At 62.7% G+C, this 57671-nt stretch carries 50 protein-coding genes (1 of these 50 running past the window's edge); 25 read left to right on the top strand and 25 right to left on the bottom strand.

All coding sequences use genetic code 11. The annotated features are described in order from the left end of the window. Positions 1–439, bottom strand: partial view of a guanylate kinase gene (gmk, locus tag CKO11_RS08270; RefSeq protein WP_223636451.1) — the 5' portion only. It extends 197 nt beyond the left edge of the window; only the first 439 of its 636 coding nucleotides appear in the window; it begins with the start codon at positions 437–439; its stop codon lies off the left edge, out of view. Between the two features lie 12 nt (positions 440–451). Next, complete coding sequence (locus CKO11_RS08265; protein ID WP_223636204.1) at positions 452–1378, bottom strand: YicC/YloC family endoribonuclease; 927 nt, start codon at positions 1376–1378, stop codon at positions 452–454. 162 nt (positions 1379–1540) lie between these two features. Between CKO11_RS08265 and CKO11_RS08260 the strand changes: the two genes are divergently transcribed. Beyond that, positions 1541–2290 (top strand): PAS domain-containing protein, encoded by a 750-nt coding sequence (locus tag CKO11_RS08260; RefSeq protein WP_223636200.1) that lies wholly within the window; start codon positions 1541–1543, stop codon positions 2288–2290. Positions 2291–2368: 78 nt separating this feature from the next. Here CKO11_RS08260 and CKO11_RS08255 read toward each other — a convergent pair whose 3' ends face one another. Continuing rightward, positions 2369–3742 carry a class II 3-deoxy-7-phosphoheptulonate synthase gene (locus CKO11_RS08255; protein ID WP_223636198.1) on the bottom strand — a complete coding sequence of 458 codons (1374 nt, stop codon included), beginning with the start codon at positions 3740–3742 and terminating at the stop codon, positions 2369–2371. 220 nt (positions 3743–3962) lie between these two features. Here CKO11_RS08255 and CKO11_RS08250 point away from each other — a divergent pair, with 220 nt between their 5' ends. From CKO11_RS08250 to CKO11_RS17560, 9 genes are all read left to right on the top strand, one after another. Beyond that, positions 3963–5087 carry a GlxA family transcriptional regulator gene (locus CKO11_RS08250; protein WP_223636195.1) on the top strand — a complete coding sequence of 375 codons (1125 nt, stop codon included), beginning with the start codon at positions 3963–3965 and terminating at the stop codon, positions 5085–5087. A 146-nt stretch (positions 5088–5233) separates the two neighbouring features. Next, a complete protein-coding gene (locus tag CKO11_RS08245; RefSeq protein WP_223636192.1) occupies positions 5234–6418 on the top strand; it encodes an ABC transporter substrate-binding protein in 1185 nt (394 codons plus the stop codon). Between the two features lie 103 nt (positions 6419–6521). Beyond that, on the top strand, positions 6522–7310 hold the full coding sequence (locus CKO11_RS08240; RefSeq protein ID WP_223636189.1) for an ABC transporter ATP-binding protein: 789 nt from the start codon (positions 6522–6524) through the stop codon (positions 7308–7310). A gap of 64 nt (positions 7311–7374) precedes the next feature. After that, the gene (locus CKO11_RS08235; RefSeq protein WP_223636186.1) at positions 7375–8079 is read left to right on the top strand and encodes an ABC transporter ATP-binding protein; all 705 of its coding nucleotides are present in this window, start codon (positions 7375–7377) and stop codon (positions 8077–8079) included. Positions 8080–8082: 3 nt separating this feature from the next. Continuing rightward, positions 8083–8508 (top strand): hypothetical protein, encoded by a 426-nt coding sequence (locus CKO11_RS08230; RefSeq protein WP_223636183.1) that lies wholly within the window; start codon positions 8083–8085, stop codon positions 8506–8508. Continuing rightward, complete coding sequence (locus CKO11_RS08225) at positions 8508–9515, top strand: branched-chain amino acid ABC transporter permease (protein ID WP_223636448.1); 1008 nt, start codon at positions 8508–8510, stop codon at positions 9513–9515. The genes CKO11_RS08230 and CKO11_RS08225 overlap by 1 nt, the downstream gene beginning before the upstream one ends. After that, the gene (locus tag CKO11_RS08220) at positions 9512–10861 is read left to right on the top strand and encodes a branched-chain amino acid ABC transporter permease (RefSeq protein ID WP_223636180.1); all 1350 of its coding nucleotides are present in this window, start codon (positions 9512–9514) and stop codon (positions 10859–10861) included. Before CKO11_RS08225 ends, CKO11_RS08220 begins: the two co-directional genes overlap by 4 nt. A 543-nt stretch (positions 10862–11404) precedes the next feature. Then, positions 11405–12961, top strand: coding sequence for a glutamine-hydrolyzing GMP synthase (gene guaA, locus CKO11_RS08215; RefSeq protein WP_223636177.1), 1557 nt, complete (start codon positions 11405–11407; stop codon positions 12959–12961). Between the two features lie 10 nt (positions 12962–12971). After that, entirely contained in the window at positions 12972–13736 is a 765-nt protein-coding gene (locus tag CKO11_RS17560; protein WP_223636174.1) for a GNAT family N-acetyltransferase, read from the top strand. Positions 13737–13748: 12 nt separating this feature from the next. On the opposite strand, the gene aroB is transcribed toward CKO11_RS17560, so the two are convergent. Together aroB and CKO11_RS08200 are read right to left on the bottom strand one after the other, a co-directional pair. Beyond that, entirely contained in the window at positions 13749–14855 is a 1107-nt protein-coding gene (gene aroB / locus CKO11_RS08205) for a 3-dehydroquinate synthase (RefSeq protein ID WP_223636161.1), read from the bottom strand. Continuing rightward, entirely contained in the window at positions 14852–15418 is a 567-nt protein-coding gene (locus tag CKO11_RS08200) for a shikimate kinase (RefSeq protein ID WP_223636158.1), read from the bottom strand. Before CKO11_RS08200 ends, aroB begins: the two co-directional genes overlap by 4 nt. 198 nt (positions 15419–15616) lie before the next feature. Between CKO11_RS08200 and CKO11_RS08195 the strand changes: the two genes are divergently transcribed. The 5 genes from CKO11_RS08195 to CKO11_RS08175 all read left to right on the top strand — a co-directional run bounded on the left by CKO11_RS08195 (position 15617) and on the right by CKO11_RS08175 (position 20335). Next, positions 15617–15856 (top strand): hypothetical protein, encoded by a 240-nt coding sequence (locus CKO11_RS08195; protein ID WP_223636155.1) that lies wholly within the window; start codon positions 15617–15619, stop codon positions 15854–15856. Then, a complete protein-coding gene (locus tag CKO11_RS08190; RefSeq protein ID WP_223636152.1) occupies positions 15846–17423 on the top strand; it encodes a tetratricopeptide repeat protein in 1578 nt (525 codons plus the stop codon). The genes CKO11_RS08195 and CKO11_RS08190 overlap by 11 nt, the downstream gene beginning before the upstream one ends. After that, a complete protein-coding gene (locus CKO11_RS08185; protein ID WP_223636149.1) occupies positions 17420–18361 on the top strand; it encodes a site-specific tyrosine recombinase XerD in 942 nt (313 codons plus the stop codon). Before CKO11_RS08190 ends, CKO11_RS08185 begins: the two co-directional genes overlap by 4 nt. A 34-nt stretch (positions 18362–18395) precedes the next feature. Then, on the top strand, positions 18396–19715 hold the full coding sequence (locus tag CKO11_RS08180) for an HlyC/CorC family transporter (protein WP_223636146.1): 1320 nt from the start codon (positions 18396–18398) through the stop codon (positions 19713–19715). 86 nt (positions 19716–19801) lie between these two features. After that, complete coding sequence (locus CKO11_RS08175; RefSeq protein ID WP_223636129.1) at positions 19802–20335, top strand: hypothetical protein; 534 nt, start codon at positions 19802–19804, stop codon at positions 20333–20335. Between the two features lie 70 nt (positions 20336–20405). Here CKO11_RS08175 and CKO11_RS08170 read toward each other — a convergent pair whose 3' ends face one another. From CKO11_RS08170 to CKO11_RS08145, 6 genes are all read right to left on the bottom strand, one after another. Beyond that, the gene (locus CKO11_RS08170) at positions 20406–21971 is read right to left on the bottom strand and encodes a trimethylamine methyltransferase family protein (RefSeq protein WP_223636445.1); all 1566 of its coding nucleotides are present in this window, start codon (positions 21969–21971) and stop codon (positions 20406–20408) included. Positions 21972–22053: 82 nt separating this feature from the next. Then, positions 22054–23139: an ABC transporter ATP-binding protein gene (locus tag CKO11_RS08165; RefSeq protein ID WP_223636126.1), complete on the bottom strand. Its 1086-nt coding sequence runs from the start codon at positions 23137–23139 to the stop codon at positions 22054–22056. After that, on the bottom strand, positions 23132–24778 hold the full coding sequence (locus CKO11_RS08160; RefSeq protein WP_223636123.1) for an alpha-glucosidase: 1647 nt from the start codon (positions 24776–24778) through the stop codon (positions 23132–23134). The genes CKO11_RS08165 and CKO11_RS08160 overlap by 8 nt, the downstream gene beginning before the upstream one ends. Positions 24779–24781: 3 nt before the next feature. After that, on the bottom strand, positions 24782–25915 hold the full coding sequence (locus CKO11_RS08155; protein ID WP_223636120.1) for a carbohydrate ABC transporter permease: 1134 nt from the start codon (positions 25913–25915) through the stop codon (positions 24782–24784). Then, a complete protein-coding gene (locus CKO11_RS08150; protein ID WP_223636118.1) occupies positions 25915–26910 on the bottom strand; it encodes a carbohydrate ABC transporter permease in 996 nt (331 codons plus the stop codon). The genes CKO11_RS08155 and CKO11_RS08150 overlap by 1 nt, the downstream gene beginning before the upstream one ends. Before the next feature lie 68 nt (positions 26911–26978). Continuing rightward, entirely contained in the window at positions 26979–28331 is a 1353-nt protein-coding gene (locus CKO11_RS08145) for an ABC transporter substrate-binding protein (RefSeq protein WP_223636115.1), read from the bottom strand. A 448-nt stretch (positions 28332–28779) separates the two neighbouring features. Here CKO11_RS08145 and CKO11_RS08140 point away from each other — a divergent pair, with 448 nt between their 5' ends. The 9 genes from CKO11_RS08140 (at position 28780) to CKO11_RS08100 (ending at position 36320) form a co-directional block, all read left to right on the top strand. Further along, positions 28780–30111, top strand: coding sequence for a GH1 family beta-glucosidase (locus tag CKO11_RS08140; protein ID WP_223636112.1), 1332 nt, complete (start codon positions 28780–28782; stop codon positions 30109–30111). A gap of 1 nt (position 30112) precedes the next feature. After that, positions 30113–31090: a glucokinase gene (locus CKO11_RS08135; protein ID WP_223636109.1), complete on the top strand. Its 978-nt coding sequence runs from the start codon at positions 30113–30115 to the stop codon at positions 31088–31090. Positions 31091–31247: 157 nt separating this feature from the next. Beyond that, positions 31248–31523: an STAS domain-containing protein gene (locus CKO11_RS08130; RefSeq protein WP_223636106.1), complete on the top strand. Its 276-nt coding sequence runs from the start codon at positions 31248–31250 to the stop codon at positions 31521–31523. After that, positions 31520–31885 carry a response regulator gene (locus CKO11_RS08125; RefSeq protein WP_223636102.1) on the top strand — a complete coding sequence of 122 codons (366 nt, stop codon included), beginning with the start codon at positions 31520–31522 and terminating at the stop codon, positions 31883–31885. Before CKO11_RS08130 ends, CKO11_RS08125 begins: the two co-directional genes overlap by 4 nt. Before the next feature lie 11 nt (positions 31886–31896). Further along, positions 31897–34209: a chemotaxis protein CheA gene (locus CKO11_RS08120; protein ID WP_223636099.1), complete on the top strand. Its 2313-nt coding sequence runs from the start codon at positions 31897–31899 to the stop codon at positions 34207–34209. Positions 34210–34214: 5 nt separating this feature from the next. Next, positions 34215–34682, top strand: a complete 468-nt coding sequence (locus CKO11_RS08115) for a chemotaxis protein CheW (protein ID WP_223636096.1) — start codon at positions 34215–34217, stop codon at positions 34680–34682. Between the two features lie 5 nt (positions 34683–34687). Next, positions 34688–35557, top strand: a complete 870-nt coding sequence (locus CKO11_RS08110) for a CheR family methyltransferase (protein WP_223636093.1) — start codon at positions 34688–34690, stop codon at positions 35555–35557. Then, positions 35548–35934, top strand: coding sequence for a response regulator (locus tag CKO11_RS08105; RefSeq protein ID WP_223636090.1), 387 nt, complete (start codon positions 35548–35550; stop codon positions 35932–35934). The genes CKO11_RS08110 and CKO11_RS08105 overlap by 10 nt, the downstream gene beginning before the upstream one ends. After that, positions 35934–36320 carry a hypothetical protein gene (locus CKO11_RS08100; RefSeq protein WP_223636087.1) on the top strand — a complete coding sequence of 129 codons (387 nt, stop codon included), beginning with the start codon at positions 35934–35936 and terminating at the stop codon, positions 36318–36320. The genes CKO11_RS08105 and CKO11_RS08100 overlap by 1 nt, the downstream gene beginning before the upstream one ends. A gap of 232 nt (positions 36321–36552) precedes the next feature. Here the strand turns inward: CKO11_RS08100 and CKO11_RS08095 are convergent, their stop codons facing one another. The 10 genes from CKO11_RS08095 to recA all read right to left on the bottom strand — a co-directional run bounded on the left by CKO11_RS08095 (position 36553) and on the right by recA (position 50589). Further along, positions 36553–37080: a chemotaxis protein CheD gene (locus CKO11_RS08095; protein WP_223636073.1), complete on the bottom strand. Its 528-nt coding sequence runs from the start codon at positions 37078–37080 to the stop codon at positions 36553–36555. 4 nt (positions 37081–37084) lie between these two features. After that, positions 37085–38146, bottom strand: coding sequence for a chemotaxis response regulator protein-glutamate methylesterase (locus CKO11_RS08090; protein WP_223636070.1), 1062 nt, complete (start codon positions 38144–38146; stop codon positions 37085–37087). A gap of 48 nt (positions 38147–38194) precedes the next feature. After that, positions 38195–41383, bottom strand: a complete 3189-nt coding sequence (locus tag CKO11_RS08085) for a methyl-accepting chemotaxis protein (protein ID WP_223636067.1) — start codon at positions 41381–41383, stop codon at positions 38195–38197. Positions 41384–41493: 110 nt separating this feature from the next. Further along, positions 41494–42258: a squalene/phytoene synthase family protein gene (locus tag CKO11_RS08080; protein ID WP_223636053.1), complete on the bottom strand. Its 765-nt coding sequence runs from the start codon at positions 42256–42258 to the stop codon at positions 41494–41496. Continuing rightward, positions 42255–43877: a citramalate synthase gene (gene cimA / locus CKO11_RS08075; RefSeq protein ID WP_223636051.1), complete on the bottom strand. Its 1623-nt coding sequence runs from the start codon at positions 43875–43877 to the stop codon at positions 42255–42257. The genes CKO11_RS08080 and cimA overlap by 4 nt, the downstream gene beginning before the upstream one ends. Positions 43878–44019: 142 nt before the next feature. Beyond that, positions 44020–45411 (bottom strand): cysteine--tRNA ligase, encoded by a 1392-nt coding sequence (gene cysS, locus CKO11_RS08070; protein ID WP_223636049.1) that lies wholly within the window; start codon positions 45409–45411, stop codon positions 44020–44022. A 153-nt stretch (positions 45412–45564) separates the two neighbouring features. Then, on the bottom strand, positions 45565–46359 hold the full coding sequence (locus tag CKO11_RS08065) for a class II glutamine amidotransferase (RefSeq protein ID WP_223636046.1): 795 nt from the start codon (positions 46357–46359) through the stop codon (positions 45565–45567). 84 nt (positions 46360–46443) lie between these two features. Continuing rightward, on the bottom strand, positions 46444–46734 hold the full coding sequence (locus CKO11_RS08060) for a DUF1330 domain-containing protein (protein ID WP_223636043.1): 291 nt from the start codon (positions 46732–46734) through the stop codon (positions 46444–46446). Continuing rightward, the gene (gene alaS / locus CKO11_RS08055) at positions 46734–49391 is read right to left on the bottom strand and encodes an alanine--tRNA ligase (protein WP_223636040.1); all 2658 of its coding nucleotides are present in this window, start codon (positions 49389–49391) and stop codon (positions 46734–46736) included. Before alaS ends, CKO11_RS08060 begins: the two co-directional genes overlap by 1 nt. Before the next feature lie 127 nt (positions 49392–49518). Beyond that, the gene (gene recA / locus CKO11_RS08050) at positions 49519–50589 is read right to left on the bottom strand and encodes a recombinase RecA (RefSeq protein ID WP_223636038.1); all 1071 of its coding nucleotides are present in this window, start codon (positions 50587–50589) and stop codon (positions 49519–49521) included. A 225-nt stretch (positions 50590–50814) separates the two neighbouring features. Here recA and CKO11_RS08045 point away from each other — a divergent pair, with 225 nt between their 5' ends. Beyond that, a complete protein-coding gene (locus CKO11_RS08045; protein ID WP_223636035.1) occupies positions 50815–51411 on the top strand; it encodes a hypothetical protein in 597 nt (198 codons plus the stop codon). Here the strand turns inward: CKO11_RS08045 and CKO11_RS08040 are convergent. The 4 genes from CKO11_RS08040 to CKO11_RS08025 form a co-directional block, all read right to left on the bottom strand. Beyond that, a complete protein-coding gene (locus CKO11_RS08040; protein ID WP_223636442.1) occupies positions 51393–53792 on the bottom strand; it encodes an ATP-binding protein in 2400 nt (799 codons plus the stop codon). The genes CKO11_RS08045 and CKO11_RS08040 overlap by 19 nt on opposite strands. A gap of 159 nt (positions 53793–53951) precedes the next feature. Beyond that, complete coding sequence (locus tag CKO11_RS08035; protein WP_223636032.1) at positions 53952–55121, bottom strand: RsmB/NOP family class I SAM-dependent RNA methyltransferase; 1170 nt, start codon at positions 55119–55121, stop codon at positions 53952–53954. Positions 55122–55125: 4 nt separating this feature from the next. After that, positions 55126–56355 (bottom strand): N-acetylmuramoyl-L-alanine amidase, encoded by a 1230-nt coding sequence (locus CKO11_RS08030; RefSeq protein ID WP_223636029.1) that lies wholly within the window; start codon positions 56353–56355, stop codon positions 55126–55128. Between the two features lie 99 nt (positions 56356–56454). Beyond that, positions 56455–57594: a pyridoxal phosphate-dependent aminotransferase gene (locus CKO11_RS08025; protein ID WP_223636026.1), complete on the bottom strand. Its 1140-nt coding sequence runs from the start codon at positions 57592–57594 to the stop codon at positions 56455–56457. Between the last annotated feature and the right edge of the window lie 77 nt (positions 57595–57671).

Genomic DNA, 57671 nt, shown 5'->3' with positions numbered 1-57671 from the left:
TCACCTCATCGCTGTCTTGGGCGCGGCCCCGCAACCGGCTTTCCAGATCGGCGATCGAGGGCGGCAGGATGAAGACAGAAACCACATCTTGCGCCAAAACCGAGCGGCGCACCTGCTGCCCGCCCTGCCAGTCGATGTCCAAGATCACGTCATGCCCCTCGGCCAGACGCTGTTCGACCGGGCCGCGCGGCGTGCCGTATAGGTTGCCGAACACCTCGGCATGTTCAAGCATTTCGCCCGCCGCCACCATCGCTTCAAACTCCGGGCGGGTCTTGAAGTAATAGTCGCGTCCGTCCACCTCGCCGGGGCGCGGCGCGCGGGTGGTGGCCGAGACCGAAAAGCTCATCGAGCCGTCCCAAGCCATCAGCCGTTTGGCCAAGGTCGATTTCCCCGCCCCCGAGGGCGAAGACAGAATGATCAAAAGCCCCCGGCGGCGCAATTCGGGCATGTCTTACTCCACGTTCTGGATTTGCTCGCGCATCTGGTCGATGACATGTTTCAGGTCAAGGCCGATCGCAGTGAGCGCCGTCGAGCCCGATTTGGAACACAGGGTATTCGCTTCGCGCACGAATTCCTGTGTCAGAAAATCGAACTTGCGGCCCACCGGAGCCTGTTCCGCCAACAGTCCCCTTGCCGCTGCCACATGGGCGCGCAAACGATCAATCTCTTCGGTGACATCGGCCTTAACGGAAAGTAACGCGAGCTCTTGCGCGACCCGCTGCGGATCGGCCCCGGCCGCGCCCTCCATCACACGGGCAAGCGCGGCGCGCAGATTTGTGGCCATTTCGGGGCGGCGCGCCTCTGCAACCTCGGCGGCCGACTCGGTCAATTGGGCGATTCTGTCCAGTTGCGCCACAATTACGCCATAAAGTTGGCCGCCTTCCGCCGCGCGCATCGCCACGAAACTATCCAAAAGAGTGTCCAGATCCGCCAATAGGCGGCTGCGCAAGGGGGCCGGATCGGCCAGTTCTGCCCCCCCTTGTTCGATCACCCCACGCACCGCCAAAAGGTCGCTTGCACGGGTCGGCGCAAGCGTCACGCCATGGCGTGCGGCGGCCTCTTCAACCTGTTGCAAAGCGGTCAAAGCCGCGCCGAGGGCGGGCTCTGAGAGACGCAGTTTTTCATCTCCACTTGTTGGTGTAAGTTTCAGATTTAGCTGGATATTCCCTCGCGTGGCCGCGCGCGACACGGCCGCGCGCGCCTGCGCTTCCAATCCTTCCAGCTCGGGCAGGCGCAGCCGCAAATCGAGCCCCTTGCCATTCACCGAGCGAATTTCCCAAGACCAGTCAAAACCCAGACCAGAGCCCCGGATAGAGGCGAAACCGGTCATCGAAAGCGGGCCATTTTGCGGGCGGGGGGAAGCGCTGGATTTAACCATTTAAGAGTTTAGTTCTCCATAAGGCGGAAAAAAGGCGTATTAAGAGTTCAGTAAGGATTTCACTCCCGGGGTCAACAGAAAGACCCATATCTCGCCGAAGGCAGGAGTGTTGAAGACGCGCAGGACCCCGGCAGGTGGCGGGGCAGACACGGGGTGGATGTGATGGATCGCGAACTCGACATGCAAGGAAAAGCGGCCCGGCTCGGCGAGACTGGCGTGAGCCGCCGCGTGGTGGCGCAGATGCGCGCCTATTGGGAAGGCCTGCGCAAGGGCCGCGACGTGCCCGCCCGTGCCGAGATCGATCCGCGTGGTCTTGAAAGCGCGCTGGAATATGCCTTCATCCTTGAGCGTGTGGCGCCCGGCATGGGCCGCTTCCGTCTGGCGGGAATGCATCTGAATGACCTGATGGGCATGGAAGTGCGCGGCATGCCGCTCACCGCCCTCTTCACCCCCGAAGGCCGCAAACGTGTTGCCGATGCGACCGAGGCTGTCTTTTCGGGTCCGTCTGTGGCCGAACTGGTGCTGACCGCCGAAGCCGGGATCGGCAAACCGCCGATGACCGCGCGGCTGATCCTGCTGCCGATGAAATCCGATATGGGCGATGTGACCCGCATTCTGGGCTGCCTTGTGGGCGAGGGTCAGGCCATTGGCCGCACGCCGCGCCGTTTCTTGGTCGATGCGGTCCATGTCGAGCCGATCAAAAAAGGTGAGCCGACGCAGGCCCGCACCCCGGCGCCGGTGCGCCCCGAGGCTTTTGGCCTTGGTGCCCGTTTGCCGAAATTCGGGGTCGATGCGCCCAAAGCGCCAAGCGCGCCGCAACCTTTCACCCCGTCCAAAGCGAGCAAACCGGCCTTTGCCGCGCGCACGCCCGAAGAACGCCGCGCGATGTTCCGGGTGGTGAGCAGCGACTAACCGCAATTTTGGATGGCAGCAAAAAGCCCGGGCAATTGCCCGGGCTTTTGTTTTATAACAATGACTTGCGTGGCACTTTTAAAGCGCCGTCGCCGTTTTGCGCAGGCTGCGCCGGTCTTGCAACTCTTCCGCAACCAAAAAGGCCAGCTCCAGCGATTGGCTGGCATTGAGCCGCGGGTCACAGGCCGTGTGATAGCGGCTCGACAGGTCTTCGTCAGACACGGCGCGCACGCCGCCAGTGCATTCCGTCACATCCTTGCCGGTCATTTCGAAATGCACCCCGCCCGGGATCGTGCCTTCCGCCTTGTGCACGGCAAAAAACTCGCGCACCTCGCGCAGCACCGCGTCAAAGGGCCGGGTCTTGAAACCGCTGGCCGATTTGATCGTATTGCCATGCATCGGGTCACACGACCAAACAACCTGCGCGCCCTCGGCCTCGACGGTGCGAATGAGGCGCGGCAGATGCTCTTCGACCTTGCCCGCGCCAAAGCGTGCAATCAGCGTCAGCCGCCCCGCTTCGTTTTCCGGGTTCAGCTTTGCCATCAGCACTTTCAGGTCTTCTTCGGTGGTGGTCGGGCCGCATTTCAACCCGATCGGGTTTTGCACGCCGCGGCAGAATTCGACATGCGCGCCATCCACTTGCCGCGTGCGATCGCCAATCCACAACATATGCCCCGACCCCGCCACCGGCATATCGGTGGTGCTGTCGATCCGGCACATCGCCTCTTCATATTCCAAAAGCAGCGCTTCGTGGCTGGTATAGAAATCGACCGCCGCCAGTTCATGCGCGGTTTCCGAGGTCACCCCCGCCGCGGCCATGAATTCCATCGCATCGGAAATGCGTTCGGCCACAGCCCGGTAGCGCGCGGCATCCTCGACATCGGTGAAGCCCGCGATCCAGCTTTGCACCCGGTGAATATCGGCAAAACCGCCGGTCGAAAACGCGCGCAACAGGTTCAGCGAGGCCGCCGCCTGCGTGTAGGCTGTCAGCATCCGCGCCGGATCGGGCGTGCGCGCGGTTTCGGTCGCCTCGAACCCGTTGATGATATCGCCGCGATAGCTGGGGTATTCCACCCCGCCGATCACCTCGGTCGGGGCCGAGCGCGGCTTGGCAAATTGCCCCGCCATCCGGCCAACCTTAATCACCGGCACTTTCGCGCCCCAAGTCAGCACGATCGCCATCTGCAACATCACTTTGAACGTGTCGCGCAGGTTGTCGGCGGAAAATTCGGTAAAGCTTTCCGCACAATCGCCGCCTTGCAGCAAGAAGGCCTCGCCCCGCGCGGCTTTTGCCAGATCGGCTTTCAGCCGCCGCGCCTCGCCCGCAAAGACCAGCGGCGGCAGGTTGGAAAGCTGGCTTTCGACGGCGTTCAGCGCTGCCGCATCGGGATAATCGGGCATTTGCACCCGCGGTTTGGCGCGCCAATCCGATTTCATCCATGCCTTGCCCATCGTGCCGCTCCCATAAAGGCCGTTCAGTCGCAGGGCTTATAAAGCGCAAGCGGCACAAGGCAAACCTGTTTTTCGCCCTGCAAAAGCCGTGCCATCTGCGCTAGGATACACAAAAGAAAAACACGGGCCCGTGAAGGGTTCATTTTTCTGTCACACGCCGCTTGCGTTAGCGTCAAAAGCCTGTATGCGTGCGACAAACGCGACAAGCCCGAGGTCGTAAATGCGCATGCCGTCGAAGACCCCTCGCACCCATTCCCGGCCTGCGCCATCGCAAGGCACCGTGCGGCTGAATACGCCCGAGCGCACGCGTCGCTATATCTTTTTGCTGCTCGACCGGTTCACGATGATGGCCTTTGCCAGCGCGGTGGAGCCGATGCGTCTGGCCAATCAGGTGTCGGGGCAAAAGCTGTACGATTGGAAACTGGCCTCGGAAGATGGCGGCGATGTCAGTTGCTCGAACGGCACCACGGTCCGGGTCGATATGGGGCTGGGCGAGGTAACGCGCGATGATACCGTGCTGGTGTGCGGCGGCATCGATGTGGCCGAGGCGACCTCCAAGCCGATCTTGAACTGGCTGCGGCGCGAAGCGCGGCGCGGCGCGACCATGGGCGGGCTGTGCACCGGCACCTGGGCGGTGGCGAAAGCGGGCCTTTTGGAGGGCAAGCGCGCCACCATCCACTGGGAAAACCAAGATAGCTTCTTTGAGGATTTCGAGGGCGTTGAACTGGCGAAATCGGTTTTCGTGATCGATGGCAACCGGCTTACCTCAGCGGGCGGCATTGCCTCGATCGACCTGATCTTGAAGCTGATCGCGCGCGATCACGGCGAGGCACTGGCCAATTCGGTGGCCGATCAGTTGATCTATAACGCGATCCGCACCGACCAAGACAGCCAGCGGCTGTCGATCCCCACCCGGATCGGCGTGCGCCATCCGAAGCTGTCGCAGGTGATTGGCCGGATGGAGTCCAATATCGAAGAACCGATCAGCCCGTCGAAACTGGCCGAAGAGGTCGGCATGTCGACGCGCCAGCTTGAGCGGCTGTTCCGGCGCTATCTTAACCGCTCGCCGAAACGCTATTACATGGAAATCCGGCTGCAAAAGGCGCGCAACCTGTTGATGCAGACGGAAATGAGCGTGATCAATGTCGCGCTGGCTTGCGGCTTTGCCAGCCCGTCGCACTTTTCCAAATGCTATCGCGCCCATTACCGCACCACGCCTTACCGCGAACGCGGCACCTCGGGCGCCGGGGCGCCGGGGGCGGTGCCTGACGATGGGTTCGATCCGGATTTCGACATTGGCGGTGAGATCGGCGGCGCGGATTTTCCCGACGATCTGCTGGATTAAGCGGCAAATGGTCCGCTTGACGTGGCGAAATTCGGTGTCAAGAGGCCGGCTTGCGCGCAAAACCTGACCAACTGGCCTATTTTCTTTTCCAGTTGCAGGTTTTAACCTGCGCGCCCAGGACAATGTTCCAACATGGGAGTGAACATATGAAGAAGCTTCTCCTGGCCAGCGCCACCCTTGCTTTGACCGCCGGCGGTGCCTTCGCCGAAGATATCAAGCTTGGGATCTCGCTTGGCTTCACCGGCCCGCTCGAATCGATGTCGCCGGCGATGGCCGATGGCGCCGAACTGGCGATGGCCGAAGTGACCGCTTCGGGCAAGTTCATGGGCGGCGCGGCCGTCACCGCCGTGCGCGGCGACAGCACCTGCATCGACTCGGCCGCCGCTTCGGCCACGGTTGAAAAGCTGATCACCGCCGATGGCGTCAAAGGTATCGTGGGCGGCATGTGCTCGGGCGAAACCACCGCCTCGCTGCAAAACGTGGCAATGCCCAAAGGCATGGTGATGATCTCGCCCTCGGCCACCTCGCCCGCGCTGTCGTCGCTCGAAGACAATGGCCTGTTCTTCCGCACCTCGCCGTCGGACGCGCGTCAGTCGGAAGTGATGACCGATATCATCATGGAACACGGCATCAATTCGGTCGCCGTGACCTATACCAACAACGATTATGGCAAAGGCCTGGCCGACAGCTTCGAAGCGGCCTTCGAAGCCAAGGGTGGCACGGTCACCATCAACACCGCGCATGACGACGGCAAACCGGATTATTCGGCTGAAGTCGCGGCGCTTGCCTCGGCGGGCGGCGATGCGCTGGTGATCGCGGGCTATGTTGACCAAGGCGGTTCGGGCGTTCTGCGCGGCGCGCTGGACACCGGTGCCTTTGACACCTTCGTGTTCCCCGACGGCATGGTCGGCGGCGCGCTCGAAGAAGGCTTCGGGCCGGAAATCAACGGCTCGTTCGGGCAGATGCCCTCGTCCGAAGGCGAAGGCAAAGAGAAGTTCTTGGCGGCGGCGGAAGCGGCGGGCTTCGATGGCACCGGCGTCTACTCGGCCGAAGCCTATGACGCGGCGGCGCTGATCATGCTGGCCATGGCGGCCGCCGACAGCACCGATCCGATGGTCTACAAAGAAAACGTGATGGATGTGGCGAATGCGCCGGGCACCCCGATCCTTCCGGGGGAACTGGGCAAAGCGCTGGATCTGATCGCCGCGGGCGAAGAGATCGACTATCAAGGCGCGACCTCGGTGGAGCTGATCGGCGCGGGCGAATCCGCTGGCACCTTCCGCGAAATCGAAGTCAAAGACGACAAAATCGAAACCGTCCGCTACCGCTAAGCGTGACATCAAGACCGAAACAGCCCGGAGCGATCCGGGCTGTTTCCTTTGAAAACAGGCCGAAAACGGCATATCGGGCGCAACGCGCCACCAAGGGGACTTCATGATCCGGGTCGAGAACCTGCACAAGCACTTCGGCGGCTTTCACGCTGTCGATGGCGCTTCGCTAGAGATCGCCACCGGCTCGATCACCGGCTTGATCGGGCCCAATGGCGCGGGAAAATCCACATTGTTCAACGTAATCGCCGGGGTGCATAAACCCACCTCTGGCAAAGTGACAATGGATGGCGAGGACATCACCGGCCTTGCGCCGCATGAGCTGTTTCACAAGGGGCTCTTGCGCACCTTCCAGATTGCGCATGAATTCCCGACCATGTCGGTGCGCGAAAACCTGATGATGGTGCCCGGCGGCCAATCCGGCGAACATCTGTGGAATGCGTGGTTTGGCCGGGGCCGGATTGCAGAAGAAGAAGCAGCGCTTCTGAAGAAAGCCGATGAAGTTCTTGACTTCTTGACAATTTCCCATCTGAAGAACGAGCGCGCGGGCAACCTTTCGGGCGGCCAGAAAAAGCTGTTGGAGCTGGGACGCACGATGATGGTGGAAGCCAAGATCGTGTTTTTGGACGAGGTCGGCGCGGGGGTGAACCGCACGCTTCTCAACACCATCGGCGATGCGATCGTGCGGCTCAACAAGGAACGCGGCTATACCTTCTGCGTGATCGAACACGACATGGATTTCATCGGTCGGCTGTGCGACCCGGTCATCGTGATGGCCGAGGGCAAGGTGCTGGCCGAGGGCAGCCCCGACACGATCATGCAAAACGAAGCGGTGATCGAGGCCTATTTGGGCCGGGGCCTGAAGAACAAGATCAAGGCGGGGGCATCGGCATGAACGGCTTTTTCCTGATTAAGCAAGGGGTCATGGGCTCTGGCCGTCTCGCATTGGGGGCGCGGACATGAGCTTTCTGGACGCCTCGGAAATGACGGGCGGCTATGGCGCCGCCGATATTTTGCACGGCTGCACGCTCAAGGTCGAAAAAGGCCAGATCGCGGTCATCGTCGGCCCCAATGGCGCGGGCAAATCCACCGCGATGAAGGCGGTCTTTGGCATGCTGAAGCTGCGCGCGGGCCATGTGAAACTTGATGGCCAAGACATCACCACCCTGTCCCCGCAAGAGCGGGTGAAAAAAGGTATGGGTTTCGTGCCGCAGGTCAACAATGTCTTCCCGACCATGTCGGTGCAAGAAAACCTTGAGATGGGCGCGTTCATCCGCGCCGATGATTATCGTGACACGATGGAACAGGTCTATGAGCTGTTCCCAATCCTGCGCGACAAGCGCCACCAGAACGCGGGCGAATTGTCAGGCGGTCAGCGCCAGCAAGTGGCCGTGGGCCGCGCACTGATGACCAAGCCCAAACTCCTGATGCTGGATGAACCCACCGCGGGCGTGTCGCCCATCGTGATGGATGAACTGTTTGACCGCATCATCGAAGTGGCGCGGACCGGAATTTCCATTCTGATGGTGGAACAAAACGCCCGCCAGGCGCTGGAAATCGCCGATCAAGGCTATGTGCTGGTGCAAGGCGCGAACAAATACACCGATACCGGCGCGGCGCTGATGGCCGATCCAGAGGTGCGCCGCACCTTCTTGGGGGGCTAAGCGATGAAACAGCTTCTGGCCACCCTGCCCTTTTTGCTGCCCCTGCCCGCGCAGGCCGCGCCGCAGGTGCAGGAATTCCTTTGTGCCTTCGCGCAGGAATGCACCGATCTGGCGCCCTGTCAGGCCACCAGCTACGGGCTGAGCATGATCTACAACCCCGGCCCCGATGCGACGTTCCCGGCAAACCCGACGCTGGTGCCGCCCGATCCGTTCACCGTGGCGGTCAGCGATGACACCGGCAGCTTCAACGCCGTGCCGCTGACCGGGGGCACGCTTTACGGGCCGTTCCAAGGCTTTATCGCCTTTCGCAAGGACCCGTGGCAGCGGTTGTTGACGATCGCCCCCGATGGCACCGCGCGTTATTCGCTGCACCAGCCCGAGGCGGGCATGGCAGTTTATTACCAAGGCACCTGCGAAGAGGTGAAATGATGGACCTTCTCAACGCTTTCATCGCGGTGCTGAACTACGTCATCGTTCCGGCCACCGCTTACGGCGCGCAGCTTGCGCTGGGCGCGCTGGGTGTGACGCTGATCTATGGCATCTTGCGGTTTTCGAACTTCGCCCATGGCGACACAATGGCCTTTGGCACCGGGCTGACGATCCTTGTCACCTGGGGCTTGCAGGCGATGGGCGTCAGCTTCGGCCCGTTGCCCACCGCACTTTTGGCGCTGCCCTTCGGCATTGCGCTGACCGCGCTTTTCATGCTGGGCACCGACCGCGTCGTCTATCGCTATTACCGCAAGGTGCGCGCCGCGCCGATCTATATCACCATGGTTTCGGTGGGCGTGATGTTCGTGATGAACGGGCTGACCCGCGTGCTGATCGGCGTCGATGAAATTCGCTTTGCCGATGGCGAGCGGTTCTTGATTTCCGCGCGCGAGTTCAAAACCATCACCGGGCTGGCCGAGCCTTTGGCGATCCGCTCCACCCAAGCGATCACGCTGGTGACGGCGGGGCTGGTGGTTTGGGCGCTGTTTTGGTTCTTGGCGAAAACCCGCACCGGCAAATCCATGCGCGCATATTCCGATAACGAGGATTTGGCGCTTTTGTCGGGGATCGATCCGAACAAGGTGGTGATGGTCACTTGGATCATTGCCGCAGCGCTGGCCACCACCGCGGGCACGCTTTACGGCCTTGACAAATCCTTCAAGGCTTTCAACTACTTCCAGCTTCTTCTTCCGATCTTTGCGGCGGCGATCGTGGGCGGGCTTGGCAATCCGCTTGGCGCCATCGCGGGCGGGTTCGTGATCGCCTATTCCGAGGTTGCGGTCACCTATGCTTGGAAGAAAGTGGCGATGTATCTGGTGCCCGGCTGGACGCCCGAGGGGCTGTTGCAGCTTTTGTCCACCGAATACAAATTTGCCGTCAGCTTCGCGATTTTGATCATCGTGCTGCTGTTCAAGCCCACCGGGCTCTTCAAGGGGAAATCGGTATGAGCACGCATCAACCAAGCGCCGCAAAAGGCGGCAAATGGCGCGCGCCCGCCCTGTTTGGCGCATTGGCGATCCTGTTCATTCTAGAGGGCACGGTGTCGAACGCCATGTTCTCGGGCCATTGGGATAACGCTTTGGGCATCCTGCGGGTCGGGCTGATCTCGGCCATTTTGGCGCTCGGAATCAATATCCAATGGGGCTATGCGGGCCTTTTCAACGCGGGCGTCGTGGGCTTTTTGGCGCTGGGCGGGGTGGCCCCCGTGCTGGTCGCCATGCCCCCCACCGAAGGCGCGTTTGAAGCGGGGGGCTGGGGCATTTTGTTTGCCTTTGCCGTGGCCATCGTCACGCTGGTGATCGCGGTTGCGCTGCATCAGCGCATGACCGGTAAGGCCCGTGGCTGGGTCGTTGCGGGCGTACTGGTGCTGGGCTTTTTCAGCTATCGCGCGCTTTTTGACCCGGCGGTGGAGGCGATCCAAGCCATCAACCCCGCCGCCACCGGCTATCTGGGCGGGCTGTCGCTGCCGACGCTGATCTCGTGGCCCGTGGGCATGGCGCTGGCCGCCGGGGCAGCGTGGATCGTTGGCAAGACCGCTTTGGGCCTGCGCTCGGATTATCTGGCCATTGCCACGCTGGGCATCGGGGAAATCATTGTCGCCGTTTTGAAAAACGAAGAATGGCTGGCGCGGGGCGTGCTGAACGTCAATGGCATTCCGCGCCCTTGGCCCGTGCCCTATGAAACCGATCTGCAACAAGACCCGGCCTTTTTGGAGCGCATGTCTGGGCTTGGGATGGACCCGATGGTGGGCTCCACGCTCTTGGTGAAGCTTCTTTATGTGATGCTGTTCGTCGCGGTGCTGGCGCTGCTTTTGTGGGCCTCGCAGCTGGCGCTGAATTCGCCTTGGGGGCGGATGATGCGCGCGATCCGCGACAATGAGGTGGCCGCCAGCGCGATGGGCAAAAACGTCACCGGGCGGCATTTGCAGATCTTCATTCTGGGCTCTGCTGTGCTGGGGCTTGCGGGCGCGATGATGATCTCGCTCGACGGGCAGATGACCCCCTCTAGCTACAACCCGCTGCGCTACACCTTCCTGATTTGGGTGATGGTGATCGTCGGCGGCTCTGGCAACAACTGGGGCGCGGTGCTGGGCGGTTTGCTGATCTGGTTCGTCTGGATCAAGGCGGGCGAATGGGGCCCGCTGATGATGGGGCTGCTTTCGCAAGGGCTGGGCGACGGCGCGCTGAAAGAGCATTTGCTGGATGCCGCCCCGCATATGCGGCTTGTCATCATGGGGGCGATCTTGCTCTTGGTGCTGCGCTTCAGCCCGCGGGGCCTGCTGCCGGAACGGTAAGGACGGGGGCGCTGCCCCCGAACCCCCGGGATATTTCCACAAAGTCGAAAACCCAAAAGGGCGCCGCGCGGGCGCCCTTTTTTCATGTCTTCTGGTCCTGCGGGTTACCCATCACAAGCGCAGCCGGGCCCTTTGTGGCAGGTGTAAGCACGGCTGATGCAGCTATTCCCGCAGGCTTTGCCTTTGTGGCAATGTTTGCAGCAATAGGCCGAAACGGTGGGCGTGCCTTCGCGCTGCAAGACTGTAAGCGCGTGTTCTGCTTCGCTTTGCGGGGCATCAACTACGGGGCTTTCTTGTGCGCCAAGCGGGCCGGCCAGAACGAGGCTCGCAGCGAGTAGGAAAACGGAAAAGCGCATCAAATCAGGTTCCTAAAATCGAGACGTAAGACAGAACGATGCGGTTCAGCTACACCCCTCTCCGGTGGGTATCAACCCAGCCGCAGCGCGAGCTTGTGCGACCCATCGCCCTTGGAACACGCGTCCCAGCCAATTGCCCTGCCGCGCGGCTCTTGCTTTCGCGCCCAAGCCCGGCTATCGGGCGTGCATGACCCAGCATCAGCGCCTTCTCATCATCGACTTCGGCTCTCAGGTGACGCAGCTCATCGCGCGGCGTCTGCGCGAGCTGAAGATTTATTGCGAAATCCACCCCTATCAGAACGTCACCGATGCGTTTCTGGCCGATTTCGCCCCCCAAGCCATCATCTTCTCGGGCGGCCCGGATTCGGTCACCCGCGAAGGCTCGCCGCGCCCGCCCGCATCCGCCTTCACCCTTGGCGTGCCGATCCTTGGCATCTGCTATGGCCAGCAGGTGATGATGCAGGAATTGGGCGGTCTGGTCGAAAGCGGCCACGGCACCGCCGAATTTGGCCGCGCCTTCGTGACCCCCGCCGACAAAAAGCTGCCGCTTCTGGAAGGCTGGTTCTCTGAGGGCACCGAGCAGGTCTGGATGAGCCATGGCGATCACGTCAGCCGCCTTGCTCCGGGCTTCGAGGTCTATGGCACCTCGCCCGGTGCGCCCTTTGCCATCACCGCCGATGTGAACCGCAATTTCTACGCCGTGCAATTCCACCCCGAGGTGCATCACACCCCGCGCGGTGCGAAGCTTTATGAAAACTTCGTCCGGCTGGCCGGTTTTACCGGCGATTGGACGATGGCCTCTTACAAAGACGATGCGATTGCCAAGATCCGTGCCCAAGTCGGCGACAAGCAGGTGATCTGCGGGCTGTCGGGCGGGGTCGATAGCTCGGTGGCGGCGGTGCTGATCCATGAAGCGATTGGCGATCAACTGACCTGCGTCTTCGTCGATCACGGGCTGATGCGGCTCAACGAGGCCGATGAAGTCGTGACGATGTTCCGCGACCATTACAATATTCCGCTTATCCACGCCGACGAGGCCGATCTGTTCATCGGCGCGCTGGAAGGCGTGTCGGACCCGGAAGTGAAGCGCAAGACCATCGGCAAGCTGTTCATCGATGTGTTCCAGCGCGAAGCGAACAAGATCGAAGGCGCGGAATTTCTGGCCCAAGGCACGCTTTACCCCGATGTGATCGAAAGCGTTTCGTTCTCGGGCGGCCCCTCGGTCACGATCAAATCGCACCACAATGTGGGCGGTCTGCCCGAAAAGATGGGGCTGAAGCTGGTCGAGCCGCTGCGCGAACTGTTCAAGGACGAGGTGCGCGCGCTTGGCCGTGAGCTCGGCCTGCCCGAAAGCTTTATCGGCCGCCACCCCTTCCCCGGTCCGGGTCTGGCGATCCGCTGCCCCGGCGAAATCACCCGCGAAAAGCTGGAGATCCTGCGCAAGGCCGATGCGGTCTATATCGACCAAATTCGCAAGCACGGGTTGTATGATGAGATTTGGCAAGCCTTCGTGGCCATCTTGCCGGTGCGCACCGTGGGCGTAATGGGCGATGGGCGCACCTATGATTATGCCTGCGCGTTGCGTGCGGTCACCTCGGTCGATGGGATGACGGCGGATTACTATCCGTTCAGCCATGACTTCTTGGGCGAAACCGCAACGCGGATCATCAATGAAGTGAAGGGGATCAACCGGGTGACTTACGACATCACCTCCAAACCCCCCGGCACGATCGAATGGGAGTGATGCGGGCAAGGTGGCGCTAGTTTATTTGCAAGGAAGCCTGACCTGCACCACGCCCGAAGAACGGCGCGCGGTTCTGGCCCTGCTTCCGCTGCATCTGCGCCACAGCCTGCGCGACCCGGCCTGTTTGTTTTTCGACTTCAAACAGGGCGACGATCCGCTGCGCTGGCAGCTTGAGGCCGGCTTTGCCTCCGCCGCCGCCCATGCCGCCTATGAACGGCGCGCCGCCGCATCGGAGTGGGGGCGCACCACCTTGCGGTTGCGCCGCCGCGAGGAAATGACCGAGGCTGCCCCCGAAATCCGCCCAGAAATGGCCGAAGACCCGCGCGCGCTGTCGCTGCTGATCCGCGCGGCCTTTGGCGGCCCAGAGGAAGCCGATCTGGTCGAGGGCTTGCGCGCCGCGGGCGATCTGGCGCTGTCGCTGACGGCCCGGTTCAAACGTGCCTATCTGGGCCATATCGGCTTTTCCCCGATGGCCGCGCCCTTTCCGGCCTGGGCGCTGGCACCGCTTTGCGTGCGCGCTTCGGTGCGCAATCAGGGCATTGGCGGGGCCTTGGTGCAAGCCGGGATCGCCGAGGCCCGCGCGCGCGGGATCGCGGCGCTCTTCGTGCTGGGCGATCCGGACTATTATGGCCGCTTCGGCTTTTCGCCTGTGGCGGCGCAAGGCTATGATAGCCCCTATGCCGGGCCCTATTTCCAGATGCTGAATCTGACCGATGCGGCGCTTCCCAAAGGTGCGCTGCGCCACGCCCCCGCCTTTGACAGCCTGCCCGGCTAGCGCCGGGTCCGGTCAGCGTTGCGCCAAAGCCTCCGACAAGATCCGGTGCAACACATCGCGCGGCACGTCAGAGGTGACGAAGGCCTCGCCGATGCCGCGCGCCAAGATGAAGCGCAGCTTGCCATCTTGCACTTTCTTGTCTTGCGCCATCAGATCGATCAACCCATCTGCATCGGGCAATTCGCCTTCGATATCAGAAAGATCGACCTTCATCTTCATGTTGCGCAAATGCGCCCGCACGCGCGAGGGCGCCTCTTGCGAACACAGCCCCAGATGCTGCGAAAGCTCAAAGGCCAGCGCGCAGCCAATCGCCACGCCTTCGCCATGCAACAGCCGGTTGCCATAGCCGGTGGCGGCCTCAAGCGCATGGCAAAACGTGTGGCCAAGGTTCAAAAGCGCGCGGTCGCCCTCTTCGGTTTCATCGCGCGCGACAATCTCGGCCTTCATCTCGACCGAACGTTTCACCGCATGCAGCCGGGCCGCCACATCGCCCGCGGCCAGCGCCGGGCCGTTCACCTCCAGCCAGTCAAAGAAATCGGCATCCCCCAAAAGGCCGTATTTCGCCACCTCGCCATAGCCCGCCAAAAAATCGCGCTCGGTCAGCGTGCCAAGCAGGTCGATATCGGCCAGCACAAGGCTTGGCTGGTGAAACGCGCCGATCAGGTTCTTGCCTTGGGGCGCGTTGATCCCGGTCTTGCCGCCCACCGAACTGTCGACCTGCGCCAAAAGCGAGGTCGGGATCTGCACGAACCGCACGCCGCGCCGCAACACCGCCGCGGCAAAGCCGACCAGATCCCCGATCACCCCACCGCCAAAGGCCACGACAATATCTTTGCGCTCGACCTTTTGTTCCAAAAGCCATTCCACCGTGCGGGTGAACTGCGGCCAGCTTTTCGTGCCCTCGCCCGGCGGCAGGCGCAGGGTGACCATTTCAATGCCACCAAGTCCCGCGCGCAACGTCTCTAGGTGCAGATTGGCGACCGTTTCATCGGCCACAACGGCCACGCGCGGGCGGCGCAACAGTGGCGCGATTTCCGCGCCCGCCTGCGCCAAAAGCCCGGTGCCAATGCGCACCTCATAGGCGCGGGCGCCCAGTTCGACCTTCACCACTTCTTTCATGGGTCCTCCGCAAACAGGTCCGGATAGGCTTTGAGCGCAGCGATCACCTTTTGCGCCATTGCGTCAACGCTCAGCCCCGCCTCGGATTCCACCGTCACCTGTGCGCGGCCATAAATCGGGTAGCGCTTGGCAATCAGCCCCGCAAGCGTGGCGCGCGGATCGGCGGTGCGCAACAAGGGCCGGGTGTTCTTGCCCTTCACCCGGCTCCACAACAAATCCAGATCGGCCTTGAGCCAGCACGAGACCCCCAGCCGCGCAATCATCTCGCGGTTCGCTTCCGACATGAAGGCCCCGCCCCCGGTCGAAACCACAGCGGGCGCGCCGGTCAGCAACCGTTCGATCACCTCCGATTCGCGGGCGCGGAAAAAGGTCTCGCCGTCGCGCTCGAAAATCTCGGCCACCGACATTTGCGCCGCGCGCACGATTTCCTCGTCGCTGTCTTGAAACGGCACAGCAAGCGCCCGCGCAAGCGCGGTGCCGACGGCGGTTTTGCCGGCGCCCATCATCCCCACGAGCACAATCGTCTTTTGTAGACGCAGCTGCGTGTCTTGCTCGCCCTTCAAGCGCTCCTCCCTCGCCCCGCCTGTCCCGGCGGGAGCTTGCGCAATCGTGATCCTCGCGCCCCTCAATGGCGTGAAGTTTCCCGAAATACCATATATAATCTTGCACGCGCGACGTTTCGGCTGCATGCCGGGGTCCCGAAGCGGGGCCACAGCACCCGTGTCGTGCAGTATGAATTTGAACAAACAGAAAGAATGATCATGGGGCGCATCCTTCAGGCTGTTTTCGTTCTGGTGTTGCTCGCCGCTTTGGGCGTGTTGGGCTATGCCTATTTTGGAGATATGGACGCAGACCCGGCCGAGGTGCGTAGCCCGGTCGATTTGCCCGGGCTTGCACCGCCCGCCGCGCCGGTGCCCGCCGTGCCAGCCGCCGCGCTGGCCCCGGTGCCTGCGACCGATCCCGGCATGACCAGCGCCACGGAGGCGCAAGGTGGCAATTGACGCTCGTCTGATCGCCGCGCTGCTTGTCGCGGGGCTGGGCGCCAGCGGCGCGCGCGCCGAAGAGCCGATGTCGGCCATCGATTGGTTATCCTCGTCGGTATCGGGGGCAACGCCCGCCGCAATGACCACCGGGTCTGTTCCGGTCTTGCCGCCCGTGCCCGGAGAGGCCCCGGTCAGCGGCACCGGCCCGCTTGAACAGGTGACGGTGCAATCGCTTGACCGGCCCAGTGCCGATGCGCTGGGGTTGATCCCGGCAGCGCGTCTGGGCTTGCCGCGCGATCTTTGGGGGGCCACGCCCGAACCGGCCTTGGCCGCCGCTTTGCGCAAGGAACGGCTTGATACCCTGCCCTCGGTGCAGGGCTTCTTGCTGGAACTGATGCTGGCCGAACTGTCCCCGCCCAGCCAACGCGCCACGGGCGAAGGCGATATGCTGTTTCTGGCCCGGATCGACCGGCTTTTGGATCTGGGCGCGCTGGAACAGGCGATGGCGCTTTTGGAAGAGGCCGATCCGAATGATGCCGAGATTTTCCGGCGTCGCTTCGATGTTGCGCTTTTGCTGGGCCAAGAAGATCGCGCCTGCGAGATCATGGAAAAAAGCCCCGCCGTTGCGCCCTCGCCGCCCGCGCAGATTTTCTGCCTTGCGCGGCGCGGCCATTGGGACGATGCGCAATTGCAATTGGCCAATGCCGATGCGCTGGGGCAAATCGCGCCCGAGATGGCCGATCTTTTGGACCTGTTCTTGGATGATGAACTGGCCGACGGGGCCGAAGATTTGCCACCGCCCGCGCGCCCCTCACCGCTTGCCTTCCGGCTGATGGAGGCGATCGGCCAGCCAATGGCCACCACGATGCTGCCGGTGGCGTTTGCGCAGGCCGATCTGCGCTCGAACTCCGGCTGGAAGACCCAGCTTGAAGCCGCCGAGCGGCTGGCCCGGATGGGGGTGTTGGACCCGAACCAGCTTTTGGGGCTTTACACGCAAGACCGGGCCTCGGCTTCGGGCGGTGTGTGGGAGCGGGTCTCGTTGATGTCGCAACTGGATCGGGCGCTTTTGACCGGGCGGGTTTCACGCGTGGCGCAATTGCTGCCACAGGCGTGGGAGGCGATGCAGGCCCAAGAGCTAGAGGCCCCCTTTGCCGCGATGATCGCGCCGCGTCTGGCGGGGCTGTCGCTCACGGGCGGGGCGGCCCGGCTGGCCTTTGACATGGCGCTTTTGACACCGGAATTTGAAAGCGCGGCGCTCAGCCCGCCCGACAGTGCGCCCGATACGCTGTTTTTGGCGGCGCTGGCGCGCGGCACCACGGCCAAGGCGCGATCTTCCGATGCTTTGGGGCAAATGCTCAAACGCGTGTTCGATGCGCCACCTGCCACCGTGCCCGCCGCCTATGCCGCGCTGGTCCCCGACCGTCTGGGCGAGGCGCTGCTTAGCGCGATTGACGATATTTCCGAAGGCGCGAAGGGCGATCACCGCCGCGTCGAAGCCGGGCTGCGGTTGCTGCGCATGGCGGGGATGGAAAGCCTTGCGCGGCGCACGGCACTGGAATTGATGGTGTTGGAGCGGCGCGGATGATCCGCCTGTCCTTGCGCGAACGGATCGTGGTCTTTTTGGAGGCGCAGGCCGCCGAGGCCGGGGCCGCGCGCAACACGACCTTGGCTTATGAACGTGATCTCAATGACTTCGCGGCGTTTGTTGAGGCAAAAAAGCTAGATGTGCTCAGCCTGTCGCGCGACGATATCGAAGCTTGGATGATCCGGCTGGAAGCCGAGGGGCTGGCCAAATCCACCCGCGCGCGGCGGCTTTCTGCGGTTAAGCAATTCTTTCGCTTCGCCTATGAAGAAGGCTGGCGGCCCGACAATCCGGCCATGCAAATCGCGGGGCCGGGCAAGGCGCAACGGCTGCCCAAGACGCTTTCGATCCCTGAGGTAGAGGCGTTGTTGGAGGCGGGCCGCGAACAAGGCCGCACCGTGCAAGACCAGATCCGCAACCGCTGTCTGATGGAACTGCTTTATGCCACCGGCATGCGGGTCAGCGAATTGGTCACCCTGCCCGTGGCCGCTGCGCGCGGCGATCCGGCTATGCTTTTGGTGCGCGGCAAGGGCGGCAAAGAACGGATGGTGCCGCTCTCGCCCCCGGCGCGCGAGGCTTTGGCCGCGTGGCTGACCGCGCGCGACGCCGCCGAAGAAGAAGCCCGCCTTGCCAAACGCGCGCCGCCCTCGCGCTATCTGTTCCCCTCTGCCTCGAAAGAGGGGCATCTGACCCGCCAGGGCTTCCACGCGCTTTTGAAAGACATCGCCGTGGCCGCGGGCCTTTCGCCCGCCCGCGTCACGCCGCATGTGCTGCGCCACGCCTTTGCCACGCATCTTCTGGAACGCGGCGCCGATTTGCGGGTGATTCAGACGCTTTTGGGCCATGCCGATCTATCCACCACCGAGATTTACACCCATGTCCTTGAGGCGCGGCTAAAAGAGCTGGTGCTGGGGCACCATCCGCTGGCGCGCAAGCCTTGAAGAGACCCCCTGCAACCTCCATTATCCAAGCATCATGAGCGACATCACCGCCCTTCTGGACACCGCCTTTTGGCTTTCTGCCGCCGCTATCGCCATTTTGTTGGCGCTTTCGGGCTTTTTTTCGGGATCAGAGACCGCGCTGACCGCCGCCTCGCGCCCGAAATTGCGCGCCCGCGCCGACAAAGGCGAAAAGGGGGCCGAACGCGCGCTGGAAATCACCGAAGACAGCGAGCGGCTGATCGGCGCGCTTTTGTTGGGCAATAACGTGGTCAACATCCTGTCGGCCTCGCTGGCCACCGCGCTTTTGACCCGGCTTTTCGGCCAATCGGGCGTGGCGCTGGCGACTTTGGTGATGACCACCTTGGTGCTGATCTTTTCCGAGGTGTTGCCCAAGACCTACGCCATCACCAATGCCGAAACCTTTGCCAGCGCGGTGGCGCGGCCAGTCGGCGTGCTGACCAAGGTTTTGGCGCCCATCGTGACGGTGGTGCGGATGATCGTGCGCGGCATCCTGTGGGTGTTTGGCCTGCGCACCGATGCGGGCCAGCACATGTTTTCCTTCCAAGATGAAATCGCGGGGGCGATTGCGCTTGGGGCGTCGGAAGGGACGGTCGACAAGGATGACCGCGACCGGCTGCTGGGCGCGCTGGATCTGGGCAACCGCACGGTCGAGGAAATCATGCGCCACCGCAGCCAGGTGGAGATGATCGACGCCGAAGACGACCCGAACGAGGTGTTGGCGCAGGTGCTGGCCTCGTCGCACACCCGCTTGCCGATCTATAAGGGCGAACGCGAAAACGTCGTCGGCATTCTGCATTCCAAGGATTTGCTGCGCGCGGTCGAGCGGTTCTTGCGCACCGGCGATGGCAAGCTGGATTCCGTGTCTGACCTCGACATCATGAAAGTGGCGATGAAGCCCTATTTCATCCCCGAGACCACGCCGCTGGATGAACAGATGCGCGAGTTTTTGAAACGGCGCACGCATTTCGGTCTGGTGGTCGATGAATATGGCGATCTGCGCGGGCTGTTGACGCTTGAAGACATTCTAGAGGAAATCGTCGGCGAGATTTCGGATGAATTCGACCCCAAGGGCGACCGGCAGCTCAAGCCCACCGAAAACGGCGATTATCTTGTCGATGGTGCGATGACGATCCGCGATCTGAACCGCGAAACCGATTGGGCGCTGCCCGATGACGAGGCGAATACCGTGGCCGGTCTGGTGATCTATGAGGCGCAGACGATCCCCGAGGTGGGGCAGGTCTTTGCCTTCCACGGCTTCCGGTTTGAGGTCTCCGCGCGCAAGGATAACCGCATTACCCAATTGAAAATCCGCCCGCTTCTGGCGCAGGAATAGCCCGCGCTTGCGCGGGCCCAGCTTGCATCCCTGTGCGGTTTCGCGAGATAGAGGGCGCCTCTAGCCGCAAGCGAAAGGCGCCCGCCATGCCCCAAGCCGATTGTCTCAAGACCGATTGTTCTCAATGCGCGGCGCTTTGCTGCCTTGCTTTGGCCTTTGACAAGGGCAAGGATTTTGCCTTTAGCAAGAACCCCTGCGAGCCGTGCCGCAACCTGTCGGGGCATCTATGCGCAATCCATGAGCGCCTCAGCGACGCGGGCATGGCCGGCTGTGTGGCCTATGATTGTCTGGGCGCGGGCAACCGCACCGTGCAAGAGGTTTTCGCCGGGCAGTCATGGCAGGATGATCCGCGCCTGATGCGGGTGATGATGGAGGCCTTCGCCGCCATGCGCGAGGTGCACAAACGCATCGATCTGTTGCGCGCGGCAGAGATGTTCGCGCTTGCGCCACAGGCGGACCAAGACCGCCGCGCCTTCCTAAACCGGCTGGAACATCACCGGTGGAGCGGGACAGAGCTGAATGAATTCGAGGCCGAGCTGGCGCTTGAAATCGATATGTTCCTATATTCGATCAAAGATCACTTCCCGGTGGATATTTTTTCCAGCTTGAAGATGGGCTGATAAGTGACTGATGAGAAAGTAAAAGGCGCCCATAACGGGGCGCCTTTCTCGTTTGCCTTTTGGCATTGCCTTACATGAACGCATCCGGCTCGGCGGCTTTCTTGCGCGCGACATAATCGGTCAAGGCCTCGTGCACGCCGGGGTCCATCGCCGGGGCTTGATAGTCGCCCAGCATCTTTTCGACCCGTTTTGCAGCCAGCGTCGCGGTATCGCGCGCGCCTTCTTCTTCCCAGGTCTCGAACGGTTTGTAATCGAGCAGGTTGGTCTTCCAGAAGGCTTCCTTGAAATTGGCTTGGGTATGGCTGCAGCCAAGGAAGTGACCGCCCGGCCCCACCTCGCGCAGCGCCTCCATCCCCTGCCCGTTCGCGCTCATATCGACGCCTGCGGCAAGCCGGTGCAGCACGCCCAACTGATCGGCATCCATCACGAATTTCTCGTAGCTGGCCACCAAACCACCTTCAAGCCAGCCGCAAGAATGCAGCATGAAGTTCACACCCGCCAAAAGCCCGATATTCAGCGTATTGGCCGTTTCATAGGCGGCCTGCGCATCGGGCAGTTTCGAGCCGTTGAACGAACCGGCCGAGCGGAACGGCAGCCCCATGCGGCGGGCCAATTGCCCCGCGCCAAGGGTGATATGCGCGGCTTCCGGCGTGCCGAAGGTCGGCGCGCCCGAATTCATGTCGATCGAGGTCACGAAAGCGCCAAAGATCACCGGCGCGCCGGGGCGGATCAACTGGCTATAGGCCACGCCCACCATCACCTCGGCCAGCACCTGCGTCAGCGTGCCCGCCACGGTGACAGGGGCCATCGCGCCGCCCACGATGAAGGGCGATATGATGCAGGCTTGGTTTGCCGCCGCGTAAACCTCTAGCGCGTCCATCATGATCGGGTCGAAGGTCAGCGGCGAGTTGATATTGACCAGCGAGGTCATCACCGTGTTCTGATCGACGAAATCTTCGCCAAACAGGATCTTCGACATTTCGATGGAATCGACGCAGCGCGAGCGTTCGGTGACAGAGCCCATATAGGGCTTATCCGACAGCGTCATATGCGAAAACAGCATATCAAGGTGGCGCTTGTTCACCGCCACATCTGTCGGTTCACAGACCGTGCCGCCCGAATGGTGCAGCCATTTCGACATCTGCCCCAGCTTCACGAAATTGCGAAAATCGGTCAGCGTGGCATAGCGGCGGCCGCCGTGAATATCGCGCACGAAGGGCGGGCCATAGACCGGGGCCAGAACAAGGTTCTTGCCGCCAATGGTGACATTGCGCTCGGGGTTGCGGGCATGTTGCACAAAGCTGGAGGGCGCGGTCTTGCACAATTCGCGCGCCAGCCCCTTGGGAAAGCGCACCCGTTCCCCCTGCACATCGGCCCCGGCTTCGCGCCAACGCGCCAGCGCGGCGGGGTTGTCGACGAAGTTCACGCCGATCTCTTCCAGCACCGTTTCGGCATTGGCTTCGATGATCGCCAGCGCTTCCTCGTTGAGGATTTCAAGATTGGGGATATTGCGCTCGATATAGCGGGCGAATTCGAATTTCACCGCCGTGCGCTCGGCCCGACGGGCGGCGCCACCGCCACCACGCGACCGGCGCCCGCTGCTGGCGACTGCTGGCTGTTCCACGACCTGATTCATCATGCGTCTCCCCGACTCGACCCAAGACCGATTTCGACCGTCCTAGCCGATACCGGGCGTGGGCCGTGCGCGGTTTCCGACATCACCGATAAAGAAGCGACTGTCCGGCGTGGAAAAGGTGCACTTTTTCGGGCGCCGCCCCCAAGGTCACCCGGCTTCGGCGCAGGTCTGCATGAATACCGGGCAGTTTCGCAATCATATGCGGCGCCCCCGGTTCATTGCCGAAATACAGCAGCGTCACCTCGCCCAAAGCCTCGACGATTTCGACGGTGCCGGTGAACAAACCCTCTGCCTCGGTCAGGGTCAGGTCTTCGGGGCGCACACCAATATTGACCGTAAGGCCCAGATCCTCGGGCCGGGTCGGCACGGCCGAGCGCGCCACCCCGCCATCTTGCAGCTTGACCGTGGTCACATCGCCCGTTTCCACCACCTCGCCCGCCAACAGGTTCATCTGCGGCGAGCCGATGAATTGCGCGACAAATTCGTTTTGCGGGCGTTCATAAAGTTCCAGCGGCGTGCCGACTTGGGCAATCCCTTTATCGGCCAGCACCACGATGCGGCTGGCCAGCGTCATCGCCTCCACCTGATCGTGTGTGACATAAATCATCGTGCGGTCTGGCATCGCCTCTTTCAGTTGGGCAATCTCGATCCGCGTCGCCACGCGCAGGGCCGCATCCAGGTTCGAAAGCGGTTCATCGAACAGATAGACTTTCGGGTCGCGCACAATCGCCCGGCCAATCGCCACGCGCTGGCGCTGCCCGCCCGAAAGCGCCTTGGGCAGCCGGTCCAGATAGGGCGTCAATTGCAAGATTTCGGCGGCCTTGTTCACCGCAGCATCGATTTCTGCGCGGGATTTGCGCGCGATTTTCAGCGCAAATTCCATATTCTGGCGCACCGTCATATGCGGATAAAGCGCATAGGATTGAAACACCATCGCAATGCCGCGCTGCGCGGGCGGCATGTCATTGACCCGCACCCCATCGATTGTCAGATCGCCCCCGGTGATGCGTTCCAGCCCCGCGATCATCCGCAACAAAGTGGATTTCCCGCAGCCCGAGGGACCGACGAAAACGATCAGTTCCCCCGCCTTGATCTCAAGGTTGATGTCGCGCAGCACATCGACCTCGCCGTAAGATTTTGCAACGCCGGTCAGCGTCAGGTCAGCCATCGCGGCCTCCTTGATTGAGCTTTAAAAGCGAAGGCTGCCACGGGCCCAGATGCAGCGTGTGATCGGGCATTGGCCGGATCGAGCCTAGCTCGCCGCCAATCGTCACCCAATCGCCCGCAGGAACAGTGGTGTCGACCGGGTGATCGGACAGGTTGAAAAAACACAGGATTTCGCCCTCATCGCTGGTGCGGTGAAAGCTCAGCACATCGCCATGCGCCCAGATATGGGTCATGTCGCCGGTGCGCAGAGGCTCTTGGTGATGACGAAAGGCAATCGCGCGGCGGTAATGGTGGATCAGCGCGGCAGGGTCATTTTCCGTCGCATCGGGGGCATGGCTGTAATGCGACGAGGGCACCGGCAACCACGGTTTCGCCGTCGAAAACCCCGCATTGACCGCATCTTTGCTCCAGACCATCGGCGTGCGGCACCCATCACGGCCTTTGAACTCGGGCCAGAATTGGATGCCATAGGGGTCGCGCACATCCTCAAAGCCGATCTCGGCCTCGGGCAGCCCCAATTCTTCGCCTTGATATAGACAGACCGAACCTTTGAGGCACATCAACAGCGTCGTGTAAAGCTTTGCAGATGCGGGGTTTAATCCCCAGCGCGAGATATGGCGCACGACATCATGGTTCGAATAGGCCCAACAGGCCCAGCCATCAGCTGCGACCCGTTCCAGACGCTCGAACGTGTCCTTGATGAAGCTGGCATTGAGCGGTTCATGCCCCGATAGCAACTCAAAGGCGTAAGACATCTGCACCTTGTCCTCGCCCGAGGTGTATTCGCCCAAAATCTCTAGCCCGCGCTGGCTGTCGCCAATTTCGCCCACGGCGGCGGCGTTATAAGCGTTCATCAGCGTGCGCAGCTTGCGCAGGAATTCCACATTGCGGGGGTGGTTCTTGTCATAGATATGGCGCTGGTGATTGTAGGGGTTCACCTTGGGCGCGGTTTGGTCATTGCGCTCGGCGGCGGCAAGCGCCGGATTGTCGCGCAATTCCTCGTCATGCATGTAGAAATTGATCGTATCGAGGCGGAACCCGTCCACCCCCCGATCCAGCCAGAATTTCGCAACCGCCAAAAGTTCTTGCTGCACCTCCGTCGAATGGAAGTTCAGATCGGGCTGGGCAATCAGGAAATTGTGCAGGTAATATTGCTCGCGCCGCGAGTCCCATTGCCAAGCCGGGCCGCCAAAGATCGACAGCCAGTTGTTGGGCGGCGTGCCATCGGGTTTCGGGTCCGCCCAGACATACCAATCCGCCTTGGGGTTGTCGCGGCTGTCGCGGCTTTCCTTGAACCACGGATGCACATCCGAGGTATGGCTTAGCACCAGATCGATCAGCACCTTCAGCCCCAACGCATGGGCGGTCGCAATCACCTGGTCGAAATCGGCCATACTGCCGAACATCGGATCGACATCGCAATAATCCGAGATGTCATAGCCGAAATCCTTCATCGGCGAGGTGAAGAAGGGCGAAATCCAGACCGCATCGGCACCAAGGCTGGCCACATGCGGCAGCCGTTGCACGATCCCCAGCAAATCGCCTACCCCGTCGCCATTGGTATCTTGGAACGAGCGCGGGTAGATTTGATAGATCACCGCACCACGCCACCAGTCAGCAGATTTGTTGAGCAAGTTCATATGTCAGCCGCCTTTCACCGAACCGGCCAGAAGGCCGCGCACAAGGTATTTCTGAAGCGCGAAGAAGACGAGAAGCGGCACGGCAATCGAGACGAAGGCCGAAGCCGCGAGGATTTCCCAATCGCCCCCGCGCGAGCCCAAAAGTTCGCGCAACACCCCCGTCATCACAAGCTGGTCGGGGCGGTTGCCTAGAAAAACGGTGGCCACAAGCAAATCGTTCCACACCCAAAGGAACTGAAAGATCGCAAAAGAGGCAAGTGCGGGAAAAGACAGCGGCAGAATGATCCGCCGGAAGATCTGAAATTCGGTCGCGCCATCGACGCGCGCGCTTTCAATAATTTCTTTCGGCAGACCGACCATGTAGTTGCGCAACAGGTAAATGGCGAGTGGCAGGCCAAAGCCCGTATGCGCCAGCCAAATCCCCAGATAGCCTTTGCCCAGCCCAATTTCATTGTGAAACCGCAACAGCGGAATAAGCGACAGTTGCAGCGGCACGACCAGCAAGCCCACCACGGCGGCCACCAAAAGCGCACGGCCCGGAAACTGCATCCACGCCAGCGCATAGGCGGCAAAGGCGGCAATCAGAATCGGGATCACCGTGGCCGGGATCGTCACGGTCATCGTGTTCAAAAACGCCTGCCCCAACCCCTCGGCCCCAATCACACGGGCATAGTTTTCGGTGGTAAAGCGCGGTGGCGTGGTGGTGGTGATGAAAATCCGCATGCCACGCGTCGTGGTGAATTCTTGCGGGGCTGTCAGCCGGTAATGCCCGTCGGGTGTGACGGTGATCTGTTCGCCCTCTTTCAGATCGATGGTTTCGCCGGGCGCATAGGCCTCGGGCGCGCGAGACGAGGTGCCCCAGCGTTCCAGCCGCTGCCCCTTTTCCAGAACATTGCCTTCAATCACCCAAAGGCCGTTTTCTTGAAACTGGTCCTTGGCCGTGCCCGCACGCACAAAACTGGTGGCAGTCGCCGGAAAGGCCGCGCGCCACCAGCCTGAGGCGGTGATTTGATCGCGGTCGCGAAAGGACGAGACCAACAGCCCAATCGTCGGCACCACCCACAAGACAACCAACACCGCCGCCGCCAGATTGACCGCCCAAACCAGCCGCGCGCGGGTGCCCGCAATGTTGTCCATCAGGCCATCTCCTTGCGGGCATTGCGAATGTTCCAGATCATGATCGGCAGCACCAGCGCCATGATGACAAGTGCAATCGCCGAGCCGCGGCCATAATCGGGCGCGCCGCGGAACATCCAGTTATACATCATATTGGCCAGCACCTGCGTGCCCCATTCGCCATTGGTCATCACGAAAACAATGTCGAAGACCTTCAGCACGGTAATGGTGATCGTGGTCCAAACCACCGCAATCGTGCCCCAGATTTGCGGCACCTTGATGCGGAAGAACAACTGCCACGGGTTTGCACCATCCAAAATTGCCGCCTCAATCGTTTCTTCGGGAATGCCGCGCAGCGCCGCCGACAAGATCACCATGGCAAAGCCCGTCTGAATCCAGACAAGCACAATCATCAGGAAGAAATTGTTCCAAAACGGCACCGTCAGCCATGTTTCGGGGCTGTTGCCAAGCGCGACCCAGATCGCGTTCAAAAGCCCGATCTGATCTTGCCCTTCGGCGCGGTAATCATAGACGAATTTCCAGATCACCCCGGCGCCCACGAAGGAAATCGCCATCGGCATAAAGATCATCGATTTGGCAAAATTGCCCCATTTGATCCGGTCGGTCAGTTGCGCCGCAATCAGCCCGAAAAAGGTCGAGGCCGCCGGCACCACCAAAAGCCACATCAGGTTATTGCGCATCGACTCGCGGAATTTCGCATCCGACACGAGCCATTCGTAGTTGGCAAAACCCACGAATTGCTGTGCATCGCTGTCTTGAAAGCTCATCACGGTGGATTTGAACACCGGATAGACAAGGTAAACGCCCAAAAACAGGATCGCCGGGCCGATGAAGAGCCAAGGCCGGATCATATTGGCGCGCAAGATATTGCGCCCGGCATGGGCGCCACGCGGCGGATAGACCGTATCAAGCACGAAATTCGCACCCCAAAACCACGCCACACAGGCAAAGACCCCGGTCAGGATCGTGCCGCCCGCCAGCATCAGCTGTTCCATCCGCGCCTCCCCGCACCGACCGATTCGAAAGGCCCGCCCGAACCGCCCGGGCGGGCCGTGGGGTGCGCTTAGTCCAGCGTATCCCAAGTGGCCTGAATTTGCGCGGCCACCTCATCGGCGGGTTTGCCGCCCGCATAATCGACCATGCCGGTCCAGAACGCCCCCGCGCCAATCGCCCCCGGCATCAGGTCCGACCCGTCAAAGCGGAAGGTCGTGGCATCGAGCAAGATGGCGCCCATTTTCGCAAGCGTTTCATCCCCATAAAGCGCGGTGTTCACACCTTTATGGGGCGTGACAAAGCCTTTTTGCGCCATCCAGACCTCATGCGCGATCGGGCTTTCGAGGAAGGTGATGAAGGCATCGCCCACCGGATTGTCGGTCAGCTTGGCAAACATCGTCCCCGCCCCCAAAACCGGTTGGCCAAGGTCTTTTTCTTCATAAGCCGGGAAGTAGAAGAAATCGGCATCTTGGCCGACCACCACCCCCTCGGGGAAGAACGACGGGATGAAGCTGGCCTGCCGGTGCAGGTAGCATTGCGGCGGGCTGGCAAAAAGCCCCTTCGGACTGTCACGGAAATCGGTGGTCGCCACCGCCCCCGCGCCGCCCGCAACAAAGGCATCATTGCGCGCGAACCAGCCAAAATCCTCAATCGCGGCAATCACTTTCGGATCGTCGAATTTCAGCGTGTTGGCCACCCAAGCGTCATAATCCGAGGGGGTGTTGATGCGCAGCATGAAATCTTCGACCCAATCGGTCGCGGGCCAGCCGGTGGCCCCGCCCGAACCAAGCCCAATGCACCATGGCGTTGCCCCATCCGCCACGATCTGGGTGGAAAGCGCCTTCAACTCTTCCATGGTCTGCGGCACTTCATAGCCCGCATCCTCAAAGTTTTCCGGCACATACCAGACGAGCGATTTCACATCCGCCTTGAACGGAAAGGCATATTGATGCTTTTGCCCGTCTGGGCCCTCGTAATTGCCATAGGCCGCCCAGCTGTCACCGGCGGCGTAGTTTTGCGTGATCCATTCGCCCGTTCCCTCGGCCAAGGGCACAAGGCGGCCTTTCTTGGCAAGGTCAGAGGCCAGACCGGGCTGCGGGAAGACAGCGACATCGGGCGGGCTGCCGCCCTCGGCATCGATGACGATCTGCTGTTCGAAACTGTCAGAACCGGAATAGATCACATCGGCGCCGGTGGCGGCTTCGAAATAGGCGATCACGCTTTCGACCAGATCCTTATCCGGCCCCAACCACGGGCCCAAAACCGTCAGCGTCTGGCCCGAAAGATCCATTTCCTTGAGCGCCTCATAAGAGGCCCAGTTGAACCGGGCATCCTCGCCCGGAGCAAATTTCAAATCCTGCGCAAATGCGCCAGAAACGGCGAGCGCCGCAATGGCCACGCCCAGATAAAGCTGTTTCGTCATGCAGTCCTCCCGAGACCGGGGCCAAGCCCTTTGATCCAGACCCGGGGCGGGTATCCGACTCGCCCCAAAGCGCTTTGGATGGCCGAGCGTCCCGCAAAGGTCGGCCAAAGTCAACCGCGCCCCCCGGGCCAAGGCCTTGTAACCTTGGGGAAATGCTGCATATGCGCAAAGGCGCAAAAGCCGCCCCGTCGGATTGACGCCCCCGGGGTGCGCGGGTAGGCTTTGGCGCTCCAAACCGCTTTGAAGCCGGCCAAATCGCGTCAGGCAAACCGCGTCAGGGGCGGATCGGGACCAGCGCCATGACCCTCAACGACCTTGCCCAGTGCCTTGGGCTTTCGCCCACAACCGTGCGCCTTGCGCCAAACGGGTGTGCCGTGCGGACCAAGGCGCCCGGTCCGGCACCGCTCTGGCCCGTTGTCCCCGTTTCTCTGCCCGAAGGATTTCTTGCATGACTGCCCTGCCCCCGCGTTCCGCCTTTCCGACCGGATTTCAGTTCGGCGTGGCGACCTCGTCCTACCAGATCGAGGGGCATGGCTTTGGCGGCGCGGGACCGACCCATTGGGACACATTCGCGGCCACACCGGGCAATGTGGTGCGGGCCGAAAACGGCGCACGGGCCTGCGATCATTACCATCTGTGGGAACAGGATCTGGATCTGGTCGCGGCGGCGGGCTTTGATATCTATCGCTTCTCCACCTCTTGGGCGCGGGTTTTGCCCGAAGGCCGCGGCCCGGTGAACATGGAGGGGCTCGATTTCTATGACCGGCTGGTGGATGGGATGTTGGAACGCGGGCTCAAACCCGCGCTGACGCTTTATCATTGGGAATTGCCCGCTGCGCTGGCCGATAAGGGCGGCTGGCGCAACCGCGAAATCACCCGGTGGTTTGCCGATTACACCCATGTCATCATGGCCCGGCTGAGTGATCGGATTTGGTCCGCTGCCCCGATCAACGAGCCGTGGTGCGTCAGTTGGCTCAGCCATTTTCTGGGCGCCCATGCGCCGGGGCTGCGCGATATTCGCGCCACCGCCCGCGCCATGCATCATGTGCTCTTGGCGCATGGCCGCGCGATCAAGGTGATGCGCGCGGGCGGGATCAAGAACCTTGGCGCCGTGTGCAATTTCGAAACCGCCCTGCCCGCAGACGCATCCCCTGAAAGTGAAGCCGCAACAAACCGTTACGATGCGATCTTCAATCGTTTCTTTGTCGAGGCCATGTTCAAGGGCCGCTACCCCGAAGCGGCGCTGGAAGGTCTGGCCCCGCATCTGCCCGAAGGCTGGGAGGATGATCTGGCCACGATCGCGCAGCCGCTGGACTGGTTCGGGCTCAATTACTACACCTGCAAGCGCATCGCCGCCGCCCCCGGCCCTTGGCCCGGCTTTGCCGAGGTCGATGGCGCGGGGCCAAAAACCGAGATGGGCTGGGAAATCCGCCCCGAGGGGTTGCAAGAGTTCCTGACCCGCATCGCGCGGGACTATACCGGCGATCTGCCGCTTTATGTCACCGAAAACGGCATGGCCGCGCCCGACCGGCTGGACAAGAGGGGCCTGTGTGACGACCAAGACCGTATCGCCTATTACGCCGCGCATCTGCGCGCCTGTCAGAACGCACTGGCCGCAGGCGTGCCGCTCAAGGGCTATATGGCGTGGTCGGCGCTCGACAATTATGAATGGGCGCTGGGCTATGAAAAGCGCTTTGGCCTGATCCATTTGGATTTCGAAAGCTTGCAGCGCCGCCCGAAGGCGTCCTATCACGCCTTTAAGACCGCTTTGGAGCGCTAAGATGATCTCTGCCACCCCTGATCGCTATTCGCTTTTGGCCGATATCGGCGGCACCAACACCCGCGTCGCGCTGGCCGAGGGGGGCAAGCTGATCCCGGCCTCGATCAAGCGCTATGCCAATGCGGGGCGGCCCGCGCTGGAACCGATCTTGGCGGACTATATGCAAACCGAAGGCGTCAGCGATCTGGCCGGGGCCTGTGTGGCTGCGGCCGGTCCGGTGCATGACGGCGTGGCGCAGATGACGAACCTCTCTTGGGTGATCGAAGACCATGCCATCGCCCGGGTGACCAAGGCGGAAACCGTGGCGGTGCTGAATGATTTGCAAGCGCAAGGCCATGCGCTGGGCCATCTGGCACCGGGCGCGGTGCGGGTGATCGACAAGGGCGCGGCCGCGCGGCCCAATGCAAGCCAGTTGGTCGTGGGCGTGGGGACCGGGTTCAACGCCGCGCCGGTGCATGAGGCGCCGGGCGGGCGCATCGTCGCCGCCTCTGAATGCGGCCATATCACCTTGCCCACGGTGACCGATGAAGACATCCGCCTGATGCGCTTTGTCGAAGAGGCGCATGGGTTTGCGGCGGTCGAAGACGTGCTGTCGGGGCGCGGGCTGGAACGGGTCTATGCGTTTGCCGCGCGCGAGGCGGGCCAAGACAGCACCCTACCCGCCGCGCAGGTGATGGAAGAAATCACCGCGCGCAGCGCCCTTGGCGTGGCGACGGCGCGGATCTTCACCCGGCATCTGGGCGCGGTGGTGGGCGATCTGGCGCTGGTGCATCTGCCCTTTGGCGGCATTCATCTGTGTGGCGGGGTCGCGCGGGCTTTCACGCCGCTGTTGCACGAATTCGGCTTTCTTGAGGCGATGCGCGCCAAGGGGCGCTTTGCCGAATTTCTGCAAGCCTTCCCGGTCGCGGTGATCGAAGATGATTACGCCGCCTTGTCGGGCTGCGCCGCGCATCTGCATGCCCGCGCGCCGCAATTGTAAGCGGTTTTCGCCAATCACGCGAAAGACTGCAAAAAGGCCCGCGAAATTCCCGTTCGCGTCAAGTCAATCTTAACCCGCAACCGCTAAGCCTCTTTCATGCAGGAATGAAAGGGGAACGCGTGATCCTTTTCCAAAACCATATCTTTGCGGGGTCGTAATGCAGACCATTTCCCTCGCCCCCCGGCTTGATCTTTCGCAAGCCAGCCCGCTCGCATCCGCATTGCGCGATGCGACAGGGACCGACCTTGTCCTCGACGCTTCCGAGGTGACCCATTTGGGTGGCCTCGCTGTTCAAGTCCTCGCCTCGGCCGCCTCGACCGCGCGCGCCGCTGGCACCTCCTTCACCATCACCCCGCGCTCCGAGGCATTCGATGAGGCCCTCGGCCTATTCGGCCTCGCGCCCGGGGATCTGCAAACCGGAGAGGCCGCATGAGCCTGACAGTCCTGGCCGTCGATGACAGCCGCACCATCCGCGACATGCTCAAGCTCGCCCTGAGCGAAGCTGGCATCAACCTCCATCTCGCCGAGGACGGCGTGCATGGGCTTGAGGTGCTGGAGGGGATCGCGCCCGATGCGATCATCTCTGACATCAACATGCCGCGTCTTGATGGCTTTGGCTTCATCGAAGCGGTCCGCCAGCAAGACAAACACCGTGGGACGCCGATCCTCGTGCTGACCACTGAATCCGCCCCCGAGCTGAAAGCGCGTGCGCGTGCCGCTGGCGCGACGGGCTGGATCGTGAAGCCGTTTGACCCGCCGAAGCTGGTCAAGGCGCTGCAGATGGTCGCCGGTTAAGGAGAATACCTATGGCAACGGACCCGATGGCAGAAATCCGGGCCAGTTTCTTCGTCGAATGCGAAGAATTGCTCGAAAGCCTGCAAGATGCCCTGTCCGATATGGACGAAGGTAGCCATGACAATGAGACGATCAACGTCGTCTTCCGCGCGGTGCATTCCATCAAGGGCGGGGCCGGGGCGTTTGGCCTCGACGCGCTGGTGGGTTTCGCGCACCGTTATGAAACCGTCATGGACGAGGTGCGTTGCGGCCGGATGCCGATCACGCCCGAAGCGATGAAGCTGTTCTTCCAGGCAGCGGATCTGTTGCAAGACCAAGTGCGCGCGGCCCGCGATGGCGCCCCGCCGCCCGATGGGTCTGAGCCCTGCCTTGTCGCGCTTGAGGCGCTGATGGGCGGTGCGCCGGTCGAAGAAGATATCGAAGAAGCCACCGACTTCCAGCCGATGGGACTTAGCTTCGATTTCGGCCCCGCCGAAGACGAAGGCGCCACGCCGGCGCTGCCGGTCTGGACCGTGCGGTTCAAACCCAGTGCGGCGCTTTATGCCTCAGGCAATGAGCCTTTGCATCTGCTGCGCGCGCTCGCCAAGCTGGGCGAGTGCAAAACAAGCTGCGATCTGTCGGCCCTGCCCGCGCTTGACACGCTTGATCCCGAAGCCGCCTGCCTTGAATGGGTGGTCGAGATCACCGGCGATGTGACCGATTTCGACATTCGTGAAGTGTTCGATTTCGTGGAAGACGTTTGCGAGCTGGAGATCACCAGCGGCGGCGCCGATGCGCCCGCCGGTGGCTTTGATCTGCCCGATTTGGCCCCGCCGATGGGAGACCTTGGCGCGGACCCTTTTGCCGCAACACCGGGTTCGGAGCCGATGCTGGAGATGCCGGGCGCGATGCCGGGCATGCCCGCGCCCACTCCGGTGGCGGCCCCGCCGCAAAACCCCTCGGGGGTCGAGATGAATAACCCGCCCTCTTTGGCGGATCTGGCGGAAACGCCCGAACCGACCGCAGCGCCGATTGCCCCGGCGGAACCCGCGCCCGCCCCGGCGGCCAGCGCGCCAAGCACCGGCCCCGGTGCCACGGTGCCCAAGGGCAATGCGGCCCCAGCCAAGGAAAATTCGTCCGAACCGTCTGCAACGGTGCGGGTCGATCTGGACCGGATCGACCGGCTGGTGAACCTTGTCGGCGAATTGGTGATCAACCAAGCCATGTTGGCGCAAAGCGTGGCCGAGGCCGGGCTGCCGCCGAACTCGGCGGTGATGACCGGGCTTGAAGCCTTTATGATGTTGACCCGCGATATCCAAGACAGCGTGATGATGATCCGCGCCCAACCTGTCAAACCGCTGTTCCAGCGGATGGGCCGGATTGTGCGCGAAGCCTCTTCCGCCGTGGGCAAAGAGGTGCGCCTGCGCACCGAAGGCGAAGCGACCGAAGTCGATAAAACGGTGATCGAACGGCTGGCCGATCCGCTGACCCATATGATCCGCAACTCGGTCGACCATGGTCTGGAAACGCCGGAAAAACGCGAAGCCGCTGGCAAGCCGCGCGAAGGGGTGATCACCCTGTCCGCGCAGCATCGTTCGGGCCGCGTGGTGATTGAAATCACCGATGACGGCGCGGGCATCAACCGCCCGAAAGTGCGCGACATTGCCATCAAAAAAGGTCTGATCGCAGCCGAGGCGCAACTGTCCGACAGCGAGATTGACAACCTTCTGTTCCTGCCCGGTTTCTCGACCGCCGATCAGGTCTCGGCGCTGTCGGGCCGCGGCGTCGGCATGGATGTGGTGCGGCAGGCGATCCAAGGTCTTGGTGGCCGGATCACCATTCACTCGGAGCCGGGCAAAGGCACGCGCTTCTCGATCTCGTTGCCGCTCACGCTGGCCGTGCTGGATGGCATGGTCGTCAATGTGGCGAATGAGACGCTCGTGGTGCCGCTGTCGTCGATCTTGGAAACCGCGACGCTTACCGACGAAGACATTCGCGCCCTTGGGCCGAACACCAATGTCATCCATGTGCGGGGCGCCTTCGTGCCGCTTTACGATCTGGGGGCCGAATTGGGCTACCGGGCCCCGATGGAAAACTACGCCGGTGGGATCGTGCTGCTCACGGCACAAGAAAACGGCTCCCGCTCGGCGCTGGTGGTCGATTCGATCCTCGAACAGCGGCAGGTGGTCATTAAGGGGCTGCAACGCAGCTATGGCCACATTCCCGGCGTTGCCGCCGCAACCATCCTTGGCGACGGTCAGATCGCTCTGATCCTCGACCCCGCCGATCTTGTCTCCAACGCTTCCGGTCGCACCCGGAGCCAAAGCTTCGCTCTTGCAGGATAACCGTTATGGAACTGGAAAAAAGCTCGCAAAACTCTTCCGAACTTGAACTTCTGTCGTTCCGGCTTGCGGATGAGGAATACTCGGTCGACATTATGTCGGTGCGCGAAATCCGCGGCTGGACACGGGCCACGCCCCTGCCCCATGCGCCCCATCACGTGCGCGGCGTGATCAACCTGCGCGGCACCGTGTTGCCGGTGGTCGATCTGTCGGTGCGGCTGGGCATGGAGCCGGTCGAGGGTGATGCGCGCAATGTCATCATCGTCGTGCAGATGGGCAATCAGACGGCAGGCCTTCTGGTCAATGCGGTCTCGGATATTCTGGCGCTGCCGCGCACCGAGCTGCAACCGCCGCCGGAACTGGCCGCCGATGCCGCGCATAGCTTCATTCAGGCGCTGACCATCGTCGATGGCCGCATGATCCGTGTGCTCGATCTTTCCGCCGTCCTGCCGGACGACAATGTCGAGGCAGCATGACCAACATGAGCCCCCTTCCCCTTGGCGGCGCCCATGCCCCCAGCGATGCCGAACTCGGCACGATCGCGCAGGTTCTTTATGAACATGCCGGGATCGTCTTGGCGCCGGGCAAAGCCTCGATGGTGCAGTCGCGTCTGGGCAAGCGCCTGCGCGCGCTTGGTTTGAAAGATTACGCCAGCTATATCAAGCTAGTGACCTCGGATGAGGGGCAGGATGAACGGCGCGAGATGATCTCGGCGCTGACCACGAATGTCACCAATTTCTTCCGCGAAAACCACCATTTCGACACGCTGCGCAACACCGCGCTGCCGCCGCTGCTGGCCAAAGCACGCGCGGGGCAGAAGGTGCGGATCTGGTCGGCAGGATGTTCGAACGGACAAGAAGCGTTCACCATCGCCATGGTGCTGGCCGATATGGCGCAGGATCTGGCCAAGCTCGACATTCGCATTCTGGCCACCGATATTGACCCGCGAATGGTCGCGCGCGGTCGTGAAGCGCTTTACGATGCGGCAACGCTCGCCACGATCCCGAAGCCGATGCAGCGCTTTGCGCAGCTTGAGGCAGGCGGGGTGCGGATTGTGCCGCCGCTGCGTGCCTTGGTCAGCTTCAACGAGCTGAACCTGCACCAGAACTGGCCGATGAAAGGCAAGTTCGACATCATCTTCTGCCGAAATGTGGTGATTTACTTCAGCCCCGAAGACCAGGCGAAGCTTTGGAAACGCTTCGAGGCGCAACTCGCCCCCGGCGGCTGGCTGTTCGTTGGCCATTCCGAGCGCGTCCCGCTTGATGGCGGCACAGCCCTGACCACCGCCGGCATCACGACTTACCGGTTGCCCGAAGCGGCAAGCCCGAACGGAGGCCCGAAATGGCACTGAGAGACCAAATTCGGATCATGGTTGTGGACGATATGTCCACCTCGCGTGGTCTGATCACGCAAGCCCTCGATTCGTTCGGGATCCGTCAGGTGGGCACCGCCACCGACGGCCCGGGCGCCCTGCAAATCCTTGAAAAGACGCCGGTTCACCTGGTGATCTCGGATTATAACATGCCGGGCATGGATGGGCTGCAACTGCTGCATGCGCTGCGCTCGAACGCGCGCACCAAGGGGTTGGGCTTCATCCTGATCACCGGGCGTGCCGATCGCGAAATCATCGAGACCGGCAAACGTCTGGGGATGAACAACTTCCTGAAAAAGCCCTTCACGCCGCAAGACCTGCGTGGCTGCATCGAGCAGGTGGTGGGGCGGCTATGATGGATCTGGCCCCCCTGATGGCCCAAGCGGTCGAGCGCAGGGATCTGCCGCTCGATGCGCTGGCCGCCCGCGTTGGCGACGAGCTGGACACCTTGGCGCGTCTTTCGGCAGAGGTGCAGCGCGCGCTGTCGATGTGCCATTTTGCCGAACACACCGATATCGAGGCGATCCGGGGCCTTCAGGGCATCGACCGGATCACCCAAGCGCTTGAGGATCTGGGCCGTTTGATGGCGGCGGTGTCGACCGAGATGCCGCAAGATGTCAAACTGCATGCGGTGCCGCTGCTGTCGCGGCTGCGGCTGCATGAACTGGCCAACAATCTGGACCCGGGCCACGAACGACACGTGGTCGAAGAAGAAGACACCGGAGAAATCCAGTGGTTCTGAGCCACCCGACATAGCACCGCCGCCGCGCCGCGACAGGATCGGCGGCGGTCATCTTTGCACTGCGTCCCCTTGGGGCGTTGCTCCGGGCGTTGCCCGGTTTTTTTATGCCTGTTGCCTTGCGGGCGCCTTCGGTGTGCAACCGTCAGGCGTGCCATCGCCCCATTCGACTGGCCACCAAAAAGGCCGCCCCGAAGGGCGGCCGCCAAAGACCCGCAAAGGTGTGGTTTCGGGCTCAGAACAGTTCGAGCCCCCCCCCGGCCGGAGCCGGTGCCACTTTCGGCGGCGGCGTCTCGACCACTTGGGTTTCGCCCAAAAGCCGCTGGCGGGCACGCCCGCTGCCCGGCCAGAACTCGACCCGGCGCGCCTGCGTGCCGCCAAGGCTTTGCCCGGTACATTCGATCTGCTCACGGCGCAGGAAATCGAGCACGAAACTTGCGTTTTTCGCCCCTACATCCGACAAGCCCGCGATCATCCGCCCGCCGCCAAAGACCTTGGCCTTCAGCCGCGACCGGTTCGCGCCTTCCTTGATCAGCGCGTTGATCAAAAGCTCCATCGCGTTGACACCAAAGCGCGCCGAGTTGAGCGAAGCCCCCGCGCCATCGGGCAGCAGGAAATGGTTCATGCCCCCAACCTGAGCCTGCTCGTCATAAAGACAGGTCGCCACGCAAGAGCCAAGGATTGTCGAGATCGAGGGATCGGGCCCGCGCGCCGTGGCGAATTCGCCCTGCGCGATATGAAGGGTCTTTTTTTGTGCCGTCATATTATCAGGCCCTCCGAACAGAATTGAATGTCATCGCGCTTCCACTGTTACTGGTACCACTACACAATTTAAGAACCTGACCGGCCATCTGCCCAATCGGCAAAGCTTTCTCTGCGGCGCCCAGTTCCAGCGCCGCGCGCGGCATGCCGAAAACGACCGAGCTGGCCTCGTCTTGGGCAAAGCACCGCGCCCCTGCTTGACGCAGACGCACCATTGCCTCGGCGCCATCCTTGCCCATGCCCGTCAGCATCACACCGACGCAGCGCCGGGCAATCGGCACAGCGCTGTCGAACAGCACCTCGACCGAGGGCCGGTGCCCGTTGCGCTTTTCCGAGGCGATCAGATGGCATTTGGGGGCTTCACGCCCCGAAACGGCCAAGTGATAATCGCCCCCGGGCGCCAGATAGACATGGCCCGGGGCAAGCGGCGCCCCCTCTTGCGCAAGGCTGACGGTCGGTTGCATCTTGCTATCGAGCCGGCGCGCGAAAGAGGCCAGAAAGCCCTCGGGCATATGCTGGGTGATCAGCGTCGGCGGGCAGTTGCGCGGATAAGACGACAAATAGGTTTCCAGCGCATCGACGCCGCCGGTCGAAGACCCGATCAGCACATAATGGCCGTTCCAGTTGAAATCGACCGCCGGGGCGATCTGCGCACGCGGACCGGGGCTGCGCAGCCGAGCATTCGCCGCCACCACCAGCAGATCGGCCAGATGCGCAAACGTATCGGCCAACTGGCCAAAGCTCGGTTTGCCGATGCATTCCACCGCCCCAAGCGACAAAGCCTCCAGCGCCGCGGCAGAGCCTTTTTGCGTTTCGGTGGAGATCATCACCACCGGCATCGGTCGCAGCCGCATCAGCTTTTCTAGGAATTCCAGCCCGTTCATACGCGGCATTTCCACATCAAGCGTCAGCACATCGGGCGAGAGCGCCTTGATTTTTTCGCGCGCATCGAACGGATCGCAGGCTTCGCCCACCACTTCAATCCGGGGGTCCTGCGAAAGCTGGTTGTGCAGCAAAGCCCGGATGGTGGGCGAGTCATCCACGATAAGGACGCGTTTCGGTGTCATGGGCACTCTCGTTCTAATGTGAGCTCGGTATGTTTTCGCGCATTCGTGTTAAAAATCTTCCCAATCCCCAGCTTCGGGCTTGAGCGCGAGCGCCCCGTTGCTGCGCGGCGCGGGCGCGGCGGCCGGATTCGGTGCGGGCCGATTGGCCGGGGCGGGCGGCTTTGCCGGTTTCGAGGCTGGGGCGGCGGCTTGCGCCGCAGGTTTCGCAGGACCGGTCTTCGCGGGGGCGGGCTTGGCAGAAGCCTGTGCCACAGGTTTTGCGGCCGCCGGGGCCGCCGCCGGTGCTGCGCTGGCGGCTGTCTTGGCGTGTGCTTTGCCTTCCGGGGCGGCATCGAAACGCGCGGTCGTCGTGGTCAGCACTTGCACGCCTTGGCTCAGCGCCTGCGCCGCCGCCGTCGTTTCTTCAAACATCGCGGCGTTTTGCTGGGTCACCTGATCAAGCTGGATCATCGCATTGTTGATCTCGTTCAGACCCGAGGATTGTTCGCGCGCCGAGCTGGCGATTTTCGACACCCGCGCCGCGATCTCATTGACCGACCCCAAAATACCCGTCAGCGCTTGCCCGGTTTCGCCCACCAGATCGACGCCGCGGCGCACATGGTCAGACGAGGTGGAAATCAGCGTGTCGATTTCTTGTGCCGCATCCGAAGAGCGTTGCGCCAGCGCGCGCACCTCTGAGGCAACAACCGCAAAGCCACGCCCCGCTTCGCCCGCGCGGGCGGCTTCGACCCCAGCATTGAGCGCCAAGAGATTGGTCTGGAAAGCGATATCCTCGATCACCGAGATGATGCGCGAAATCTTCTCCGAGCTTTGCGCGATTTCGCCCATCGCCGCCACGGCCTGTTGCACCACCTGGCCCGAGCTTTCGGCACTGACCCGTGCGCCTTCAACCATTTGATCTGCCTCGGAAATCCCGGCACTTGCGGTGCCCACCGAAGAGGTAAGCTGATCGAGTGCGGTCACCGTTTCGGCCAGCGTGCCCGCTTGTTTTTCGGTGCGCTGTGCAAGATCGGCGGCGGCATTGTTGATCTCGTTCACCTCGCCATCGATCGAATGGGCGCAATCGATCACCACCGCCATCGCCTCGGCCAAAGTGCTGGCGGCCTTGTTGAAATCGGTGCGCAATTGTTCGTATTCGGCGGGGAAGACGGTTTCGATGCGGCTGTTGAGATTGCCGCGTGCCAGATGGTCCAGCCCGACGCGCAGCCCTTCGACCACGGCGCGCTGCCCCACCAGCATCGCTTCGTTGCGCGCCTGCGCGGCCGCCAACGCGGCTTGGGCTTGGGTGATGTCATTGGCGATCATGACGATTTTCAGCATCGTGCCAGCCCGATCGGGCACCGGGGTCACGCTGCCTTCGGCCACGACTGCACGGCCATCGGCCCCTTGCAGCACGAACCGCCCGATCACCGGCTCCAGCCGCTCCAGCCGGTCCCAGAACCCGGCCAAATCGCCATCGCCATCAATCAGCCCGGCATGGTCACGGCCCAGCAGGTCAGCGGCGCTGAGGCCAAGCGCAGCAAGGATATTGTCATTGCCGCGCGTGACCTGCCCCTTGGGCGAGAATTCAAGCATCAGCTGGGTGGAATCGAGCGCATTGAGCAACGCACGCGTCATCCGCAATTCGGTCACGTCGCGCCATTCGACGACATAGCCCATCAACGCGTTGTCGGGCGCGCGAATTTCTGAAAAATCAACGCCATAGCGCCCCGCGCCCACCGCTACGTCGCGGCGGAACGGCAATTGCTTCGGATCGGCAAGGCGCGCTTCAATCTCGGGCGAGAGCGGATAAAGCGCGCTCAGCGACACACCCACCAGCTTCTCGGGATCAAGCGTCGGGCTGGCGATCTTAAAATCGTCGAGCTTGGCCTGTACAAGCTTGGTCAGCGCGCTGTTGGCATAGCAGATCATCAGATCGGGGCCGACCACCATCAGCGCGGCAGAGGAATTTTGGAACGCGGTGCCCTGAATCGTCGCCGCGCGCTGGGTTTCGTGGCTGGCCGCCAGATCGCCGCGCAGCGCGTCCAAGGCTTGGGCGATTTCGCCCAATTCATCGCCGCGCTCGGTCGCGGGCACCTCAACGGCGTGATCGCCGCGCGAAAGCCGCCCCACTGCCCCGGCCAGCCGGTGCGCCGGGCGCGCAATGCCGCGCGCCATCCATGCCGACATCCCCGCCAGCATCGCGATCAGCCACAGCGCATTGAGCATTTGCTTGTTGGCCAGCTGCCGCGCCGGGGCCACGACCTCGGCTTCGTCTTGTTCGACCACTAGCCCCATCGCACGCCCAAAGAGCGTAAGCGGCATATGCACCCCGGCCACCTTGCGGCCATCAACGCCTTGATGGACCGAGCGGCCGGTTTCGCCCGCCAGCGCCGCCGAAACTGCGCCATTGCGCACATCGGCGCCCGGCGCGGGCTGCGCGGCCAGACGCAACGGGCTTTGCAGTTGCGCCGCCGCATCGACCAGATAGGCCTGCCCGGTCTCGCCCAGCGAACTTTCCATCGTCAAAATGCCCGCCAAAGGCTCCAGCCCTGTGGCAAAGGCCAAAACGCCCAGCACGACACCCTGTTCCGAGCGGATCGCATGCGCAAGGTAAAGCCCCCGCTGCCCATCGGCCAAAGTGGTGAAATCGGACACGGCTGAATCGGCCTCGGCCCCAGCCAGCGCTTGCGCCACGGTTTGCGCCAGCGCGCCATCGGCCAAAGCCGGATCCGTCAGATCGGCGGCGAAATCGGCATCTTTGCGCAGCGAATAGATCACATGGCCCGAGACATCGATGAAATAGAGATCATGCAGTTTCTTTTCGTCGGCCAGCGTCACGAAGCCCGGATGGGCGCGCCGATGCACAATGCCGAAATCATTGATATCGCCTGCGAAATCGAGCTTCCAACGTTCTTGCGGCGGGTTCGGGTTGGTCTCGACCCACGCGGTGCGCAGATTGTCCGCCGCGCCCTCGCCCAGCATTTTCCAGCTATTGGCAAAATCGCGCATCAGGCGCTGTGTGCCTGAATTGGCGGCCATCGCAGCCAGTTCGGATTGAAGCTGGCCCGCCCATTGCTCAAGCGCCTGCGCGCGTGATTCGAGCGTGCGTTCCAGCCGTTGGTTTGCTTCTTCCGCCAAAAGCGCGCGCGCTTCACGATAGGAAGAGACCCCCATCACCGTCAGCGCAACCATCGCAATGGCCACAAGCATAAGCGGAAGTTTCAGCCCCAACGAGAGGCGCGTACGAAAAATCATGCCAGTTCTCCACCGTCGTAGGCGCACGACGACATTCAGCTGTGCCAAGGTCACAACCGGAACATGACTTGAACCTTTGAAGATTCACTTAAATGCGCCAAGCCCGCGCGTCAGAGCGCCAATCTGGCCCGCAACAGCCCGAAACGGCGCTTGATTTCCGCCTCGCGCAACCGGCCCGAGGGCACCGCCTCGGGCGCGCGCACGGCGCGCTCTAGCACCGCGCGGGTCTGCCAACCGGGCAGCGCGGCCATCCGTGCGGGCCGCGGCGCATCTTGCAGCGCCGCCTGCGCCGCCTCCAGCCGGGCCAGCCCTTCACGCGCCAAATCGGCAAAGCTCTCTGCCCCGGCACCGGCAAGCTTTAACCGCCCCCGCGCCGCCAATTCGGGCTGCGCGATCAACCAATTGGCCAGCCCCGTCACGGTGCCAAGCGCGCGCAGCCGCGCCTCCGCCTGCGGCACCTGCAAACAATGCCCCGCCGCCGCCATCGGCGCCCCGGCGGTGGCTTCCAGATAATCCCACAGCCGCGCGGCATCGGCAAACGGGTCAGACCAACAATCCACCCGCCGCGCCTCGGCCGCTTCTGTCAGCATTTCAAGCGCTTGCGCAGGGATGTTCACAAGCGCGGGACCAATGTCATGCGGCACGTCCCGGCCCGTGCGGGCCAAGGCGTCCAGCGCTTCAATCCACCATTGCAGCCGGATCTCCGCCACCATCGGCTCGGGCGAGGCCCAAGGCGCACGCGCGATTTCCAAATTCGCCGCATAAAGCGCAAACAACGGCGCGCGTGTTTCGGGCGGCAGCGCCATCACCGCCGCAAACCGGTCCGGATCACCCGTTTCCAGCCGCGCGGCACAGGTGGCAAGCGCGGTCTTCATACCGCCTGCGCCCCGTCGCGGATCAACTTCCAGAAAATTGCATCCAACAGCGCCTCGAACGAGGCATCCACTATGTTCGGGCTGACGCCGACGGTGGACCAGCGCTGCCCCTGCCCGTCTTCGCTGTCGATGATGACACGGGTCACCGCCTCGGTACCGCCTTGGGTGATGCGCACGCGGAAATCGACCAGTTTCATATCTTCGATCAGGCTTTGATAGGGCCCAAGGTCTTTCACCAGCGCCTTAGACAGCGCGTTAACCGGCCCGCGGTCATGGCCTTCGGCATCCACACTTTCCGACACCGACAGCATTTTTTTGCCGCCAATTTTCACCACCACCACGGCTTCCGACATGGTCACCATCTGGTCATAGCGGTTTTTGCGGCGCTCCACCGTGACGCGGTAGCGTTTTACCTCAAAAAAGCTGGGCGCCAGCCCCAGCACCCGCCGCGCGACCAGTTCGAAACTCGCCTGCGCACCGTCATAGGCATAGCCGCGATCTTCGCGCGCCTTGATCTCATCCAAAATCTCGGCCAACCGCGGGTCTTTGGGATCAACAGTGATCCCCATCCCCTTGAGCCGCGCGCGCAAATTCGATTGCCCGGCTTGGTTCGACATCGGGATCAGCCGGGTGTTGCCCACTAAGCCCGGATCGATATGTTCATAGGTCGACGGGTCTTTCAAAATGGCGGAGGCATGCAGCCCCGCCTTATGCGCGAAGGCACTGGCCCCGACATAGGGGGCCGAGCGCAAAGGCACCCGGTTCAAGATATCGTCGAGCTTGCGTGAAAGTCGCGTGATCTGCGTGAGCTTTTCCGCAGAAACGCCTGTTTCAAAATGACTTTTATAGGGTTCTTTCAGCAGCAGCGTGGGGATCAGGCTGACCAGATTGGCGTTGCCGCAGCGCTCCCCAAGCCCGTTGAGCGTGCCTTGCACCTGCCGCGCGCCCGCCGTGATCGCGGCCAGTGAATTGGCCACCGCGCAGGCCGTGTCATCATGCGTGTGAATGCCCAGATGGCTGCCCGGCACGCCCGCCGCGATCACCATCTTGGTGCATTCGGCCACCTCCTGCGGCAGCGCCCCGCCATTGGTGTCACACAAAACCACCCATCGCGCGCCCGCCTCATAGGCGACGCGGCAGCATTCGACCGCATAGGCGGGATTCGCCTTATAGCCATCAAAGAAATGCTCGGCGTCAAACAATGCCTCGCGCCCCTGTGCCACCATATGCGCGACCGAGGCGCGGATGTTTTCAATGTTTTCATCCAGCGTGATGCCAAGCGCGGTGGTGACATGGTAATCATGCGTCTTGCCCACCAGACAGACCGCCGATGTGCCCGCATTCATCACCCCCGCCAGCACTTCATCATTCGCGGCAGAGCGGCCGGTGCGTTTGGTCATGCCAAAGGCGGTGAAGGTGGCGCGGGTTTGCGGGCGGGCGGCGAAAAAGTCGCTGTCGGTCGGGTTCGCACCGGGCCAGCCGCCCTCGATATAATCGATGCCGATTTCATCCAGCGCTTCGGCAATGGCGATCTTTTCCGCGACCGAGAATTGCACGCCCTGCGTTTGCTGGCCGTCACGGAGCGTGGTGTCATAAAGGTAGAGCCGCTCTTTGGTCATTATTGGGCCCCTCCCAACACCGCTTCAGATCTGCGTGCCGCCCGGCGGCACGCCGGGCCGCGCCCGCCCCGCCCCCACGGGCGGGCGCGATTGCGCCCCCCCTCGGGCCGTGCGCCGCCCTTCTCGCTGCCAACCAAGCGCATCACAGCCCCTCCAGCTTTGCAGCATCAAAGCCCGCACCGGGCAAAAGCTCAACGCCCGCTTTCGACATCCGCACCTCAACCCCCGCCGCCAAAAGCGCGGTTTTCAGCGCATCGACGGGCGCGAAATCTTTGGTTTCCATCGCCGTGGCGCGCAGATCGGCAAGCTTTGCGGCCAAGTCCGACAGATCCGCCTCAGGCGCGCTGGCCCAATCGCCCAATCCGTCTTCCAAAAGGCCCAAAAGCGCAGCAGAGGCTTTGAGCAACGCCGGATCGGTCATTTGGTGCAGCGCGGCAATCGCACCTGCGGTGTTAAGATCGTCACTCAACGCGGCAATCACCTCAGGCGCAACGCTCGGCGCGGCTTCCACATCCGCGACCAGGGCGCGCCACTTGCGCAACGTGGCCTCCGCCTGCCGCGCCTTTTCTGCTGTCCAATCCATCGGTTTGCCGTAATGGGTTTGCAAGAACACAAACCGGATCACCTCGCCGGGAATGCCTTGGTCGAGCAAATCGCGCACGGTGAAGAAATTGCCCAAGGACTTGGACATTTTCTTCCCCTCAACCTGCAACATCTCATTGTGCAGCCAGACATTCGCAAAACCGCCTTCGGGATGCGCGCAACAGCTTTGCGCGATCTCGTTTTCATGGTGCGGGAATTGCAGGTCGATCCCGCCCGCATGAATGTCAAAGCTTGCGCCCAACAGCTCGTAAGACATCGCCGAGCATTCGATATGCCAGCCCGGACGGCCCCGGCCCCAGGGGCTCTCCCACCCCGGCAAATCATCTGCCGAGGGCTTCCAAAGCACGAAATCCATCGGGTCTTCTTTGAAGGGCGCAACCTCAACCCGCGCGCCCGCGATCATATCATCGACCGAACGGCCCGACAGCGCGCCATAGTCTTTGTACGACCGCACACGGAAGAGCACATGGCCCTCTTTCGCATAGGCATGGCCCTTGGCGATCAGATCTTCGATCATCGAAATCATCGCACCAATGAAATCGGTCGCACGCGGCTCATGCGTCGGGCGCAGCGCGCCCAAAGCATCCATATCGGCGTGATACCAGCCAATGGTTTCCTCGGTCCGCTGGCGGATCAGTTCCTCAAGCGTCTCTATAGCCCCCGCCTCTTTGCGCGCTTGGGCGGCGGCGTTGATCTTGTCATCCACATCGGTGAAGTTGCGCACATAGGTGACGTGATCCGCCCCATAGACATGGCGCAACAGCCGGTAAAGCACATCAATCACCACCACCGGGCGCGCATTGCCCAGATGCGCCCGGTCATAGACCGTCGGCCCGCACAGATAGAGGCGGACATTCTGATCGTCGATCGGGGCGAAATCTTCTTTGCGGCGGGTTTTCGAATTGTGCAGGCGGATCACGGGCTTGGTCATGGCTTCCTCACGGGCTCTCGCCGCGGGCTTAGCTCATTCGATCCAGCATGAAAACAGAAGAACGGCCCGCGTGACTTAGGTCAGCGGCAAATCAGGCAAATGCGGATGATCTGGGTCTTCATGGGCCTATCTGGCGTGGGCGCCGCGCGCTTGTCAAGCCGCCGTGCGCGCGCCTTGCGGGGCAAAAGGCTGCACCGTCACCCGCTTGCCCTCGAAAATGCAAAACGAGCCGGGCGGCACCTTTTCCCAATCGCCCTCGCCATCTTCCAAGGGCTCCGACACGACCGCGCGCCCCCGGCGGCTGTCGGACCAGCGATGATAAAGCGTCGGCGCGGCGTCATCAGAGGCATAGCGCACCGCGTAAAGCCGCACCCCGTCGGAAAAGGCCGCCGCAAGGCGCATATGCGGGGCACAGCCGCGCTCGCGCGACAAAGACTCCAGCCGGGCGGTGGCCCGTTCCAGCGCGCATTTGGGGTCACTGTCGAGCCCCTCTGCCAAAGCCAGCAGGAACAACGCCTCGCTATCGGTCGCGCCCTTGCGGTGCGGGTAAAGCGCATCGGGGATCAGCATCTCGCCCGCACGGCGGAATGCCTCATAGCCGCCGATCTGACCGTTGTGCATGAAACTCCACCGCCCCACCACGAAGGGGTGGCAATTGTTGCGGCTTGTCGCGGTGCCGGTCGAGGCGCGCACATGCGCCAAAAACAGCGGCGAGCGCACCTGCGCGGTAAGCGATTTCAGGTTCGGGTCGGACCAGGCGGGCATCACATCGCGGTAAAGCCCCGGCTCGGGGCGCGCATCATACCACGCCACGCCAAAGCCATCGGCATTGATCGCCGTATGGCATTGCGTGGCGCATTGGCTTTGATGAATCAGCGAATGCCCCGGTTTCGAGACGATCTCTTCAAGAAAAATCGGTTGCCCGATATAGGCGGCCCAACGGCACATTTCCTGCCCCTTCGGGCGGTGGCCCGCCCCGGAAGATCAATGACACATAGCGGTCATATAGCCTGATCCGGGGCGGTGCGGAAGTCAGTCGTTTTCTTCAACCACGACCAGATCGCGCACCGAGGCGCCCTTGGCATGGGCAAGCGCGGCTTGATAGGCGTCAGAATGGTAGCAGGCCACGGCGGCCTCTAGGCTGGGGAAGCGCGCCACGACATTGCGGGCACGGTCATTGCCCTCAAGCTGCACATAGCGCGTGGCGCGGGCCAAAAAGACCCCGCCATGGTCGGCAATCGCCGGCCCCGCGGCGGTGGCGTATTTGCCATAAGCTTCGGCATCCAGCACTTCGACATGGGCGATCCAAAGGGCGGACGGCATTACACTTCCCCCGCAATCACGGCGCGCACAGCGGCCAGCGCGTCATCGGCCTTCGCAATATCGGCCCCACCGGCTTGCGCCATATCGGGGCGGCCACCGCCACCTTTGCCGCCAAGGGCAGCCGCCGCCGCTTTGACCAGATCGACCGCAGAGACGGTATCGGTTTTATCCGCCGTGACCCCCGCTGCGCAGGCCGGTTTCGCGCCGGTATCGGCAATCACCAAGACCGCGCCCGAGCCAACCTTTTCCTTCAGGCTGTCCACCAGCGCGGGCAGGTCTTTGCCCGACACGCCAGACACCACCTGAGCAATGAAGCGCAAGCCATTGATTTCTTCGACTTCCGGGCCACCAGCCGCGCCGCCGCCCATCGCCAGTTCACGGCGCAATTGCGCCACTTCATTGGCCAAAGCTTTGCGTTCTTCGGCCAAAGCCTTCACGCGCTCGGCCACATCGGCGGGGGCGGTTTTCAACACACCCGCCACTTCGGACAGCCGCGCGTTTTGGGTTTTGAGGTAATCAAGCGCCGCTTGGCCGGTCAGCGCCTCAAACCGGCGCACACCGGCGGAGGACGCACTGTCGCCAAGCGCGACAAAGGCGCCAATATCGCCCGTGCGCGCGACATGGGTGCCGCCGCACAGTTCAAGGCTGTAGGTCTTGCCGTCTTGGCCCTTGCCCGAGCCCAAAAGCTCGCCCATCGAGACCACGCGCACCTCATCGCCGTATTTCTCGCCAAACAAGGCCTGCGCACCAAGCGCACGCGCATCATCGGGCGTCATGATCCGGGTTTCCACGGCGGTGTTTTGCCGAATGAAGGCGTTCACCTCTTCTTCGACCTGCGCCATTTCCTCGGCGCTCATCGCCTTGGCATGGCTGAAGTCAAAGCGCAGACGGTCTTCCGCGTTGAGCGAGCCTTTTTGCGCGACATGGTCACCCAACGCGCGGCGCAGCGCCTCGTGCAGCAGGTGGGTGGCCGAGTGGTTGGCGCGAATGGCGCTGCGGCGGCTATGATCCACCTCCAGCTTCGCGGGCTGCCCCTTGGCAAGCTTGCCCGAGACCACCTCGCCAATGTGAATGAACACGCCCGCCACTTTCTTGGTGTCGGTGATCTTCACCTCGGCCGTTTCGGTGCGGATCGTGCCGCTGTCGCCGACCTGACCGCCCGACTCGCCGTAAAACGGCGTTTGGTTCACAACGATCTGCACCGCGCCCGTGGCCTCGGCCACTTCCGCGCCCTCTTGCACCAGCGTCAGAATTTGCCCCTCGGCGGTTTCGGTATCGTAGCCTAGGAATTCGGTCACACCGTGGGCTTCGGCAATCTCGAACCAAATCTGTGCATCGCTTGCCTCGCCCGAGCCGGACCAAGCCGCGCGGGCTTTGGCTTTTTGCTCGGCCATCGCAGCGTCAAACCCATCGGTATCGACCGTGCGGCCCTTTTCGCGCAAAGCGTCTTGGGTCAGATCAAGCGGGAAACCATAGGTGTCATACAACTTGAACGCCGCAACGCCGGGCAGTTCCGCCCCTTCGGGCAGCGCGGCCAGCTCGTCATCGAGCAGTTTCAAACCACGATCAAGCGTCACCTTGAAGCGGGTTTCCTCCAGCTTCAGCGTTTCTTCAATCAGCGCCTGCGCACGGTTCAATTCGGGGAAAGCCGCCCCCATCTGGCGCACCAGCGCGGGCACCAGCGTATGCATCACCGGGTCTTTCGCGCCCAGCATATGGGCGTGGCGCGCGGCGCGGCGCAGGATGCGGCGCAACACATAGCCCCGGCCATCGTTCGAGGGCATAACGCCATCGGCAATCAAGAAGGCGGTGGAACGCAAATGGTCCGCAATCACGCGGTGATGCACTTTGCCCGGGCCATCGGGGTCCGCCGAGGTGGCATGGGCCGAGGCCTCGATCAGGCTGCGCATCAAATCGGTGTCGTAGTTGTCGTGCTTGCCTTGCAGCAGCGCGCCGATCCGCTCAAGGCCCATGCCGGTGTCGATCGATTGCATATCGAGCGCGCGCATCGAGCCATCTTCGAACTGCTCGTTTTGCATGAAAACGAGGTTCCAAATTTCGATGAAGCGGTCGCCATCTTCCTCGGCCGAGCCGGGCGGGCCGCCCCAGATATGATCGCCGTGATCATAGAAAATTTCGGTGCAGGGGCCGCAGGGCCCGGTCGGCCCCATTTGCCAGAAGTTGTCCTTGGTCGCGATGCGGATGATCCGGTCATCGGTCAGCCCGGCGACTTTCTTCCAGATTTCTGCCGCCTCGTCATCGGTGTGATAAACGGTAACCAGCAGCTTTTCTTTGGGGATATCAAAGTCTTTGGTCAGCAATTCCCAGGCAAAGGGGATCGCACCTTCTTTGAAGTAATCGCCAAAGGAAAAGTTGCCAAGCATCTCGAAAAACGTGTGGTGGCGCGCGGTATAGCCAACGTTATCAAGGTCGTTGTGCTTGCCCCCGGCGCGAACGCATTTTTGCGAGGTGGTGGCGCGGACATAATCGCGTTTTTCCACCCCGGTGAAGCAGTTCTTGAACTGCACCATCCCGGAGTTGGTGAACATCAGCGTGGGGTCATTGCGCGGCACGAGCGGCGAGCTTTCGACCACCTTGTGGCCGTTCTTCTCGAAATAACCGAGGAAGGTGGACCGGATATCGTTGAGGCTGGGCATGGGCGGGCCTTTTTTGCAGATTTCCCCCCGTTTAGCGATGCGATCGGGCCCTGTCCAGAAAGCAAAACGACCGGGCAAGCCGCCCGGCCGTTGCGTCGCAGGTCCGAAGGCCGCAGGTCTGACCCGCTCAATCCTCGGTCAAATCATCCGCGGTCGGGTCGACACCGAAATCAAGCCCATGGCTGGCGCGGATCTTGTCTTCGATCTCATAGGCGATATCGGGATTGTCGCGCAGGAATTGCTTGGCGTTTTCACGCCCCTGCCCGATCCGCTCGTCGCCATAGGAATACCACGCGCCCGATTTGGCCACGATCCCGGCTTTCACCCCCAGATCGACCAATTCGCCAACTTTAGAGATCCCCTCGCCGTAAAGGATATCAAATTCCACCTCGCGGAAGGGCGGCGCGACCTTGTTCTTGACGACCTTGACGCGGGTCTGGTTGCCGATCACCTCGTCACGATCCTTGATCGAGCCGATGCGGCGAATATCCATCCGCACCGAGGCATAGAATTTCAGCGCATTGCCGCCCGAGGTGGTTTCGGGCGAGCCGAACATCACGCCGATCTTCATGCGGATCTGGTTGATGAAGATCACCATACAATTGGACCGGCCAATCGAGGCGGTAAGCTTGCGCATTGCCTGGCTCATCAGACGGGCCTGTGCGCCCACCGTGGCATCGCCCATATCGCCCTCGATCTCGGCGCGCGGCGTCAGCGCGGCGACCGAGTCGACCACGACCAAGCTTACCGCGCCCGAGCGCACCAGCGTATCGACGATTTCCAGCGCCTGTTCGCCGGTATCGGGCTGCGAAATCAACAGCTCGTCAAGATTCACGCCCAATTTCTTGGCGTAATAGGGGTCCAGCGCATGTTCGGCATCGACAAAGGCGCAGACGCCGCCTTTTTTCTGTTCTTCGGCAATGCAATGCAGCGTCAGCGTGGTCTTGCCCGAGCTTTCCGGCCCGTAGATTTCCACGATCCGCCCCTTGGGCAGCCCCCCGATCCCCAGCGCGATATCCAACCCCAGCGAGCCGGTCGAGGTGGCCTCGATCTCGGCGGGCTTGTTATCGCCGCCCAGTTTCATGATCGAGCCTTTGCCGAATTGGCGCTCAATCTGCGACAGCGCCGATTCCAGCGCCTTTTGCTTGTCTGCCTTGGTCTTGTCATTCATCTCGAAAAGGCCTGCTGCCGTTGCCATCTGTTGTCCCCTTATTCCACAGGGCGCGCCGCGCGTCCATCGCCTGCGGCCCCTGATGTTCCCGTCCTGTTCCCACCTTATATGAGCACAAACCAGAAACATTTCAACTCAAATATGAGAACAAAGGCTGAACGAACAAGGTTAAGGAAAGTTTACCAAGGCCTTGGGGCCTTTACCGGCCCATGGCCGCGCAGTATGCAGGGCAAAAGCGCGAAAGGTCGGATCATGTTGATTTTTTGGGACCAGCGATTGGTCTTTTTGGCCACGCCCAAAGCGGGGTCTACAGCGGTCGAAGTGGCGCTGGAATCATTGGCCTCGGTCACGATGCAGCGGCCTGCGCCGCTCAAACATATGAGCGCGCAAGATTTTCGCACCACGCTGGCGCCATGGCTGGCGGCGCAGGCGGGGGCCCCCTTCACCACCGTCGCGCTGATGCGCGAGCCGATCGGTTGGCTACGGTCGTGGTATCGGTTTCGCACGCGCGATGATTTCGATGACCCCGATCACCCGATGGCAGGCCGCCGTTTCGAAGATTTCGCCCGCGATTACATGGCCCGCCCCTGCCCCGCGCAGGCCGATATCGGCAGCCAGTCGGCGCATCTGTGCGGCGCCGATGGAACGCCCGCAGTGGATCGGATCTTTCGCTATGAGCAGATCGACGAAAGCTTTGTGCACTTTCTTGAAGACCGGCTCGATTGCGCGATCACCCTGCCCCGGGTCAACGTGCCGCCCGCTGTCGACACCGAATTGAGCGCGGAGACCGAAGCCGCGCTGAAAGAGTGGATGGCAGCGGATTTCGCGCTTTACGAAAGCCTCGCCTGAGAGGGATCGGCGCCGTCTTGGCCGCTCGCGCTCTCGGGGGCCGCGCTTTTGGACGCCTGCGCCTGTGCAGGCACCGCCGCGCGAGAGGGGGCGCCGGACGGGGCAGATTTGCGGGCATAGCGCGTGATCTGGTTTTGCACCGTCGCGGTCAATTCGCTCAGCGAAAACGGCTTGGGCAAAAACACCGAATTGGGCATGGGCGGGCGCCCTTCGCGGAACACATCCTCGGCATAGCCCGACACAAAAACCACCGCCGTATCGGGCCGGGTTTTCAGCGCCTCGGCCACCCAAGTCGGGCCATCCATCCCCGGCATGATCACATCGGTCACGAACACATCGAAGACCAGTGTTTCATCTTCAAGGATGCGCAGCGCCTCTTCGGCGTTTTCCGCCTCAAAGACGGTGTAGCCACGCAGCTTCAGCGCGCGCGAGGCAAAGGCGCGCACCGGGGCCTCATCCTCGACCAACAGCACCATCGAGGCGGGGGTATCCTCGATCTGCGGCAGTTCCATCGGCGTCACCGTGGTTTCCGGCTCCACCTCGCCGCGATGCCCATGCGCGGGCAGGAACAGCGTGAAAGACGTGCCAGAGCCCACAACGGAATCGCAGAAAATATAGCCGCCCGTCTGTTTGACGATGCCATAAGCGGTGGACAGGCCCAGCCCGGTCCCCTCGCCCTGTTTTTTGGTGGTGAAGAAAGGTTCGAAAATCTTGCCCAGCTTGTCGGGCGAAATGCCGACCCCCTCATCGGTGACCTTGACGACGACGTAATCGCCCTTGGGCACAGCGGCGCGGTCGCGTTTAAGATCTTCGAGCAGGCGCGTATTCTCGGTTTCGATGCGAATTTCGCCGCCGCCGGGCATCGCGTCGCGCGCATTCACCACCAGATTCATGATCACCTGTTCAAGCTGGCGCCGGTCGGCCCGGATCAGCGCCAGATCGGGGTCGTGGATCAAGGTCAGCACAATCTTTTCGCCCGTCAGCCGGTTCAGCAGATGCGTCAGATCCGACAGCGTATCGCGCAGATCGATCACCCGCGGCTTGAGCGTTTGCTTGCGCGAAAACGCCAGCAATTGCCCCACCAAAGAGGCGGCGCGATTGGCATTTTGGCTGATCTGATCCAGATCGGTGTAGTCCGGATCGCCCTTGTCATGGCGCAGCATCAACAGATCGCAATGGCCCGAAATCGCGGTCAGCAGATTGTTGAAATCATGCGCGACGCCGCCGGCCAATTGCCCAATCGCCTGCATCTTCTGGCTTTGCACGAATTGCCCTTCCAGCGTCTTGAGCTGCGTCGCATCGGACAAAACCGCAATCAGCCCGGCGCGGCCTTCCTCGACCACGCGGCTCAGCGTCACCTGCAAGAACACCTCGCGGTCGCCGCGATGGGCGCGCAACACCTCGGGGCGGCGCTCGGTGCGCCCGGCCACCGCATCGGCGACCCAATCCTCGACCGGGCGGCCAAGACCTTCGAACAATTCACACAGCCGCGTGCCGGGGGCAATCTGGCCCAACAGCCCACGCGCCGCGCGGTTCACCTCGAACACGCGGCCATCGGTGCTTAGCCGCATCAGCGCAACGGGCAGGCTTTCGAACGCGGCCGGGTCATGCGTTGTGGGGCGGCCCGGTGCGACCGGCATCAGGTAAATCTCGTCGCGTCCACCGACGCCCTCGATCTGGGCCACCATGCAGCGCAGCGGCCCCTCGGCGGTGGTGATTTCCTGCTCCTCGCCCGAGCGGATCGGCAATTCGGTGAAAATGCGGTCAAGCGTGCGCATCCGTTCGCCCACCAGCCGCCGCATCGCCTCGTTCATGAATAGGATCGTGCCGTTTTTCGACACTGTCAGCATCGGCAAGGACAGGGTCTCGCCGCCGCGCCCGCCCACGGCGCGTTCGGCCATATCTTCAAGCCGCCATAGGAACCCGCCACCCTCGATCTGATGCACGGCAATGCGCACATGCCCGCGCCGGGTCACCATATCCTCGCGCGCCGCGCCAAGCGATTTGGCCTTGGATTGCAGCCGCGACAGCATCGCACCGGGATTGGCAAACAATTCGCCAAGCGCGCGGGTCAGCGTTTGCCCGCTGCGCGCGCCAAACCGGTCCATCGCGGCACGGTTTTGGGTCGAAATTTCGCCATCGGCATCGGTAATAAAGGACGGCGCGGCATCATGCGCGATAAAGGCCGAGATCGAGGCATTCATCTGCTTGGTGCCCTGCGCAAGATAGCGTTGCGCCAGCTTCGCCACCAAAGCCAAAACCAGCAAACTGCCCGAGATGGACAGCAGCAGCGTCATCACCACCCGATCTTGCACGAAATAGCCCCCGACCCCGGCCAAGACCGCCAAAATCAGCAGATAAACCGCCCCCGGCGCGATCATCGCGGCCGTGCGGTCGAGCGGCGGCAGGGTCTGGTCGGGGTGGGCCAAGATGTCTTCCTTTCCAGAATCGTGTTTACGCATTGCCGGATATTTGGGTTAAAGCTTGATTAACAAATGCACAACACAACCTAAAGAGGAGGCAAAAAGTTTCCGATCCGTTCACGATCGGGCCAAAACCACCCCGAAAAAGCCATCGCCTCCATCGACCGGGGTCAGCCGCAGCCGGGCGTCAACCCGCCACGCGCCCGATTGTGTAAAAGCGGCCACCTGCGCGTCATTTTCCACCGACAAGAGCGAGCAGGTCATATAGCACAGCCGCCCGCCCGGTGCGGTCAGCGCGGCGGCCCGCGCCAAAATCTCGGATTGCAGCGCCACCAATTCGGCCAAACGCTCGGGCGTCAGCCGCCATTTCGCCTCGGCCGCGCGCCGCCATGTACCCGAACCCGAACAGGGCGCATCGACCAACACCAGATCATAGGGCCCGGAAACCTTGCCCGGCTCGGCCAACCGGATCTTCGCCCCCGCGCGTTTGGCACGGGGGGCAATGTCGCGCATCCGTCCAGCGTCGATATCATGTGCGGTGATCTGCGCCTTGGGGGCCAGCGCAGCCAGCGCCAGCGCCTTGCCGCCGCCGCCCGCGCAATAATCCAGCACGCGCATGTTGGGCCCGATCGGCACCAGTTCGACCATCGCCTGCGACGCCGCATCTTGCAATTCGACCAACCCGGCGGTGAACGGCGCGCTTTGCGCGATCTTGCGTGCGCCAGCGGTGACCTCAAGCGCGGTTTCCGCCAAAGGATGCGGCACCGTCTCAATCCCGGCCTCGGCCAGCGCGGCTTGCGCCGCGTCGCGGTGGGCCTTGGCGCGGTTGACGCGCAAAAAGACCGGCGCGCGGGCCTGCATTGCGTCGGACACGGCCGCGAAATCCGCCCCAAGATCGGCGTGCAACTGCGGCAAAAGCCACTTTGGCCAATCGCTTGCCAAAAGATCTTCAGCGGGCGGCGCGGGGGCGGCCAGATGCGCCTGCTCGGCTGCGGTCAGGGGCGCGGGGGCATGGCCGGTGCCGGTAAAAAGCGTTGCCGGGTCGCGCCCCTCGGCCCGGCACAGGCCCAGCATCAAGCCCCGCCCGGTCAAGGCGCCGCCAAGCGCGGCAAAGCTGCCCCGGCAACGCAGCGCGTCAAACACATGATCGCGCACGGCCGCCCGGTCGCCCGAGCCCGCATAGCGGTTGGCGCGGGCCCAATTTGTCAGCGCGCGTTCGGCGGGCGCCCCCGCAAGGATCGCATCCAAAAGATCGATGGCGGCGGCAAGGCGGGCGGCGGGCGTCATCGGATCACTGCCGCAACAGCCGCGCTTCGGCGGCATCGGCCTCGGCCCAGCGTTGCACCCCCGCCACCAGCGCCCCGACCATATCTGCGCGCCACGCCGGGTCATGCATCCGCGCCCGGTCGATATCTGAAGACATGAATCCCAACTCCAACAAAGCCGAGGGAATATCGGGCGAGCGCAGCACCGCGAAATCCGCCCCCTGAACGGGGTGGCGATGCATGCGCAGCCCGGCCCCCTTGATCGCGCCCGCCAACACCTGCCCCAAGCGCACCACACGCGGCTGGGTTTCGGTGCGCGCCAAATCCATCAACACCCCGGCCACCGCATCGTCATGGCCCGCCAGATCGACCCCCGCCAACAGGTCCGAGCGGTCATGCCGTTCGGCCAGCTTGCGCGCCGCCGCATCCGAGGCGGTTTCGTCAAACAGATAAAGCGTGGCGCCCATCGCCTCCCCCTCGGCCAAGGCATCGGCATGCAATGACAACATCAGATCGGCGCCAAAGGCATGCGCGGCGGTGATCCGCTCTTCAAGCGGGATAAAACTGTTGTCGGTGCGCGTCATCCCCACCACCAGACCGGCGCGGGTCATTGCCTCTTTGAGTTCGCGCGCGAAGGTCATCACCAAAACGGCTTCGGAATGGCCATCCACCTCGGCGCCGGGATCGATGCCGCCGTGGCCCGGATCCAGCATCACCCGCAAGGGGCGTGTGCCATCTTGGCGGGTGATCGGCGGGCCGGTCAGCGCGGGCTGCGGCAAATCCCACAGCGCCGATTGCGCCGCGCCTTGACGCGCCGCGAATGCGGTCGCGGTGCTGCGCTCTAAAACGATATGCACCGCGGGCGGGTTGGCGGCATTGTCGCCGGTGCGCTGCTCGGCCGATACCAGCCGCACCGGCCCGGTCAGCTCTGCCACGAAACGCGACCAGCCCGGGCGAAAGCCGCCCCAACGAACGTCTCCCAAAAGCCCGCGTTTTTCAAACGCTTCGGGCCGGGCGGGCGAAAAATCCACCTCGCGGAAATCCACCACAAGGCGCGGCGGGTCATCCAGCAGAAACGCCCGAAACGGCACCGGTTGGCTTAGCCCCAAGCTGATTTCCGTTTTCGCGGCAGAGGGTTGGGTGACCGAACTGCGTTCGGGCTCCAGCCGTGCCAGCGCCGAAAGCGGCTCGGCCCGTGCTGCCGCAGGCAGCGCCAGCGCGGCCAGCACCGCAAGGGTCGGAAAGATCTGTCTCATGCCTGCTCCGCCGGAGTTTGCGCCGGTCTTACCGCCGGTCTGGGGCGAGTATAGCGCAAGCGCCGCGCGCCGGGAATCCCCCAAGCGCTTCGCAAGCGCTCAGCGCGCCGCCATGAAGGCCGCCAGCCGCGCCAGCCCCTCTTCGATATCCGCCGTCGCGCGCGCATAGGAAAAGCGCAAGGTCGTATGCCCGCGCGCCGGGTCGAAATCGAGCCCCGGCGTCACCGCGACCCCGGCTTTTTCCAAGATCTCGCCCGCCAGCGCGCGGCTGTCTTGGGTCAGCTCGGACACATCGGCATAGATGTAAAATGCCCCATCGGGCGGCGCGATCTTGTCAAAGCCCGCTTTCGGCAGCCCCTCCAGCATCAATTGCCGGTTCTTGGCATAAACGGCGCGGTTCGCCTCCAACTCATCGGTGGCCTCCAGCGCCCCAAGCGCGGCCACTTGGCTCGCGTGGGGCGGGCAGATGAACATGTTTTGGGCGAGCCGCTCAACCGTGCGAACGTGGTCTTCGGGCACGACCATCCAGCCCACGCGCCAGCCGGTCATGCTGAAATATTTGGAAAACGAATTGATCACATAGGCCTCATTGCCGATTTCCAGCGCCGAGATCGCGCGCGCCTCGTAATGCAGCCCGTGATAAATCTCATCTGACACAAAGCCCAAGCCGCGCTCTGCCGCGGCCTCCATCAGCGCGGCGAGTTCGGGCTTGCCCAGCATCGTGCCCGAAGGGTTGCCCGGCGAGGCGACGATCAGCCCCTGCACATCGGCGGGAATATCGGCGGGCACCGGCTGATAGCGGTTTTCGGGGCGCGTCAGCAGATCGACCGGGTTGACCGACATTGCGCGCAGAATCTGGCGATAGCTGGGATAGCCCGGCGCGCCCAAAGCCACACGGTCGCCCGCATCGAAAAGCGCCGAAAACGCCAGCAAGAACGCCCCCGAAGAGCCGGGCGTGACCACCACGCGCGCGGGGTCCAGATCGACCCCATACCAGCGCGCGTAAAGATCGGCGATGCCTTGGCGCAATGCGGGCAGGCCAAGCGCCACGGTATAGCCCAGACTGTCACGCTCCAACGCGGCGGCCAGCGCCTTGCGCGCCGCGGCGGGCGCCGGGGTCGAGGGTTGGCCGACCTCCATATGGATGATGTGGCGCCCGGCGGCTTCGGCGGCGCGCGCGGCCTCCATCACATCCATCACGATGAACGCATCCACCTGACCGCGATTTGACAAACGCATGGGCCACCTCCGTTAGCTTGCGGCTCCGGGCATAGGCCCGCGCCCGGCAAGGGTCAAGCCGCCCGCCCCGCCCCCTT

This window comes from Rhodobacter sp. TJ_12 (assembly GCF_020023995.1).
Classification (GTDB): domain Bacteria; phylum Pseudomonadota; class Alphaproteobacteria; order Rhodobacterales; family Rhodobacteraceae; genus Rhodobacter.
The sequence above is the reverse complement of the archived record's forward strand: the minus strand, read 5'-3'. Positions and strand labels throughout refer to the sequence as shown.

Bases quoted from the DNA above. Each gene is read 5' to 3' on its own strand.
- CKO11_RS08265 (WP_223636204.1), bottom strand. From the start codon at position 1,378: ATGGTTAAATCCAGCGCTTCCCCCCGCCCGCAAAATGGCCCGCTTTCG.
- CKO11_RS08260 (WP_223636200.1), top strand. From the start codon at position 1,541: ATGGATCGCGAACTCGACATGCAAGGAAAAGCGGCCCGGCTCGGCGAG.
- CKO11_RS08255 (WP_223636198.1), bottom strand. From the start codon at position 3,742: ATGGGCAAGGCATGGATGAAATCGGATTGGCGCGCCAAACCGCGGGTG.
- CKO11_RS08250 (WP_223636195.1), top strand. From the start codon at position 3,963: ATGCGCATGCCGTCGAAGACCCCTCGCACCCATTCCCGGCCTGCGCCA.
- CKO11_RS08245 (WP_223636192.1), top strand. From the start codon at position 5,234: ATGAAGAAGCTTCTCCTGGCCAGCGCCACCCTTGCTTTGACCGCCGGC.
- CKO11_RS08240 (WP_223636189.1), top strand. From the start codon at position 6,522: ATGATCCGGGTCGAGAACCTGCACAAGCACTTCGGCGGCTTTCACGCT.
- CKO11_RS08235 (WP_223636186.1), top strand. From the start codon at position 7,375: ATGAGCTTTCTGGACGCCTCGGAAATGACGGGCGGCTATGGCGCCGCC.
- CKO11_RS08230 (WP_223636183.1), top strand. From the start codon at position 8,083: ATGAAACAGCTTCTGGCCACCCTGCCCTTTTTGCTGCCCCTGCCCGCG.
- CKO11_RS08225 (WP_223636448.1), top strand. From the start codon at position 8,508: ATGGACCTTCTCAACGCTTTCATCGCGGTGCTGAACTACGTCATCGTT.
- CKO11_RS08220 (WP_223636180.1), top strand. From the start codon at position 9,512: ATGAGCACGCATCAACCAAGCGCCGCAAAAGGCGGCAAATGGCGCGCG.
- guaA (WP_223636177.1), top strand. From the start codon at position 11,405: ATGACCCAGCATCAGCGCCTTCTCATCATCGACTTCGGCTCTCAGGTG.
- aroB (WP_223636161.1), bottom strand. From the start codon at position 14,855: ATGAAAGAAGTGGTGAAGGTCGAACTGGGCGCCCGCGCCTATGAGGTG.
- CKO11_RS08195 (WP_223636155.1), top strand. From the start codon at position 15,617: ATGGGGCGCATCCTTCAGGCTGTTTTCGTTCTGGTGTTGCTCGCCGCT.
- CKO11_RS08185 (WP_223636149.1), top strand. From the start codon at position 17,420: ATGATCCGCCTGTCCTTGCGCGAACGGATCGTGGTCTTTTTGGAGGCG.
- CKO11_RS08180 (WP_223636146.1), top strand. From the start codon at position 18,396: ATGAGCGACATCACCGCCCTTCTGGACACCGCCTTTTGGCTTTCTGCC.
- CKO11_RS08175 (WP_223636129.1), top strand. From the start codon at position 19,802: ATGCCCCAAGCCGATTGTCTCAAGACCGATTGTTCTCAATGCGCGGCG.
- CKO11_RS08170 (WP_223636445.1), bottom strand. From the start codon at position 21,971: ATGAATCAGGTCGTGGAACAGCCAGCAGTCGCCAGCAGCGGGCGCCGG.
- CKO11_RS08165 (WP_223636126.1), bottom strand. From the start codon at position 23,139: ATGGCTGACCTGACGCTGACCGGCGTTGCAAAATCTTACGGCGAGGTC.
- CKO11_RS08160 (WP_223636123.1), bottom strand. From the start codon at position 24,778: ATGAACTTGCTCAACAAATCTGCTGACTGGTGGCGTGGTGCGGTGATC.
- CKO11_RS08155 (WP_223636120.1), bottom strand. From the start codon at position 25,915: ATGGACAACATTGCGGGCACCCGCGCGCGGCTGGTTTGGGCGGTCAAT.
- CKO11_RS08150 (WP_223636118.1), bottom strand. From the start codon at position 26,910: ATGGAACAGCTGATGCTGGCGGGCGGCACGATCCTGACCGGGGTCTTT.
- CKO11_RS08145 (WP_223636115.1), bottom strand. From the start codon at position 28,331: ATGACGAAACAGCTTTATCTGGGCGTGGCCATTGCGGCGCTCGCCGTT.
- CKO11_RS08140 (WP_223636112.1), top strand. From the start codon at position 28,780: ATGACTGCCCTGCCCCCGCGTTCCGCCTTTCCGACCGGATTTCAGTTC.
- CKO11_RS08135 (WP_223636109.1), top strand. From the start codon at position 30,113: ATGATCTCTGCCACCCCTGATCGCTATTCGCTTTTGGCCGATATCGGC.
- CKO11_RS08130 (WP_223636106.1), top strand. From the start codon at position 31,248: ATGCAGACCATTTCCCTCGCCCCCCGGCTTGATCTTTCGCAAGCCAGC.
- CKO11_RS08125 (WP_223636102.1), top strand. From the start codon at position 31,520: ATGAGCCTGACAGTCCTGGCCGTCGATGACAGCCGCACCATCCGCGAC.
- CKO11_RS08120 (WP_223636099.1), top strand. From the start codon at position 31,897: ATGGCAACGGACCCGATGGCAGAAATCCGGGCCAGTTTCTTCGTCGAA.
- CKO11_RS08115 (WP_223636096.1), top strand. From the start codon at position 34,215: ATGGAACTGGAAAAAAGCTCGCAAAACTCTTCCGAACTTGAACTTCTG.
- CKO11_RS08110 (WP_223636093.1), top strand. From the start codon at position 34,688: ATGAGCCCCCTTCCCCTTGGCGGCGCCCATGCCCCCAGCGATGCCGAA.
- CKO11_RS08105 (WP_223636090.1), top strand. From the start codon at position 35,548: ATGGCACTGAGAGACCAAATTCGGATCATGGTTGTGGACGATATGTCC.
- CKO11_RS08100 (WP_223636087.1), top strand. From the start codon at position 35,934: ATGGATCTGGCCCCCCTGATGGCCCAAGCGGTCGAGCGCAGGGATCTG.
- CKO11_RS08095 (WP_223636073.1), bottom strand. From the start codon at position 37,080: ATGACGGCACAAAAAAAGACCCTTCATATCGCGCAGGGCGAATTCGCC.
- CKO11_RS08090 (WP_223636070.1), bottom strand. From the start codon at position 38,146: ATGACACCGAAACGCGTCCTTATCGTGGATGACTCGCCCACCATCCGG.
- CKO11_RS08085 (WP_223636067.1), bottom strand. From the start codon at position 41,383: ATGATTTTTCGTACGCGCCTCTCGTTGGGGCTGAAACTTCCGCTTATG.
- CKO11_RS08080 (WP_223636053.1), bottom strand. From the start codon at position 42,258: ATGAAGACCGCGCTTGCCACCTGTGCCGCGCGGCTGGAAACGGGTGAT.
- cimA (WP_223636051.1), bottom strand. From the start codon at position 43,877: ATGACCAAAGAGCGGCTCTACCTTTATGACACCACGCTCCGTGACGGC.
- cysS (WP_223636049.1), bottom strand. From the start codon at position 45,411: ATGACCAAGCCCGTGATCCGCCTGCACAATTCGAAAACCCGCCGCAAA.
- CKO11_RS08065 (WP_223636046.1), bottom strand. From the start codon at position 46,359: ATGTGCCGTTGGGCCGCCTATATCGGGCAACCGATTTTTCTTGAAGAG.
- CKO11_RS08060 (WP_223636043.1), bottom strand. From the start codon at position 46,734: ATGCCGTCCGCCCTTTGGATCGCCCATGTCGAAGTGCTGGATGCCGAA.
- alaS (WP_223636040.1), bottom strand. From the start codon at position 49,391: ATGCCCAGCCTCAACGATATCCGGTCCACCTTCCTCGGTTATTTCGAG.
- recA (WP_223636038.1), bottom strand. From the start codon at position 50,589: ATGGCAACGGCAGCAGGCCTTTTCGAGATGAATGACAAGACCAAGGCA.
- CKO11_RS08045 (WP_223636035.1), top strand. From the start codon at position 50,815: ATGTTGATTTTTTGGGACCAGCGATTGGTCTTTTTGGCCACGCCCAAA.
- CKO11_RS08040 (WP_223636442.1), bottom strand. From the start codon at position 53,792: ATGATCGCGCCGGGGGCGGTTTATCTGCTGATTTTGGCGGTCTTGGCC.
- CKO11_RS08035 (WP_223636032.1), bottom strand. From the start codon at position 55,121: ATGACGCCCGCCGCCCGCCTTGCCGCCGCCATCGATCTTTTGGATGCG.
- CKO11_RS08030 (WP_223636029.1), bottom strand. From the start codon at position 56,355: ATGAGACAGATCTTTCCGACCCTTGCGGTGCTGGCCGCGCTGGCGCTG.
- CKO11_RS08025 (WP_223636026.1), bottom strand. From the start codon at position 57,594: ATGCGTTTGTCAAATCGCGGTCAGGTGGATGCGTTCATCGTGATGGAT.